This window comes from Caproicibacter fermentans, assembly GCF_009746625.1.
Classification (GTDB): domain Bacteria; phylum Bacillota; class Clostridia; order Oscillospirales; family Acutalibacteraceae; genus Caproicibacter; species Caproicibacter fermentans.
Window position 1 is genome coordinate 57672 of the sequence record NZ_VWXL01000058.1, and the last position, 57113, is coordinate 114784.

Genomic DNA, 57113 nt, shown 5'->3' on the forward strand with positions numbered 1-57113 from the left:
ATTGTATCGGCTCCATTGAGATACCGGATATCTCATCCCTGCCGGAACCGGATGTTCTGATACAGACAAGAAAAGGAGTAGCCGTAAGCTACTCCCAAGCGCAGATGGCAGGATAAGCATATAAAAAACCGAGTGTCCTTACAGCACTTTCAAATACTATAAGAACACTCGGCATGGTGCGAGAGGCGGGACTTGAACCCGCATGAACGTTGAATGGTTCACAAGAACCTGAATCTTGCGCGTCTGCCAATTTCGCCACTCTCGCGACTCAGCTTGTATATCTTATCATACGATTCTGCACTTGTCAACCTTTTTAAATCATTTTTTAGAGCTTTGTAGGGCACTTCCACAGCAGCTCCAATTAAGGCGGCAAATAATCAGCTTTATTAATCTGTAATATCACCTGACTGAAACAGCTTGAATGCCTTTGGAAGAAAATCGACGAACATCCTGATGCTGATTTTTCTCAGAATTCTTAGGTGAATCTGAGAACCCGTTTATAACCGTGATGTCGATGGAAATGCAAAGGAAATGTCTTCAAGCAATTTTTATCTCATGGAGCCTGTTAGCCGTTGACAAAGGCGTTCTACTGTAGTAGCATAATAGCGTATTCATTCTACTATAGTAGAATATCTATAAAAAGAGGCTAGTTAATGCAAAAATTATTTGATTCAGAACTGAAAATAATGGATGTTCTTTGGAAAAATGGAGATACCACCGCAAAACGGATGGCTGAAATCCTGAAAGAGCAAGTCGGATGGAGCAAGACCACAACCTATACCCTCATCAGTAGATGTATCCATAAGGGGACCGTTGAGCGTATGGAACCAAATTTCTTATGCCATCCCCTTGTGAGCATCGGACAGGCGCGAGAGCTTGAAACAACGGAACTAATTAACAAAATGTATGATGGCGCCGCCGATCAGTTAGTGGCTTCCATTTTAGGGCGCAAAAACCTGTCCCCGGAAGAAATTGAAAAGCTGAAGCAGCTTGTCAACAGCCTGGAATCAGGGGGCCGTTTATGAACCTGTTGGAAATGAGCCTTTCAGCTTCCATTCTTATTCTGGTTATTGTGGTCATTCGTGCGCTGCTGCTGCACAGTCTGCCGAAAAAGACCTTCCTTGCGCTGTGGGGAATGGCCCTGTGCCGCCTGTTAATCCCATTTTCCCTTCCGCCAAGGTTCAGCGTTTTTACCGTTGCAGACATGCTAAGAATCGACTCTTTTGAGAAAGGGGTCCACTGACCGGGATAACTGTTATCGCCAATCATGCGGTCTTCACAGGAAATACTTCCGCATTGCCGGAAACGGTGTATAAGAATATATCCCCCATATTGGTAATCTGGCTGATCGGCCTGATTGTCTGCGCCTTGTTTTTTCTTATAACACATCTTCGCTGCAGGAAAGAATATCAGACCGCGCTTCCGGTTGATAATGCGTTCGTGAAGTGTTGGAAGCGGGATCACCCAACGAGAAGAAACGTTCAAATCCGGCAGTCAGACAAGATTGTGTCTCCATTGACCTATGGAATATTTCGCCCGGTTATACTCTTCCCAAAGCGAACCGATTGGACAGATGAAGCCCCGCTGCGCTATATCCTTATGCATGAGTTTGTTCATATCCGGTGCTTGGATATATTGATAAAACTCCTATTTGCAATCTCGTTATGCATTCATTGGTTCAACCCCTTTGTGTGGTTGATGTATGTACTGGCAAATCGGGATATTGAGCTTTCTTGTGACGAAACAGTTGTGCGGACATTTGGAGAAACAACAAAATCTGCTTATGCACTAACATTAATTGGGTTAGAAGAAAAGAAAAGCCATCTTACCCCTCTAGTAAACAATTTTGGTAAAAATGCAATTGAAGAAAGGATTGTGTCAATTATGAAATTTAAAAGAACTTCATCTTTTTGTATAGTTGGTGCTATTTGTTTAGTGATTGGGGTAACAACAGTTTTTGCAGCTTCTTTTCAAAATAATAACCACAATATGAATTTACCGGAAAAATTTAATAGCCAATATATTATCGAATTATCCCAAGGGCATCATACAGGAGATTTGGATCCACAAAATGTATTTTTGACCTATCTTTCTGAGAAAAAATATAAATTAGAGGATTTTAAATTACAACAGGATGAAGATATGAAGAGGACATACGTGTATCCGGCTGGAAACGTTGAAATTCAATTGACCGCTTACGATGTAAAAACTTCAAATGGGGATATCGTTAGAGTCTGGGACGCGCGGCAATTTTCGTATCATGAATTTTAGCATTTATCTTTAACTAAATCGCTTGTTCATTGATTTCTTTTGACCTTCCGCAAAGAGGATACGGCCAGAGAAGCTGAACCTGTAAAAATATTATCTCCCGTTTGACTTGCCTTATCTGAGCTTTTTTCTATAAGGGTCAAACGGGATTCCAATACACATGATTACTCCGAATATCATTAAATAGTAAACGACCGACACTCCATGTGCGATACATGCCGCGATCATCATGAACACGCAGCCCAAAATAGCAAACGTCGGCATGACAAACCGATTAAATACATTCAGCTCTTTTCCTTTCATGAGAAGAAGCAGAAAAATGGGGATATAGCCGGCATACAGAGTGATGATTGGTAGTTCCGAGGTATCAAAGCAGAATGGCCCGAACCAAGGCCTTGTCTGAAGAACGGCACCAAAGAAATAAAGCAGCCAGACACCGCACAGCAAAAGACCCAAGACCGAGGAGTTGCCGGGCATGTTAGTCACAGGATCCACTTGACTGAATACTTTCGGCATGGGACCGGAACCGCGGACCGCCAGAGAATACATGCCTCTGGTGCATCCGAGCATCAGGCCGTTCAGGGTTCCGAGACAGGATATGATGACAAAAACAAAAATCAGGGATCCGCCGACCGGCCCGAAGATTTTCCGGAAAGCAAGTTCTGCTCCGGCCTGACCGTTTTTCATCAATATTTCCGTCGGTACAACTCCCGCGAGGCCGATGTAATAAAAAACATAGACGGCGACGACAATCAGCGAACCCCAGATCAGAGCTCTCGGCAGATTTTTTTTGGAATCTTTCAGTTCCGAGTTAATCGATGTCGCAATAATCCAGCCTTCATATGCGAATGCAACCGCAACAACGGATGCGAACAAGCCCCCGCCGGTGCTGGAGCCGCTTTCCGCAGCCTGTGTGAAATTCCGCACCGTCATGCCGTTAGAAAGACCGATCAAAGTGCCGGCAACCGACATTAAGAGCAGCGGAATGAGCTTGATGACCGTGGTTGTAACCTGAAATTTACCTGCGAGAACAGGGGACAGTGCGTTCAGGGCATAACTGCCGACCAGATAGAAGCAGGTGATCGTCATGCAGGGTCCCCCTGTAATATCCCAGCCCAGCAATACGCAGGTAAACCGGGCGGAAACCCATGCCAGCACGGAAGTCAGGGTCGGATTATAAATCACAGCCATGAACCATCCGACGTAATAGCCGTATCTTCTTCCGACCGTCATTTCCGCGTAGTCGACAATGCCGTTTACCTTTTCGTACTTTGTGGCCATGGTTGCAAATGTATAGGAGCAGACGATCATAATGAAACCCACAATCAGCCATGCGGCGATTCCCATCGGCATATTGCCTCCCGTTGCCTTCAGAACCGCCTCCGCTTTAAAAAATACACCGCTTCCAATCACAATTCCAACGACCATTGCAATGGCTGTCAACAAGCCGTACTTTTTTTTTAAAGTACTTTCCATAAACCGTTTCCTCCCTAAGAACCCGTTTGTTCCCTGCAAAAGTAAAATTATCGACGGGTTTAAACTTTTTTAAGTATATCAATTTAAATCGCTAAAAACAATTGAAATATTTCATTTTATCCGTTTAATTTAACTCTGAATATTAATATGGAAAGAAGTCCGCTCTTTTTATTTGGCGGAGTTGTTGCCGTTCGACGCGATCTTTTTGTGGAAATGCTTTTTTTTCGAAGCTGTTACTTTAAAATTGATCTTGCCAAAGATTGGGACCGAAGGTATGATAAATAAGTATGCGTAAATCTGAAACATAAAGAGAGGATTCCATGAGAAGAATGAAACAGCGACCATTCTGGCCTTTAATGATTTTGATTATCCTTGCTGTTGCGGCGGTAGTTTCCATGCAGCCGCAGAAGCGTGGGACGGCTAGCCTTACTCCGTCAAACTCGCCGGAACGGCGTAACCAGCTGACGGTGTACTACCTTGACGTCGGGCAGGGGGATTCCGAATTCATTGAGTTGCCGGACGGGCGCAGTATGCTCATTGATGCCGGTAACCCGGAAAACGGAGGCCAGATTGCCCGCTTTTTAGACACGCAGTCGATTAAAAAAATCGATTATCTGGTGGCGACGCATCCTCACGCGGATCATATCGGCGGAATGCCGCAGGTGGTTCAGTCCATTGATATTGGTTCCGTTTATATGCCAAAGGTGTCAGCGACAAGCAGAACTTTTGAGAATTTGCTGTCTTCCATTCAAAAGAAGGGGCTGCAAATCCAGACTGCCCGGGCCGGTGTTACCCTGTTGGACCGCGGAGATCTGAAAGCCGTACTCGTCGCGCCGGTCGGAAGCGGGTACAACGATCTGAATCAGTATTCCGCCGTGATTAAGCTGTCTTATGATAACACGTCTTTCCTTTTTATGGGCGACGCCGGCGCGCAGTCGGAAAAGGAGATAACGGCCGATGTCCATGCGGACGTGCTGAAGGTAGGGCACCATGGCAGCGATACGGCTTCAACAGAGGCCTTTTTAAAACGGGTCTCACCGCGATATGCGGTGATCGAGGTCGGAAAAGATAATTCATATGGTCATCCGGCGGAATCGACACTGAAAAAGCTACGGCGAATCGGCGCTGAAATTTACCGTACCGACGAGGACGGAACCATAAAAATTCAGTCCGACGGGAACAATATAACGGTTGAGGAGCATGTGCCCGGCATGGAAGAAGCGGATGCGTCCATGCGGCCCGCAGCTTGAGAAAGGGGAGCAAGATGGAAGCGGTGATTGAACGGTTTGAAAAAGATCAGTGCATCCTTGAATTTGAGGACGGACGGCTGATTTCATTTCCCAAAAATCTTCTGCCCGAGGAGGCGCAGGAGGGGGATGTGCTGGATCTGGGGGTTAAAATCAATCGTGAACGAACCGTCGCAAGACGTGAGAAGATTCAAAAGATGATGGATGAAATTTGGCTGGACTGAATGACGGAGCTTCTTCCGTGCTTTTCACAAGAAATTGAAAAGATCTGGAAAACATTGATTGGGATTACCAGAAAAGCGGATGTTTGCCAAAAATTTTTCTTGCATTCAGGAAGAAAAATTACTATAATTCTCCAAAATAATTAAATTTAAGCAATATTCCTTTCTGCTATTTCCTGCCTCTTTTTGGCTTATAAAATAGTAGCACTGACCTGAATTCCCAAAAATCGGGTCCGAACTTAACAGCAGAAAGGGAATGAAAATTGAAAAAGCAGTATCGTATTCTAAGCATGGTTTTGGCTCTGACGCTGATTTTTTCCGTATTTACAGGAAATTTGGCGTTTGCGGAAGAAACCGCGTCATCGGTTATTTCACTCAATGGTTTTGATTCGGTGACAACAGTCGAAAAATACAGCAGAACTTCTTATGAAATTGAAATTGACCAGCCGGAAGTTCAACTGGAGGCTGCGTCCAGCGACGAATCCGTTTTGAAGGCCTCTCTGCAAGCAGAATCGGGAAACTCCGGCTACTACACGCTGGTTCTGGAAGGATGGGAAGAGGGGGAAGCGACCGTGACCCTGACCGCTTCCGACGGAACGACGGTTGCCAAAACCATTACGGTTGAGGACACCGGTTATGAATGGAATTACACTGCCGAAGCGGACCAGACAGAAGATTTTACTCTTCCCTCCGGAAACAGCCGCTACATAAAGATTCATTATGAAAATCTGGATGCGGATACCTTTACTTATCCGACCCTTGTGACCGATCAGCCGGATGACTTTAATGTTACGCTGGAAGGCTCCGACGGCGACGACTTTTTCTATCGGGTCGACGCAACGGGAAACGACGGAGCGACGGGTACGCTTTCCCTTGGCAGTTCCGATTATGTTATTCCTAAAAAGCTGTGCGATGTTACGATTGCGGAAAACAGCAACCTCAGTATGGATACGAAATCCACTTATGTCTGCAGCCTTTTTGACACCTATCATTTTGTCGTCCGCACAACCTCCGCTGCCGCTCCGGAAGTGACGGCAGGCAACGACAACGTGTCGATTACCCCGGTGGGCAAGGTGGAAGGCGGATATGAATATGTCATGGATGCCGATCATGAAGGCACTTCTTTAATACAGGCGACTCTGAACGGAGAAACCGCCGGCTTTGCGGTTACCGTGAATTACGACAGTAAGCCCTCCGTTTCTTTTGATGCGCCGAAGGAAATTTCCGTTGAGCGCGGAAAAACATACACCTATAAATTTTCCATCATGGGCGGCGGGACGCCGTCGTTTGCGCCGGATCAGGACGGGGCGATTTCCGTGCAGTCCGTGCGCAAGGACGGTATCGACTATTATTGTACGGTCGCCGCGACCGGCGCTGTCGGCGCAAGTGCGAATTTTCTGGTTTCTTTTCCGGATACCGGAGAGGATGGCGATACCGTTAACGCGGGCAAAGTCACAGTGACGGAACCGGTCGGCATCGTTTTGAAATCCGATACCAACAATGATTTCTCTCTTGCGAAAGGTTCCAGCTATGTATTCTGCATTACCGGGGCGACCGGATTTTATGCCGCTTCTTCCGGCGTGTTCTCTGTGTCAAAACTCAGCACCTCCGGCAACGAAACGCTATATAAAATTACCGCGACCGGCGACGCCGGGCAGGGCGCCGGATTTTACATGTCTGCTCCGGGCCGCGTGCCGCTGAAAGTCTGTGCCGTTACGGTCGCTCCCGTGAAGATTACCTCAGACACAAACGATGATTTCGAGCTTGCGGCGGGAGCCGGCTACCAGTTTAAAATCACCGCGCCCGGCGTTAAGTCCATTCAGTTTAACGCGGGGTCTTCCAAGGTGGTTGCGCCTGTTTTTGTAAGGCGTGTCGGCAATGATTTTTATTACAAAATTACCGCAGTCGGAAAACCGGGTGAGCAGACCGGCATTTACGCTTCTGTAAAGGGACAGGATGCGAAAAAAATCTGCGTTGTGACGGTTGGCCGGATTCAACTGAAATCAGACACCAACAATGATTTCAGCCTTGCCGCGGGGGCCGGATATCAGTTTAAGATTACGGCGCCGGGAGCGTCGTCCGTCAATTTTGGGTCCGGCTCGTCCGGGGTCATTCAGACATATTTTGTGAAACGCGTTGGAAACGACTTTTTCTTTAAGGTTGTCGGGACCGGGGCTTCCGGTCAGCAAACCGGTATCTACGCCTCGGCTCTCAATCAGGATGCGAAGAAAATATGTGTCATCACCATTAAATAAGACAGCCCGGTAGAGAAGCCGCGTGCCTGCAGTTTGCAGGCGTGCGGTTTTTCTATCGGTTATTTTGGTTAAATGCCCGGAATGTGATTGCTTTTTCCGGAAAAATCCTGTAGGATAAAAGAATCTTTGAATCTAAAAATCGGTCGAAAATTTGCCGCTTAGGGAAAACGCGGTAACGACCCGGAATCTGATTTGCAGGAGGAAGTTAAATGGGATATCATATTCATATGCTTTATTTCAGCGCAACTGGGACAACGGAGAAAATCGTTCACAGGGTTGCCGAAAAACTGAACGGAGAAATCGGGGATTCCACAGTAAACCGTGTGGATTTCACGCTTCCGCCGGAAAGGGAAAAAAGCTGTTCTTTTGGGGAAAACGACCTGGTGATCGCGGGCGTTCCGGTCTATGCGGGAAGGGTTCCGAACGTACTGCTCAAATACATAAAATCAATCCGCGGAAACGGCGCGCTGGCCGCGGCGATCGTGCTGTACGGGAACAGGGACTATGAGGACGCGCTGATTGAACTGCGCGACCTGTTGTCGGAGGACGGCTTTCACGTGATCGCGGGCGGGGCATTCATCGGTGAGCACTCCTTTTCCCGCGTCCTGGCAAAGGGCCGGCCGGATGAAAAGGATTTGGCGCTGGCGGACAAATTCGCGGATCTGATTTCTCAAAAAATAGAATTCGGCATGACGGCTTCGGTTGAGGTGAAAGGGAACACACCGTATCGCAGCTATTACAAGCCGAAAGATGAGCAGAAGAATCCGGTGGATATTCGGAAGGTGAAACCAAAAACAAAAGAAAACTGTACGCACTGCATGACCTGCGTGAACGTGTGCCCAATGGGTTCCATCAGCGCGGACGATCCGTCCGTCCTGACGGGAATCTGCATTAAATGCGGCGCGTGTATTAAAAAATGCCCGGTTGGTGCAAAATATTTCGACGACCCCGATTTTCTGAGACATAAAACAGAAATGGAAGTCGGCCTGACGGCTAGGAAAGAGCCTGAATTGTTCTAGCTCGTTGGAAATACAACGGACTTGACTCTGAGAATCCGGTATAATGGGGCTATCAAATCAAATGATACCGGAGGATAGGACCATGATTCGGAAAATAATTAAAATTAAGGAAGAACTGTGCAACGGCTGCGGGCTTTGCGCCCAGGCCTGCCAGGAGGGAGCCATCGCCATGGTTGGCGGCAAAGCACGGCTAGTCAGGGAAGATTACTGCGACGGTCTGGGCAACTGCCTTCCGGCCTGCCCGGCAGGTGCAATTACGTTTGAAGAGCGGGAAGCGCCCTCGTTTAACGAAGCCGCGGTGATAGAGGCAAAATCGGGTTTGCCCGCGGCTATCGGCGGCTGTCCGGGCAGTATGGCCAGAACTCTTCGCCGGCCTGCCGTACAGGAAAATCCGCAGTCTTCACAGGCGGGTCCTTTGGACCCGGTGGAAAGCGAGCTGACCCAGTGGCCCGTGCAGATTAAGCTGGTACCGACCCGCGCTCCCTGGCTGGATAACGCAAATCTTTTAATCGCGGCCGACTGCACCGCTTATGCTTATGGCGATTTTCACCGCCGCTTTTTGAAAGATCATATCGTGATGATCGGCTGCCCCAAGCTGGATGAAGGCGATTACGCGGAAAAGCTGACTGAGATTCTAAAAAGCAACAAAATCCGCAAGATTCACGTTCTCCGCATGCAGGTACCGTGTTGCGGAGGAATAGAAAATGCCGTGAAACGGGCTTTGCGGGACTGCGGGAAGATGATTCCCTGGCAGGTGACGGTTCTTTCGCCGGACGGCAGAATTGTGGAAGATTAAAAGGTTGAACGGAAAAAGCGAAGTGAAAGATGAATCTTGACTATGATGCTTTCAAAAAGATTCCTTTGTTTGAGGGAATTCAACCGGAAGAGCTCAGGCAGATGCTTTCCTGCCTGCACGCGAAGCGCAAATCGTATGCAAAACAGGAAATGATTCTGCTGGAGGGGCAGCCCGCTTCTTTTGTGGGAATCGTTCTGTCCGGAAGCGTATTGATTCTAAAAGAGGATTACCGCGGAAACCGGATGATCATTGCGGAAGCGACCGCGGGGCAGCTGTTTGCGGAAGCTTTTTCCTGCGCGGAGATTGACCGCCTTCCGGTTACGGTGGTCAGCGCGGAGGACAGCACGGTCCTGTGGATCGATTACCGCCGCGCGGTTTCCGTCTGCTCTTCCGCCTGCCGCTTTCATTCCAGACTGATTCAGAATATGCTCCGGATCCTCGCCTTTAAAAATATTTTGCTGAGCCGTAAGATCGAGTACCTGTCCAAACGGACGACCCGGGAAAAACTGCTGGCTTTTCTGGCAGATCAGGCAGGGGGAGCCCGCGGAGAAGAGTTTTCGATTCCATTCAGCCGTCAGGAGCTTGCCGATTATCTTTGTGTTGACCGCAGCGCGCTTTCCGCCGAGCTTGGCAAGCTTCAGCGGGAAGGCGTCTTGAAGTTTCACAGGAACCGGTTCCTGATTTGCAGGACCGAAATTCAGGATAACAACTGAATATGCGCGGAGAGCGGCCGGACTGTTCTGTTAAGAGACAGTTTGGCCGCTGTTTTGCGCAAATTTATATGGTGGAAAGTTCCAATCCGGTGTATAATAAATCATTATCTATTAAGGCCTCGGGCGGAAGGGAAACAGCCGAATGCGCTTTGCTTTGATCAGAAAGGGGATTTTTTCTCCCTATGCGAATCTTTCGCGTGAGATTTACATCTTGTTCGCGGCGAGGATCGTCACTTGTCTGGGGGGATTTATCCAACCCCTGCTCACGCTGATTCTGACGCAAAAACTGGGCTTTTCGGCTGCCGAAACGGGCAGCTTTTCCGCTTTGCTGATTTTAACGCAGGCTCCCGCCGTGATTCTGGGAGGAAAGCTCACGGATCGGGTCGGACGAAAAACAATTCTGGTATCCTGCCAGATTGCGGGGTCGTTTTTCTATCTCGTCTGCGCCTTGTTCCCTTACAAATTTCTAATCGTTCCATGCATTATGCTGGCGGCGGATCTGTATACGGCGGCGGCGCCTGCCTATGAAGCGATGACGGCCGATCTTTCTACCCCGGAAAACCGGCAGGCGTCTTATTCGCTGATCTATCTTGGCATTAATATCGGCTTGGCGGTCAGCCCGCTGTTCGCGGGGCTGCTTTTTCAAAACTATTTGCGTTTGATGTTTTTTCTAGACGGAGCGACCACGCTTGTTTCAACGCTGATTATCATTTTCGCGATTCGGGAACCCGACTGGAAAGAACGCTCCAAAAGTTCCGGACAGGAACAGCGCCGGGGGAATATTTCTGCTTTTCAACTTCTGCGGCTGTTTCCGGGACTGCTTTTTGTCATACTTCTCACTTTTGCCTATACGTTTACCTATTCCCAGTGGAGCTTTCTTCTGCCGCTGCAGTTCGGCGACTTTTACGGGAAGAATGGGGCGGTCAATTACAGCATGATGACGGCGCTCAATTCCCTCACGGTCGTATTATTTACGTCCGTTTTGACCGGATTGACAAAGCGTCGCCGCCCGCTTCGTGTGATTGCGCTCAGCGGTGTGGTTTTCAGCGTGTCCTTTCTCATGTTTGCGCTGGTGCGTTCCATGCCGCTCTTTCTGGTGGCCGGAGCAATTTTTACGTTTGGAGAAATTTTGGAAAGCATCCATCTAAGGCCGTACCTGGCGAATCATACTCCGCCACAGTATCTCGGAAGAATCAATTCGTTTGCGATGTTCGTTCAGGGGACCGGAAATGCGATGGGGCCGCTGCTGGCGGGGTGCATCCTGGCGCCGGCGGGCTATCGCTTTACCTGGATGTTTCAGGCGGCATTTGTCTTTTTGGGCGCGGCAGGTATGTTTGCATTGGACAGAAAGGAGAAGCGAACCGAAGAATGTCCGCCGTCGAAAATTCCGCCGCAGAACGGATCCGCTGATCCGATGAATCACGTTGAAACGCTTTCCTGACGGACGAAAAACACCGTTTGTTTTTGTCGGTTTGCATCATGAAAGGAAATACGGCTTGACAAATCAATCCAGCTGTGATATAAAGTTAGATAAACAAACTAATTAGATTGAGGGGAGAACGTTTATGCTGGATTCGTTTGAAAGAGAACTCAACGAACTTCTGGTGGATACGTTCCGTTCCATCCTCAAAGTTGAGGAAGACACGCTCAAAAGCACACGGATTGATCTGTCCATCAGCGAACTGCATCTTTTGGAAGCTGCCGGGAAAAATCCGGATCAGGGAAGAACCATCAGCGAGCTTGCGCAGGAGCTTGACATCACGCTGCCGTCCGTTACCATCGCGATCAATAAACTTTTAAAAAAGGGATATGTGAAAAAGGTAAAAAGCGGGGACGACGCCAGAATGGTTTTTGTTGTTCTGACAAAACCGGGACGGAAAGTCGACAACGCACACCGCTATTTTCACAGGCAGATGGTTCGAAAGGTCAGTTCGGAATTTTCTGAAGAAGAAAAACAGATCCTTGCGCGTGGGATTGCCAAGCTCGATAAATTCTTTAAAATGAAAAGCGCGGAAATGGAGAAATGAATGAGTTTTACAATCACAGGAACCGGAAGCTGCCTTCCAGTTTTGTCCGTTCATAACAACGACTTCGTCGGCATTGTGGAAACGAGCGATGAATGGATATCTACCCGAACGGGAATCAGAAGGCGCCGTTTTTTAAAAGAAGAGAGTCTTCGCCAAATTGCTGCGGGGGCGGCGCGCAGGGCTTTGGAAGATTCGGGCACGGATGCCGCCAAGCTCGACCTGATTCTCTGCGCCACGGTTCAGGGAGAGGACGTATCGCCGTCCCTTGCCTGCTTGCTTCAGGAGGATCTTGGGGCCGAATGTCCGGCGTTTGACATGAATGCGGGCTGCACGGGGTTCCTTTATGCTCTGGATACCGCCGCGGCTTATTTTCGGGCCGGGATGGCGGAGCACATTCTGATTGTCTGCGCGGAACAGCTCTCCCGTTTTCTGGACTGGAAAGACAGAAGCACATGCGTTCTGTTCGGCGACGGGGCCGGGGCGGTGGTCCTTTCAAAAGGCGATTCGCTTCTGGCGGTTCAGACCGGAGCCCGGGGGCAGCGGGAAAATCTGAATATTTCGGGCGTGTGTGCCTCGGGGCCGTTCTGGGATGAAGCGGACGCCAGGGGGAGTTTTATCCATATGAACGGGCGTGAAATATTTAAATTTGCCGTTACAACCGTTCAGAATGAAATTGAAACGGTTGCCCGGAAGGCTGGAATCGCTGTGGACGATGTGGACTATTTCCTGCTGCACCAGGCGAACGGCCGGATTATTGAGTCCGCGAGGACACGGCTGCATCAGCCGGAGGAGAAATTTCCGGTTAATTACGCGGAATGTGGGAACACCTCCTCGGCAAGTATCCCTGTTTTACTGGACGAACTGAACCGAAACCGGCGCCTCAAAAGGGGAGACACTCTGCTTTTTTGTGCGTTCGGAGCCGGACTGACCTGGGGCTCCTGCGTCATCCGCTGGAACAAAGACTGACCGTAAATTGATTGGAGGAAATTTATCATGGTATTTGAGAAAGTTGCAAAGATTCTGGCCGAACACAAGGAAATCGAGGTTTCGGAAATTCATCCGGAAAGCACGCTGGAAGAACTTGGGCTCGACTCGCTGGATACGGTCGATCTGATTATGCAGTTTGAGGACGAGTTTAATGTCTCTCTTGAAATGGACGAAAAGATCAAAACAGTCGGCGATATTGTGAAATTGATTGAAGACAATATGGAGTAACGCCATGATACACACACCGCTTTGCGACCTTTTAGGAATCCGATATCCCATTCTTCAGGGAGGCATGGCGTGGATTGCCGACGCATCACTGGCTTCGGCGGTTTCGAATGCCGGCGGGCTTGGAATCATTTCCGCCATGAACGCGGATGATGAATGGTTAAGAACAGAAATCCGAAAAGCAAGGGGAATGACAGACCGTCCGTTCGGGGTCAACATTATGCTGAGAAGCCCGTTTGTGGAAAAAGTCGCCCGTGTTGTGGCGGAAGAGCGAATTCCCGTTGTGACAACGGGCGCGGGGGACCCGACCCGTTATATGGAGCAGTGGGGAAAAGCCGGGATCCGCGTTTTGCCGGTTGTCGCCTCCGTTGCTGTCGCGCGGCATGTGGAACGTGCCGGAGCCGCGGCGGTTATCGCGGAAGGCGGAGAGTCCGGGGGACACGTCGGGGACCTGACCACGATGGTTCTGGTGCCTCAAATTTGCGATTCGGTCGGGATCCCGGTGATTGCCGCGGGCGGAATCGCCGACGGCCGGGGAATCGCGGCTTCGTTTATGCTCGGCGCGGTCGGTGTGCAGGTTGGAACCCGTTTCCTGACCGCCCGTGAATGCACCGTTCATCAAAATTATAAAAACAGAATTCTGAAAGCAAAGGATATCAGCACCGTTACCACCGGAAAACGGCTCGGCCATCCGGTCCGGTGTTTGAAAAACGCATTTTCCCGCGATTTTCTCGCGAAGGAATACGATCCGTCGGTTGACAACGAAGAACTGGAAGCGTTGGGTGTCGGCGCTTTGCGTCTTGCCGCCCGCGAGGGGGACGAGAAAAAGGGCTGCTTTATGGCGGGTCAGGTCGCGGCTCTGGTGACAAAGGAACAGCCGTCGGATGAGATCATTACGGAAATGTTTACTCAGGCGGAGCAAATCCTGAGCGGAGGGACAAAATGGGTTGGATAGCAGTTGTCTTTGCCGGTCAGGGAGCACAGCACACCGGAATGGGAAAAGAGCTTTACGATGCTTCTCCGGCGGCCAGGTCGGTGTTTAAAATGGCGGAGCGCATTCGGCCCGGTACCCTGCGCCAGTGTTTTGACGGCACCAAGAGGGAACTTTCCGAAACCGTAAACACACAGCCATGCGTTTTTGCAGTTGACCTTGCCTGTGCCGCTGCTCTGCGCGAAGCCGGTGTTAAAGCAAACGGAGCGGCAGGCTTCTCTTTGGGAGAAATTGCCGGCCTTGCCTTTACCGGCATTCTGTCCGAAGAGGACGCGTTCCGCCTCGTCTGCCGAAGGGCGGAGCTTATGGAGCAATGCTCCCGGAACAGGCCCGGTTCCATGGCTGCTGTTTTGGGGTTGGAAAATGAGAAGGCGGAAGATGTCTGCAAGAAAGCCGGCGTCTGGCCGGTGAACTACAACTGTCCCGGCCAGTTGGTAGCCGCAGGGGGAACGGATGCAATTTCGGTACTTCCGGGATTTTCTGCCGAAGCGGGCGGCAAGGCGGTTCGCCTTGCCGTTTCGGGGGCGTTCCATTCCCCGCTGATGTCCGATGCGTCGGAAGGGCTTGCAAAGGAGCTCGCACAATATACTCTGCGAACATCCGAGATACCGCTCTATTCCAATGTTACGGCGCGGCCTTACGGAACCGGTGAGGCGGAATTGATTGCCCGACAGGCAAAAAGTCCGGTGCTTTGGCAGAAGACCATAGAAAACATGATCTCAGACGGGTTTGATCTTTTTATTGAGGCCGGACCGGGCACCACGCTTTGCGGGCTGATTCACAGAATTTCGACGAAGGTTGCTGCGTTCGGCGTGGAAAATCCTGATAGCCTTGAAGAGGCGGTGCGGATGATATCGGAGGGGAAACATGCTTAAGGACAAAACGGCGGTGATTACCGGTGCTTCCCGTGGAATCGGGAAAGAAATCGCTCTGAAATTCGCGGGCGAGGGCGCGGACATTGCCGCGATCTATTCCGGAAACCGTAACGCCGCGGAAGAGCTCTGCGCACAGATTCGGGCGCTTGGCAGAAAAGCGTCTTCCTATCGCTGTGACGTTTCCAATTCCGAAGATGTGAAAGAGACGGTCAAGCAGATCAAAACTGATTTTAACGGATTTGACATTCTGGTCAATAACGCCGGAATCACGATCGACCGGCTGCTTCCTCAAATGAAGGAAGAAGAATTTGAACGGGTGCTGAATGTGAATTTAAAAGGCGCTTTTCACATGATTCGGCAGACGTATATGATTTTCGCCAGAAAGCGCGGAGGGAAAATCATCAATATCGCGTCGGTTTCCGGATTAACCGGAGCCGTGGGACAGGCAAATTACTCCTCCGCCAAGGCCGGCCTGATCGGTCTGACCAAATCGGTCGCAAGAGAACTTGCGGGGCGGAACGTGACCTGCAACGCAATAGCGCCCGGCCTGATTGATACCGCGATGACGCGGGAGATGAATCAGGAGGCAAGAGAGAAGATTCTGGAATCCATCCCGATGAAACGAATGGGTCAGGCGGGAGATGTTGCCAATCTTGCGCTTTTTCTTGCTTCCGACCTTTCCGGTTATATTACCGGTGAAGTGATTCGGGTGGACGGCGGCCTTTGTATGTAAGGCAGGCCGGGAAAGGAGCATTCATGGCGAAATGGACGGGAGCCGACTTTCATATCGGTGAACTGAAAATACAAGCGCCTGTGGTCCAGGGCGGCATGGGGATCGGAATTTCCATGAATGGACTCGCTTCCGCGGTTGCGAACGAGGGCGGCATCGGAGTGCTTTCGGCGGCCGGTGTCGGTGTTCTGGGCGGAGGCAGCGGGAAACTCTGCGAGGACCGAGCGGGGCTCCGGGCGGAAATTGCGAAGGCGCGTTCCCTGACAAAGGGCGTTCTGGGCGTCAATATCATGGTTGCGCTGACCAATTTCGAAGAGATGGCGCGCACGGCAATGGAAGAAAAAATCGATGTGATTTTTGCAGGGGCCGGCTTGCCTTTGCGCCTTCCGGCTTTTCGCCCGGAGGGATGCAAAACCAAGCTGGTGCCGATCGTTTCTTCCGCCCGGGCGGCGGACCAGATTGCCAGATGGTGGCTAAAACGCTATCGGTATATTCCGGACGCTTTTGTGGTGGAAGGCCCGAAAGCGGGCGGTCATTTAGGCTTTCATCCGGAGCAGATCGATGATCCGGACTATCGCCTGGAAAAGATCATTCCCAAGGTTGTCGCGGCCGTGCGGCCTTATGAACAGACCGCGGGCCGAAACATTCCGGTCATTGCCGCCGGCGGGATTTTTACCGGCGAGGATATTTACCGCTTTCTGCAGCTTGGCGCGTCCGCGGTGCAGATGGCGACCAGGTTTGTCGTGACCGAGGAATGCGACGCGGACATCCGTTTCAAGCAGGCTTTTGTCGATTGCCGGGACGAGGACATTGAAATTATTAAAAGTCCGGTTGGAATGCCCGGAAGGGCAATTCGCAATGACTTTTTGAAAAGTGCCGCGGAAGGCGGAAAAAAACCGAAAAACTGTCCTTACCACTGCATTACCTCCTGCCGTCAGGAAAAGGGGGCTTATTGCATTACCGCCGCTTTGGTCAACGCGTGCAGGGGAAACCTTGAAAACGGATTTGTGTTTATCGGGGCAAATGGGGGCAGAGTCCGCGAAATTACAACGGTGCACAAGCTGATGGAAGAGCTGGCCTGTCAATACCGGGAAACGGTTGTTCACAATCAGGTCACCTGAATCGAGAAAAATACACTGTTTGCCGAAAAAAGGAGTCTGAAGATGAGAAGAGTAGCCGTAACGGGACTCGGCGTGGTTTCCCCGGTCGGAAACCGTGTGGAGGATTTCTGGAACAGCCTGACGGCCGGAACTTGCGGCGTCGGGTTTATCACGAAATTTGACGCGTCCGATTATAAAGTGAAAATTGCCGCGGAGGTAAAGAACTTTGACCCCCTGTGCTGTATGGAAAAAAGCGATATCCGAAAGACGGACCTGTTTTCGCAGTTTGCTCTTTCCGCGGCGGATCAGGCTATGCAAGACAGCGGTTTGACCGGGGTTGATCCTCGCCGCCTCGGCGTTTATGTAGGCTCCGGAATCGGCGGCATCCACACGATTGTGGAAGAGACGGAAAAGCTTTTAAACAGGGGGCCTTCACGCATTTCCCCGTATTTCATTCCAAAGATGATCGGCAATATGGCGGCGGGAAATATTGCCATCCGCTATAACGCGCAGGGACCGTGCCTCCCTGTTGTTACGGCGTGCGCGACTTCATCCCATACGGTTGGAGAGGCTTTCCGTGCGATTCAATACGGTTACGCGGATGCGATTCTCGCCGGCGGAGCCGAAGCTTCGGTCGTCCCGCTTGCGGTTGCCGGATTCATCAACTGCATGGCCCTTTCCACGAAAAATGATCCGCTCAACAGCTCTATCCCATTCGACAAAAGAAGGGACGGTTTTGTCATCGGCGAAGGGGCGGGAATCCTGGTTCTGGAAGAGTATGAACACGCGGTGTCGCGCGGTGCGAAAATATATGCGGAAATTACCGGCTATGGCAACACCTGCGACGCATACCATCCGACCGCGCCGCATCCGGAGGCGCGGGGCGGCACGGAAGCGATCCGCCTTGCCGCGGAAGAATCCGGGATCGGTGAAAAAGATGTTCTCTATATTAACGCACACGGAACCGGGACGCCCCTCAATGACAAGATCGAAACGCTTGCCATTAAAAAGGCGCTTCCGGAGCTTGCGGAAAAGGCTTATGTCAGTTCCACAAAATCGATGACAGGACATATGCTGGGAGCGGCCGGTGCGGTCGAGGCTGTAGCGTCCGTACTGGCCCTTTCCACCGGAACGATTCCGCCGACCATTGGGTATCGTGAGCCCGACCCGGACTGCGATTTGAACTGCGTGCCCAATCAGGCGGTAAAGGCGCGGCCGACTTCCGCACTTTCCGTGTCTCTTGGATTCGGCGGTCATAACGCCTGCCTTGCATTTCGAAAAGGAATGGAGTTGAATCCGTCATGATGGATTTGGAACAGGTTCGCGCACTGGCTCAGATACTGCGAGAAAATGATCTGAGCGTTCTGGAGCTCAGCTGCGGAGAGGACAAAGTCAAATTGGAACGGCAGTCCGCCGTGCCCGCAATTCCTGCCGCGCCAGCAAACTCCGCGGCACAGATTCCGCCCGCGGCGGAATCGGCGGCGACCGGCGCGGCGCAGAATTACCGCGAAATCAAGTCGCCGATGGTCGGCGTGTTTTACGCCGCGCCGTCTCCGGACTCTGAACCCTTTGTAAAAGCGGGCAGCCGTGTAAAAAAAGGCGATGTTCTTTGTGTGATCGAAGCAATGAAGCTGATGAACGAGGTCAACGCCGAGCAGGAAGGAACAATTCAGGAAGTCTGCGTGGAAAACGGTCAGGTCGTCGAGTATGGGCAGACTCTTTTTAAAATCGTGTAAACCGGCGGAAACAGATCGTTCCCGCTGATAAAATAGAGCCGCAAAGGCGGAACGGAGGAGCCTATGAATCGTGAAGAGCTGATGAAAATAATGCCCCACAGGCCGCCGATGCTTCTGATTGACGAAGCGAAAAAGGGTGCGGATGGAAAAGCGCACGGAGTTTATACGGTGCGGGGCGACGAGTGGTTTTTGCGGGGACATTTTCCGGGGATGCCGATCGTCCCCGGAGTGATTCAATGCGAAATGCTGGCGCAGACCTGCTGTGTTTTGATAGGTGACGGGCAAAAGGGCAAAACTCCGATGTTTGTGGGAATTGATAAGGTTCGTTTCCGTGGGAATATTCTTCCCGGCGACCGAATTGAAATTGTTTGTGAAATATTGAAAACCAAAGGCCCGTTCTATTTTGCAAAGGGGTCCGGAACTGTGAACGGAAAGCTCTGTGTCAGCGGAGAATTTTCGTTTGCTCTGGTTCAGACGGGGGGCGAATAGGCTTGTTTTCAAAAATATTAATTGCCAACCGCGGGGAAATTGCCGTACGGGTGATACGAGCCTGCCGGGAAATGGGAATCTCGACGGTTGCGGTTTATTCGGAGGCGGACCGGGACGCTTTGCACGTCAGTCTGGCGGATGAATGCTACTGCATCGGTCCGGCAAGAGCGAAGGACAGCTATCTGAACATGAGTGCCGTCTTGTCGGCCGCGGCCGCAAGCGGCGCCCAGGCCATCCATCCCGGGTACGGGCTCTTGTCGGAAAATGCGGAATTTGCCCGTCTTTGCGAACAATGCGGGATTACATTTATCGGCCCTTCCCCCGAAGTCCTATTCAGAATGGGGGATAAGGACGAAGCAAAACGAACGATGAAAGCCGCGTCCGTTCCTGTGATTCCGGGTTCCGGTCTTGTGGAAAATCCGGAAGAGGCGAAACGGACCGCGGCTGAAATCGGGTACCCTCTGCTGATAAAAGCCCGCGCCGGCGGCGGAGGGCGCGGCATCAGACTGATTCAAAAGGAAGAAGAGTTTGACCGCGCGTTTTCCCAAGCGTCCGAGGAAGCCGCGAGCGCATTCGGCGACGGGGGAATGTACCTGGAAAAATACATGACCGGAGTCAAACATGTTGAAATGCAGGTGCTGTGCGATACATTCGGGAATATAATCTGCCTGGGCGAGCGGGACTGCTCCATGCAGAGGAAAAACCAGAAAATACTGGAGGAAAGTCCTTCGCCGGCCGTCTCAGGAAGCCAGAGGGAAAAGCTTTCTCAGCTGTGCGAGCGGGCAATGCGCGCGGTCGGCTACACCGGTGCGGGAACGGTTGAGTTCCTGATGGACCGGGACGGCCGTTTTTATTTTATGGAAATGAACACGCGCCTTCAGGTGGAGCATCCTGTGACAGAGATGGTAACCGGAATTGATCTGGTCAAATGGCAGATCCGCGTTGCCGCCGGCTTGCCTCTGGATTTTACCGCCGAAGAGGCTTCTTTGCGGGGGCATGCGATCGAATGCAGAATCAACGCGGAAAATCCAAAAGAAAATTTCCGGCCGGGCTGCGGCAAAGTTACGCTGCTGCATATTCCGGGAGGACCTTCGGTTCGGTTTGACACGGCTTTGTATCCTGATTACTCCGTACCTCCTTTTTATGATTCTATGATCGGGAAACTGATTGTTCACGCAAAAACACGGGAAGAGGCCATTCGCAAAATGCAGGCAGCCCTTTGCGAATTGGTCATAGAAGGCGTTGACCATAACGGAGAATTCCTGCTGGAACTGCTGCAGGAAGATGCTTTCCAGTCCGGCCGCTACACCACTTCCTATCTTGCCGAGCGGGGGAGCCTATGATACGCAGAGGAATTTTCAAACATCCGAAGAATGATCTGGAGGGAGAAATCAGAAGGGACCGGACTCCGGGCCCTTCTGTTCCGGAAGAGCTTTGTGTGACTTGCCCGACCTGCCGCAAAATGCTGTTTCGAGACGCGCTTGCAGAGAGCAGCTATGTTTGCCCGCACTGCGGCTGGCATTTTCGGATCAGCGCCAGGCGCAGGATTGAAATAACGGCGGATGAAGGTACGTTCCGGGAATTGAACACGAAAATCGTATCACGGAATATTCTGAGCTTTCCTGGATACGACGAAAAGCTGGAACAGGCAAGACGTTCGGAGTCCGGAAAGGATGAAGTGGTTTGCGGAACCTGCCGGATCGGCGGATTTACCAGCTGCGTTTTTGCAATGGAGCCTTCTTTCATGATGGGAAGCATGGGAACCGCGGTCGGGGAGAAAATCACCCGGCTGTTCGAATATGCCGCGGAACATCGTTTGCCCGTTGTTGGCTTTACGGTCTCAGGAGGCGCGCGTATGCAGGAAGGTATCCTTTCTTTAATGCAGATGGCAAAAACAAGCGGCGCGGTTCGGCGGCACAGTGAAGCCGGGCTTCTTTATGTTGCGGTTCTGACCAACCCCACCACGGGCGGCGTGACCGCCAGCTTTGCGATGGAGGCGGATATTATTTTGGCAGAGCCCGGCGCGCTGATCGGCTTTGCGGGACCGCGGGTCATCGAACAGACGATCCGCCAGAAATTGCCGCCGGGCTTTCAGCGGGCGGAGTTTTTGCTGGAAAAGGGTTTTGTAGACCAGATTTCCAACAGAAAAACGCAAAAAAGATTGCTCACAAGACTTCTGGAGTTTCACGCGGGAGGTGCGGACGAATGAACGCCTATGAAAAATTGCTGGCCGCCCGTGCCGACGGCCGCCCGACCGCAAAGAATTATATCGAAAGACTGTTTCAGAATTTCATCGAGCTTCACGGCGATCGCAGATATGGGGACGACAGCGCCGTAATTACGGGGATCGGGACCCTCGGCAGAATTCCGGTCACTGTAATCGGGATTGAAAAAGGACATGGCACCAAGGAAAAGGTCGCGCGGAATTTTGGCTCCGCTCATCCGGAGGGATACCGTAAGGCGCTGCGCCAAATGAAGCTTGCGGAGAAATTCAGACGCCCCGTCATCTGTCTGGTGGATACGTCCGGCGCGTATTGCGGCATTGGAGCGGAAGAGCGCGGGCAGGGTCAGGCGATTGCCGAAAATCTGATGGAGCTCATGGGGCTGAGAGTGCCCGTTGTTTCCATTCTGATCGGGGAAGGCGGCAGCGGGGGAGCGCTGGCGCTGGCGGTTGCCGACGAAGTCTGGATGCTGGAAAACGCCGTTTATTCCGTGATTTCACCGGAGGGCTGCGCCAGCATTCTGTGGAAGAATCCCAAAAGAGTTGGCGATGCGGCGGAATACCTGAAAATTACGGCACAGGACCTTTTGTCCATGAATGTCATCGACAGGATCATTCCGGAAGGAATCGGGTTTACCAAGACCTGCGCCTTTTTAAAGATACAGCTGATCCGAACGCTGAAGCGGAGCCGTGCTCTTACGGAAGAAGAGCTTGTAAGTCAAAGGTATGAAAAATTCCGGAGAATCGGCAGTGACTTTCAATAAAACGGCGGGCCCTCTGCAAGGGGGGGACTCGCCGCTTTAACCTGATCTGCCTTAGAAAAATATGCCGGTTCGGTGTTAATGCAGCCTGCTTACTTTATGGCCGTGAAAAAATCTCCCCAAAAGGCAAACGCCTTTTGGGGAGATTTCAGTTCAGTACCAAAAGTTAGAGCTAAATCAGCTTACTGTTGCATAAGTGAAAAGTTTATCGCCAAGAGAAGTTGTTACAATACCGGAAATATTTGTGTTTTGCAGGTACACATCGGTGTAGAAGTAGATCGGCGCAACCGCTGAATCCTGCATCAAAAGCTTTTCAGCGTCGTGCATCGCCTGCATACGGACCGTTTGGTCTCCGGTGGACTTTGCCTTTGCAATCAAAGCATCATAGTCCTTGTTTGACCAGTGGGGGTCATTATTGCCGGAACCGCTGATGAACGTATCCAGATACGAAATCGGGTCGATATAGTCGGCCAGCCAGCCGTCACGCGCGATGTCGTAGTTGCCTTTTTGGCGGCTGTCGATAAATACGGCCCATTCCTGCGCCGCAAGGGTGCAGTTGATGCCGAGTTCTTCCTTCCACATGTTCTGAAGAGCTTCGGCGACTGCCTTATGGGTGGAGTTAGTGTTGAAGGAGTATTCAAAGGACGGGAAACCCTTGCCGTCCGGATACCCGGCTTCGGAGAGGAGCTGCTTTGCCTTGGCTACGTTTGAATCGTAGTCGTCGTCCTTGACGGAGTAGAACCCGCCGCCGACTGTGCGGAAGTCTTTGGAGGTGTCGGCGTCGCCGATTCCAAGGGAGACAAACGCGTCGGCAGGAGTCTGGCCCTGCTTCGTGATGGTGTTGATAATATAATTACGGTCAATTGCGAGCGACAGCGCTTCGCGGACTTTCTGATTGTTAAACGGTGCTTTCTGGCAGTTAAACGCTACATAGTAAGTGCCAAGCTGGGCCATTGCGTGGTAATCCTTGGTCTGAGCCCATTTGGTCTGCTCGGAAACCGGATACGTGTCGGCAAACTGCAGCGCGCCGCTCTGGTAAGCCGCCTGAATCGCGGAGTCGTCGTCCATCAGCATGAACTTGATATTGTCGATTGTGACGGCGTCCTTATTGTAATAGGTGTCGCTTTTTTCGTCGACAATGCTTTCCTTGTGGTTCCAGGCCGTCATCTTATAGGCACCGTTGCCGATATAAGTTTTCGGGTCCTGAGTCCACTTGTCGTTGCCGTCCACGATGTCTTTGCGCAAAGGGTAGAACATCGGGCGGGAGAGGAGCTGCTCGAAATAAGCGCAGGGTGCGTTCAGTGTGATGACCAGATGAGTGTCGTCAGTCGCCTTGATTCCAAGACTGGTTACGTCCTTGTTCTTGCCGGTGTAAATATCCGTTCCGTTCTTTACCGGGTCAAACATGTAGCTGTACTCGGAAGCGGTTTTCGGGTCGACGCAGCGCTGCCATGCATAGACAAAGTCCTGCGCGGTGACGGTTTTGCCGTCCTGCCATTTAATGTCGTCGCGCAGCGTGACGTTATAGGTCAGTCCGTCGTCGCTCACCTTGATATCCTTCGCCTGTCCGTTGACGATCTTGCCGTCTTTATCCAGCTTGGTCAGACCTTCAAAGCAGTGCTGGATGTAAATGCCGCCATCGACCGCGGTATTCAGATCCGGGTCGATGGAATCCGGTTCCGTACCTACGTGCACCGTCAATGATTTGGATTTTGATGTGGAAGTGGACGCCGTGCCGGACGCCGTCTGCGAGGCCGCACCGGACGAAGCCGACGCACCGCCGCCGCATCCGGTGAAAGCCGTCGCAATCATCGCCGCGGCAAGCACCGAACACAATAACTTTCTTGTCATAAACTTTCCCTCCGTTTTACAATTTGAAATACGCATTTATGCCAAGTCCTGTTGTGAGAAAACAGTCCGCCCTAAGAATAAAACAGTATCATGCCGAAAGGCAAAGTAAGAGAAAATTAAAAAAGAGAAAATTGCTTTTGGCACTGCGGAATCAATCCTTTGCCCATGGCGGATTGTCTGATCGTCTCAAACAAGACTGAATGCCCAATTAAATCTCCTGAATTCTATGGCACGCGGCAAAGTGGCCGGGTTCATACTCCTTCATTTCGGGAACCGCTTCGGCACATTCCGGAACCGCATAGGGGCAACGGGTGCGGAAACGGCAGCCGGTCGGCGGATGAAGCGGACTTGGAATGTCGCCTTCCAGCACAATCCTCTGTTTTTCGCGGCTCGATTTCGGATCCGGAACCGGAATTGCCGAAAGAAGACTTTTTGTATACGGGTGAAGCGGGTTTGAATAGAGAGTCTTACTGTCTGTCAGCTCCACCAATTTGCCCAGGTACATCACGCCGATGCGGTTGCTGATGTGTTTGACAACGGCAAGATCATGCGCGATGAAAAGGTAAGTCAGACCCAACTCTTGCTGAAGATCTTCAAACATATTAATCACCTGCGCCTGAATCGAAACATCCAACGCGGAGATCGGCTCATCGCAGACGATAAATTCAGGGTTCACCGCAAGCGCTCGCGCAATGCCGATCCTCTGGCGCTGACCGCCGGAAAATTCATGAGGATAGCGGTTTGCGTGCTCGCTGTTCAGCCCGACTCGGTTGAGCAGAGCCAGAATTTTTTCCTTGCGCTCCGCTTTTGAAGAAGCAAGATTGTGAATGTCGATTGCCTCGCCGACAATATCGCCGACCGTCATGCGGGCATCCAGAGAAGCATAGGGATCCTGAAACACAATCTGCATCTTTCTGCGGTACGGCTTGAAATCAACGTGCGTTACATCGACACCGTCGTAAATGATTTTTCCGTCGGTAGGCTCATAAAGCCTTAAAATCGTACGTCCTGTCGTTGTTTTGCCGCATCCGCTTTCACCAACCAGGCCTAATGTTTCGCCGCGGTTGATAAAAAAGCTGACGTCGTCGACCGCCTGTACATAGCCTTTGCTGAAAGTGCCTGTTTTAACAGGAAAGTATTGTTTCAAATTTTGGATTTCCAGCAATTTATCACTCATCGCCGTTTGCTCCTTCCTGTTTTTCCAGCAGCGCTTTCTGATTCAGCCAGCAGGCGCTTTTATGGGTTTCAGAATGCTGTATGAATTCCGGCATTTGTCTGAGACAGATCTTCATGCAGGATTCGCAGCGTGGGGCGAACGGACATCCCGCTGGAGGATTGAGCAAATCAACCGGCGTTCCCTCGATGGGAATCAACCGTTCGTGAGTCGTCTCGTTAATCTTTGGAATAGAGCGGAGCAGGCCGTTGGTATAGCAGTGCTTCGGCTCATAAAAAATTTCGTCTGTGGTTCCAATTTCTACGATTTTCCCGGCGTACATGACCGCAATTCGGTCGCATACATCGGAAACGACGCCGAGGTCGTGCGTAATCAGCATAACGGACATTCCGATTTTCTTTTTCAGGTCGACCATCAATTCCATAATCTGAGCCTGAATGGTTACGTCCAACGCTGTGGTTGGTTCATCGGCGATCAGCAGCTTTGGCTCGCAGGCCAGCGCCATGGCAATCATGACGCGCTGACGCATGCCGCCGGAAAATTCATGAGGATATTGCTTCAGCCGTTTTTCAGGCTCGTTGACGCCGACCAGATTCAGCAGTTCAATCGCCCGTTGGCGGCGTTGCGCCCGGTTTTTACTGGTGTGCAGCCGAAGCATTTCTTCCAGCTGATTCCCGATGGTAAAAACGGGATTCAGAGAAGTCATCGGGTCCTGAAAGATCAGGCTGACTTCTTTTCCGCGGATTTTGCGAAATTCCTTTTCGGGGAGCTTTTCAATCTGATGACCGTTAAAGTTTACGCTGCCGCCGACAATTCTGCCCGGGCGGTCGACCAGACCCGTCAGAGTGTAGGCGGAAACGCTTTTACCGCTTCCGGATTCACCGACAATGCCCAAAACCTCGCCGTAATCCATCGTATAGGTTACCCCGTTTACCGCTTTGACTTCACCGGCAGGGGTGAAAAAAGATACTTTTAGATCATTAATATCAAGCAAATGTTCTTGTTTCATCATTTATTCTCCTTCAGTTTTGGATCAAACGCATCCCGCAGGCCGTCGCCGAACAGATTGAAGGAGAGGATAACCAAACTGATGGCAACCGCCGGCGCCACAAGCAGGTACGTGTACGATTCCATGCCGCCGATGGCATCGGAAGCGAGGGAACCAAGGCTTGCCATGGGGTTCATAACGCCGAGTCCAAGGAAGCTTAGGAATGCCTCCGTAAAAATCGCCCTTGGAATTTCCAGTGTCGCGGTAACAATCAGAACGCTGATACAGTTTGGAATCAAATGCTTAATAATGATTCGGCTGTTAGAGGCGCCAAGCGCGTGAGCGGCTGTTACGAACTCCTGCTCTTTCAGAGCCATGATTTGCCCGCGGATGATTCTTGCCATGTTGGTCCAGTACAACAGACTGAATGTCAAAAAGATACTGACCATCGGCACACCCATTGCCTGAAGCCAGCCAAGCGACGGATGAGCGTCGAACAAATTGGTCAGCGGTGCTTTCAGCGTAACCTGAAGAAGGATAATCGTCAGCATATCCGGAATCGAATAGATCACGTCGACGATTCTCATCATCACCAGATCGACCACGCCGCCGAAAAAGCCGGAAATTGCGCCATAGACAGTCCCGATCAGTAAAACCAGCATGCTGGCGATGATTCCGACCAGCAGCGAAATCTTAGTGCCCATCATCAGCCGGATCACCATATCGCGGCCGTGCATATCCGTACCCAGAAAATGCGGGAAAACGCTTTGCCCCGCCGAAATGGCTTTCAGCTCTTTCGCGGAATACTGCATGGGGTGCAAAAATTCACTTCCGCGAATTTGCTGGTCGTAAGCGTAAGGATAAAACGAGGGAGCGACAAAAGCGAAAAGAATCGCGATAATAATCACAACGAAAGCAGCCATTGCCACCTTATTATGTGTCAGCCTGCGCCAAGCATCCTTCCAAAATGTCGTGCTCTCTCTCATAATAATCAGTTGCTGTTTTTCCTCATCCGCCGCAGGAAGAAAATCCTCCGCGTTCAAATGAAGGGAAAACGGGTTTTTAAAAGCTTCCATTTCCATGTCCTCCCTTTACTGAAGTGTAATGCGCGGATCAATCAGCTTGTAACTAAGATCGACCACTAAGTTCATCAGGACAATGAGGACGGCAAGGAAAATGGTCGTGCTCATTACCAACGGATAATCGCGGGCAGTGATGCACTGAATAAATTCACGCCCAAGTCCGGGAATATTAAATACGGTTTCCACGACGAAACTGCCTGTTACTGTATAAGCGATCATTGGGCCGAGGTAGGTAATAACCGGAAGCACTGCGTTGCGCAGGGCATGCTTGAACAGCAGAAGGGACTTTCCGACGCCCTTTGATTTTGCCGTACGGATATAGTCCTGATCCAGAGCGTCCAGCATGCCGGAACGCATCAGCCTTGTAATATATGACATCGGATAAAACGCAAGGGTGGCACACGGCATGATAAAGGCCGTGACAGAATGCAGGCCCATGGTCGGCAGCCAGCGAAGCTTTACCCCGAAAACCAGCATTAGAAAAGCAGCCATGACAAAACTTGGAACCGCGATTCCAAGCGTTGAGACTACCATAAGCAGCCGATCCCAGAACCTGCCTCTGTTAAGCGCCGAAACAGAGCCCATAAAGACCCCCAAGATGACCGCGACCAAAATGGAAATGCCGCCGAGCTTGGCGGAAATTGGAAAAGCTGTAAAGATAATATCATCTGCGGAACGGCCCTTTTGTTTTAACGAGTCGCCTAAATCGCCCGTAATCAGTTTTCCCATGTAATTCAGATACTGCTGGGGAAGAGGCTTGTCAAGTCCGTATTTTACATTCAGCGCCTTTACGGTTTCCGGCGGAATGTTCTTTTCACTCAGAAATGGCCCGCCAGGTATCAAATTCATTAAAGTAAATGTGATAATAGATATGAAAAAAATTGTCAGTAAGGCATAACCGATTCGTTTAATGGCATATGCTCCCAAAATATATCCCCCTTTTTTCCTTTTATTTATTAGAAACGGCAGGTACATTCTTCGCTGAATGTGCCCGCCGCTTTAATAAATCTTCATGGCTAGAATATTACGGTAATTAATAAATATTCATTGCTAGAATTTTTATAAAAACGCACCGAAAATGCCCAATGCGTGAATTTTCCGAGCATTTCGAATGCATGATGTGCATTATGTAACGGCAAACCGTTCCAAATGTATGAGAACTGGCCTATCGAGTCGCAATAGGCAAGGCATCAAATTTTAACTTCAATACTTAATGTATGGAATTGCTTGGCTGCTGAAAACCCATACTGTTGTCCTCTTTTTTGAGAGGGTATCCTTCTCCCGGTCTCTTGACCACTCCCCATGTTTCATTAAGTAATTTGTTTCTTTGAAGCTTACCGGATTTGCATCATGAAAGATTAAAAATGCCTAATGCTAAAAGTATTTATGAATTTAAATAAAAGTATAGTTTAACATCCTTTGATTGTCAAGGACGAATTTAAGCCAAAAACCGTCTTCATTTTGTCCCATTCTGAATAATTCCAGCAAGAATGAAATAATATTCACTAACCGATGGAAGATTTAAACAGTTATTTTTGAAACCGCTAAAATTCTTTTTTTCTGTAAATAGTAAAGGCTGTGCCTTTGCAAATAAATGGACGCTTATTTGCGCTTAACTTCAGAAAAAGCTGCATATGACAAAATATGCCAAAAAATCTGAATATAACAATAAGTATTTATTGAATTTGCAATGCATAAACTTTAATAAAAATTAAATTGACAGAAAACTTGGAAAAAGATATAATAAATTGAAAACGGGGGGAACTCACTCTGAGTTGAGAAGGTAAAACCTGACCCTTTGAACCTGTCGGTTAACACCGGAGTAGGGAACGTGAAATTGTTTGATCGGCGTTCGCCTCTTTTGGCGGGCGCCTTTTTAATTGAATATCGCGGGGGGACTCATATAGAGTTGAGAAGGTAAAACCTGACCCTTTGAACCTGTCAGTTAACGCTGTTGTAGGGAGCAAAGAGAAAATAACCCGCCGGTTTCGGTGGGCTATTTTTGTTTGACGGAAACCCGTTTTTGAATCCAAAACCCCAAATTTAAGATACGATTAAGAAAAGGAGGAAACCAAATGAAAAATCTTCTGACGATAGCGGGCTCCGATTGCAGCGGCGGAGCCGGAATTCAGGCGGATCTGAAAACCTTTGCCGCGCACGGCACGTTTGGCATGAGCGTGATTGTGTCCGTCGTCGCGGAAAATACGGAGCGTGTGATTTCGATCTGCGACATGGCACCGTCCACGGTTGCAGACCAGATTGACGCAGTATTTGAGGATATTGCGGTTGACGGCGTAAAAATCGGGATGCTTTCCGGCACGGAGCAGATGCGTATTGTAGCGCGGAAGCTGAAGCAATACCGGCCTCGCGGGGTGGTCGTCGACCCCGTGATGCTGGCAAAAGGAGGCTGTGCCCTGATGCAGCCGGAGGCGCTCCGGACCCTGAAAGAGGAGATCCTTCCTCTGGCCTGCGTTTTGACGCCGAACATACCGGAAGCGGAGGCCATTACCGGAAGGAATATCATTACGCCGGAGGATCGCCGTGCTGCCGCAAAGCTGATGTTCCAAATGGGCGCGGAAAATATCCTGCTGAAGGGGGGGCATCTTTCCGGTGAAGCGGAGGACCTGCTGTTTGACGGCGGCCGGTTTTACACCTTTACACACAAAAGGATCGAAACAAAAAACACGCACGGCACGGGATGCACGCTGTCCTCCGCCATTGCGGCTAATCTGGCGCTGGGCCTAAGCGTACCGGAAGCGGTCCGCGAGGCGAAGGAATATGTGACCGGGGCGATCGAGCATGCGCTGCCGATCGGAAAAGGCCACGGACCGACCAATCATTTTTACTTCATGAAAGGGATCAGAGGATGAAAAATTACAAAACACAGATGGAAGCAGCTAAAAAAGGAATTATAACGGAAGAATTAAAAAGGGTCGCCGAAAAAGAGAGGATGGAACCGGAAAAGCTTCTGACAAAGGTCGCTTCGGGACGCGTCGTGATTCCGGCGAATATCGGCCATATGGCGCTTTCCCCGGAAGGAGTCGGGGAGGGGCTTTCCACAAAAATCAACGTGAACCTCGGGGTATCGGGCGATTGCAAAAATTACGCGGTTGAATTGCAAAAAGCGGAGCTTGCGGCCCGGTTCGGCGCTCAGGCGATCATGGACTTGAGCAATTACGGAAAGACCCGGGAATTCCGCCGGAAGCTGATTGCAGAGTCCCCGGCGATGATCGGCACGGTTCCCGTTTACGACGCGGTCGGATATCTTGAAAAGGACCTGCTGGAAATCACCGCTCAGGATTTTTTGAAAGTGGTTGAGGCTCACGCAAAGGAGGGTGTGGATTTCATGACGATCCATGCCGGCATCAACAGGCGGGCGGTTGAATCGTTCCGCAGGCAGGGGCGAAAAATGAATATTGTTTCCCGGGGCGGTTCGCTGCTTTTCGCGTGGATGGAAATGACGGGAAATGAAAATCCGTTTTTTGAATATTACGACGAGGTCCTTGACATCCTGCGCGAATACGATGTGACGATCTCACTCGGCGACGCGTTAAGGCCGGGCTGCCTGGATGACAGCACCGACGCCGGGCAGATCGCCGAGCTGATTGAAATCGGCCATTTGACCGAGCGCGCCTGGAAAAAGGACGTGCAGGTGTTGGTGGAAGGTCCGGGCCACATGGCAATGAACGAGATCGCCGCCAACATGGCGCTGGAAAAACGCCTGTGCCACGGTGCGCCGTTTTATGTCCTGGGGCCGTTGGTAACGGATATCGCGCCCGGCTACGACCACATTACGGCGGCGATCGGGGGGGCGATCGCCGCCTGCGCGGGTGCTGATTTTCTCTGTTATGTAACTCCGGCGGAACACCTGCGCCTGCCGGATCTGGACGATGTGAAAGAGGGAATCGTCGCAAGCCTGATCGCGGCGCACGCCGCGGACGTTGCAAAGGGAATCCCCAACGCGCGGGAGCGCGACAGTCAAATGGCGATGGCGCGTAAGAATATGGACTGGGATGAGATTTTCCGTATTGCAATCGACGGCGAGAAAGCGAAGCGGTATTTTGAAAGCACACCGCCCGCTGATCGTCATACCTGCTCCATGTGCGGAAAAATGTGCGCCGTACGGACCACTAATCTGATTCTTGATGGGCAGAAAGTGGAATTTTGTTCCGAAAAATAAAATAGAGGAAGGTCTATGGAAACGCTCGCGGAAATCCGGCGCGCCGTGATCATTCCGATCGTGGCAATCGGGGGAATCGGCCCTCAGAACGCCGCGCGGTTTTGCGGCACGGGAGTCGACGGCCTCGCGGTGGTTTCGGCTATTCTTGCTGAGCCGGATATCACCTCGGCTGCTCGGGAACTTCGCACGATTTTTCGTCGCGTATAATCCTTACTCTGAAAAAGTGGAGCCGTCCGAAAATGAATGCCCCGGTTTCTTGAGGGCGATTCGTTACGGGCGGCTCTGTTCGTTATGCTTTTTCAGGTGCTCAGATAGATTGTTACCGCGTCCTTCAGAAATTTTGCAAGACCCGGCTGCAGCCGATCATAATATGCGGTGAACCGCGGGTCCTCCACATACATTTGAACCAGGCCCGCGTGGGCTTCCGGGGTATAATGATTCCAGGTGTAGGAAAGCCACCTCCGATGCAGGTCGGCCGCATGCTGCGCGGTTTCTCCCGCCGGGTCGCCGGACTGAAAGGCTTTCAGCAAAGCACGGTTCAGCTCCTGCTCCAACGCCTGAAACCGATCGTATTGTTCCTGCGTCATACCCAGCATTTTTTGGTTGCTTTGGTCAAAGGCCTCGTCTCCGTATTTTTCCCGGATCTCCTTGCCGTAACGCTGTTCGTTTTGCTCGACCAGCTCCTTTTTAAAGCCTTCAAATTTCTCTTTGTCTGCCATGAATATGTCTCCTTTCTCAAAAGCAAGCGTTTTTTCGACGTTGTGAATTAAAAGATTCAGACGGGCCCGCTGTTGAAGGAGAAGCTCGTGGTGCCGGCGAAGCGCCTCGGCGGCGTTGAATCCGGGCGAATCGAGGATCCTTCCGATTTCGTCAAGACTGACGCCGAGTTCTCGGTAAAACAGAATCTGCTGCAGGCGCCTTACCTGTGAATCACCGTAGATTCGGTAACCGGAAGAGCTCAGTCTTTCCGGTTTCAACAGGCCGATTTCATCGTAATATCTTAAAGTGCGTGTGCTGATGCCGGATAGGCCTGCAAATTTTTGTATGCTGTATTCCATTCAGCTCTTCTCCTTTCAAAGAAATCTTACAGCTTTACGCGGCGGTAATGTCAATACCTTATTCAAAAAAAATTTTTAAGATAATTTTCCAGTATGAGCATTGCCGGTATTGTCAAATGGGACAGATTCTAGTATAGTATGAGCAGCCGGATTTTTCCGGCGCTTTTTAGTCCATTTTTACCGCGCGGGCAGAAGTGCCGGCGCGTATTTTAAATTAAGAAGACTGTTTGGAAAGGGACAAAAATGAAAGTGTTGGTGCTCACCTCCCAAAAGCGGATTGAAAAATACACGGATTTTTCAAAAATTCCAAACAACTGGGAGCTGCTATATCTTGACAGCGTCTATCGGGAGGAAGAGGCTCTTCGGATTGGAAAGACCGCGGATTTTATCATCGTTGATGCCGTCAGCCCCGTTTCCCGCAATCTGATTGAGAATATGCCGAATCTGCGGGTGATTCACTCGGAGGGAGTCGGCTTTAACGGGATCGACACGCAGGCTGCAAGGAAAGCCGGTGTTTACGTCTGCAATAATGCTTCTCTGAACAGCGGAGCGGTAGCGGAACAGGCCATTTTACTGATGCTTGCTCTTCTTCGCCGGCTTCGGGAGGGGGACAGCCTGGTAAGGCAGGGTAAACAGGGGCAGGCGAAAATTCCCTTTATTCTTAACGGAATACCGGAACTCGCATCCTGCCATGTTGGAATTGTCGGTTTTGGCAGTATCGGCAGAGCGACCGCCAAACGTCTTGCGGCTTTTGGTTCGAAAGTAAGCTATTTCAGCAGGCGCCGTCTGAGCGAGCAAGAGGAAAATGATTTTGGCGCTGAGTATCTTCCGCTGGACGAGCTGGCAGCTTCCTGCGACATTATCAGCCTCCATTTGCCGGTAACGCCGGATACGATTGGATTTGTAGACGGCGATTTTTTGAAGAAGATGAAGCCCTCCGCGTTTCTGATTAACACGGCCAGAGGAGAAATTGTTGATCAGAACGCATTGGCGCAGGCGTTGGAAGACGGAAGTATTGCCGGAGCCGGACTCGACACGCTTGATCCGGAACCCGCAACTCTCGAAAATCCGCTGCTGAATCTGAGCGACAGCTGTCGGTACCGGGTTTTGTTTTCCCCGCATATCGGCGGCACGACGGACGATGTTTTCTACAGGCTGCACCGGAATATCTGGAATAATCTGTTTCTGGCGGCACAGGGAAAAAGACCGAATAATATTGTTAACGGAATATAACGTTTAAATTATTATACATAAATTTACTCTCTCCCGTAAAACCCTTTTCTGAAATGTCAAATCGGATCATAGAATAAAGCGGGAGGGATCAACATGAATTTACCCAACAGCAGCGCCGAGGTAACCTTTCAGGAAAACAATCGGGAGTTTTCTTACCGCGGTACCGTAGTTCTTACTCTGGCTGCCCAGTATCCGGAAATTCGACTCAGGGAAAATCCAAACGCCCAGGCCAGAATCAATTCCCGGTTCCGGCAGCAGGGGGCGGAGTTTTCCCGGTATGCGGCGGCGACCCTGTACCGGCAGGCAGTCAGGGACTATCACAGTGCGCAGGAGCATGATTATCCGTTCAGAACATACGACGCGGTGATGAAATATGAAATAACGCTGAACCAGGACTGTTATCTCAGCTCATACCGAGACCGGTATGAGTTTACGGGCGGTGCTCATGGCAATACAATCAGGGCTTCCGATACCTTCAGCCTGAAAAGCGGAAGAAGATTTTCGCTGTCCCATTTTTTCGCACCGGGTCAAAATTACCGCCGTGTAGTTGCCTCCAAAATACTCAGGCAGGCGGAAGAAAACATGCGGCAAAACCCCGGCATTTATTTTGATGATTACAAACATCTGATCCTGAAATATTTTAATCCTGAAAATTACTATCTGACTCCCGACGGGGTGACAATCTATTACCAGCAGTATGAAATTGCCCCTTATGCATCCGGAATTGTAACCTTTATGATTCCGTATGATTCCCTTGGTATTGTGCTGTCCTGTTTGGGAAGAGTACCTCAGTTTTAAAAAACGGACCGGGCGGCTTGCGGGCCGCCCGGTTGATTGATCAAGCATCGGATCTGCTAAAATTTTAATATAGAAATAGAAAGAGGAAAATTTTGAATCTCGATTTTTTACATCAGGGTACCGAGCAGCGAAGGGAACGAATTCTTCACGGAAACATTTTACAAACCCTCTTGATGCTGTCTATGCCCACGCTGATGATGAGCGTCATTCAGGCGATGCTTCCTTTGTCGGACGGACTTTTTATCAATAACGCGGCGGGTACGCTGGTGGCAAGCGCCGTTACATACAGCGAGCCGGTCATCAATATGATGGTGGCGCTGGCGCAGGGGATCAGCGTGGCGGCAATGGCGGTGATCGGCCAGGCAAACGGCCAGGGTGACTTTAGCAAGGTCCGGCATATCTCCGTGCAGGTGGTAGCATTTGCTTCCATTATAGGAATCTGCGCCGCGCCGTTATCGGCCTTGGCGGCATTTCCGGTCTCCGCGAACGTCGACCCGGAAATTTCGCATAATGTATTTCTTTACATCAGTCTTTATGCGTTTGTTTTGCCGTTTTCTTTTCTGGAGAGTATTTACAACGCGATTAAAAACGCGACGGGTAAGCCGGAAGCCACGTTTATCCGTATGGTGCTTTTACTGGTCCTGAAAATTCTATTTAACATTGTCTTTATCGTAATGCTTCGTCTGGGAATTGTGGGCTGTATTCTTTCTTCGCTTTTTTCCAACATCCTGATTTGCGTCTGGATGTTTTATGAGCTGTTTATCAAGAACGGAGAGGACAAGCTGTCGCTTCGCGGGTTCCGTTTCGACCGGGATTTGATCATCCAGCTCGTCAGAATCGGGATTCCGGCCATGCTCGCAAGCCTGATGATGAATCTGGGATTTTTCCTGATTAACAACGAAACGCAGAAATACGGCGCCGTTGTTTTGAATGGCCAGGGCATTGCCAACAATATAACGGCGGTTTGTTTTAACCTTCCGGCGGCATTCGGTTCCGCCGTGACGACGATGGTCAGCATCAATATCGGGGCGGCGCAGCCCGAGAATGCGAAACGCTCCTGCCGGGTGGGGTGTGTGGCAAGCGCCATGACCGCCCTTGCGATTATCGCGGTGATCGTACCGCTTTCATCCCATCTTACCATCCTGTTTACCCAAAGGGCCGATGTCCTTGACATTGCGAACCGGGCTCTGCACATCTACACGTACTCCGTCGTCGGGTTCGGTGTCTGCATGGCGGTTCAGGGGGCGTTCATTGGTCTTGGCAAAACAACGGTTCCGCTCTTTCTCGGCATTCTTCGCATCTGGCTTTTAAGATATTTGTTTATTCTGGCTACGGAACAGTCGCTGCAGTATTATTCGGTTTTTTGGGGAAATCTTTTTTCCAATTACATGGCCGCGGTGATTTCGGTGGTTTTAATTCTTCGGGTAAAATGGGTATCAACCTTGACTTAAGAAGAATAATGTTTTTCTAGAACAGACGGCAAACTTAAAAAAGGGGCTGCTGCAAAATAGCCTCGTCGTAAAAAATGCACAGAAAATGCGCTTTGACTAGGCTTCTAAAGCCGTCTCAAGGCGCATTTTCTTGCTTTCAGGGCTGTTTATTTGTACAGTTAGCTATGCAAATCCATTTTGCAACAGCCCCATTGATATGCTCTGAATATTAAATCACCTGGGAAATGACGATGTTTGCCTGCGGCGTGACGGCTCCGTAGAGAACAGCCGCCCCCGTCGTGTTTACCAGTGCCAAAGTAGACGGCGTCGTTCCGATTGTGACAAGTGCGCTTCCGGAAATCTGTCCGGTGGTGGCAGGCATGGTGCTCGGGATATCGGTCAATCCGTTTAGTCTCAACGCAAAGGCAACGGACGCCGGACCAGCGGTTCCGTCGACGGAGACCCACCAGTTGACCAGAAAAGTGCCCGGAGCCGAAACGGTGAAAATACCTGTTGCGGCCGCATAGGTGATGGATGGGCTGGACGTGTTGAGAAGAGAATCGAAGAGCACGTTCGCGCCGCTTGCCAAAGTTGCGCCGGAGCTTCCCACCAGCTGTGCCTGAATCCCGGCCAGAACTCCAGCCGGTCCCGTTGGGCCGGTGTCTCCCGTCGGTCCGGTCGGTCCCGTTGGGCCGAGAAGGCCGGTTGGTCCGGTTGCGCCGGTAGGCCCCGTTGGGCCGGTAGGCCCTGTCGGGCCGAGAATGCCTATGATGGAACCGGTTGGGCCTGTCGGCCCCGTCGGTCCAATACAGCAGCAGCATCTGTTGCCTCTGAAGGCTTCCTGATTTGCTCCGGCAAAATTTGGATCCGGGTTAAAACCACAAAAATTTCCTTGACCGTTTAACTGGTTTTGAAAATATGTGTAATATTCATTTGGATTTGTCCCGTTATACATATTACAATCTCCCATCTGTACAGTAATTCGTTTCTATAAATTGTTTAGTACATAATATGAAAGACTTAATATTTGGTTAAGAACGAATCGTGAAAGATAATACCTTTTTCAAAAAAGAACGGGCAAGGCGCCCCCTGGTCTCTGAAAAACCATTAGGGCTGGTTCAGTTGAATATCCGAATAGTCTTTGTGGCTGGAAAACCACTTCTTTGCGTATGAACAGGTTAAGACAGCTTGTTTCCCATCTTTACGAAGCGACTTGGCAACTGCTTCCATTAAGCGGGAAGCGATTCCCTGACCGCATAGGGAATCGTCAACAAAGGTGTGGTTTATGTCTACAACTCCTTTCCGAATCTGAGGAAAGGTTACTTCCGCAACCGTTTTCCCGGCTTGATCCAGAAAAAATATTCGTTCCGGTTCATGTTTTAATACCATCTTGAATCACCTCGATTAAAGTATAGCACGTCCAATTCATTTCATAAAGAACAGTTCCCGGCAAAGCTGCCGGGAACTGCCTGAATATTAAAAGCAGAGAGTTATCTTCTGCAGAAATAGCAGCTAAGGAAGCGGAAAAGTCTGCATAATTCTTGATCGTTCAGCGCGCTCAGGTCGGCATTTGCCAGATTTTTCAGATCGGAAACGGCTTCAGTAAGATTTTCATTGGAAGCAAGGCTTTCAATTGCGTTTTCAAAATTGGAATCGTTGGTGCCATCTTCCCTGAAACGGCGATAGCATGACATGAATTGCACCTCCTTTTCATTGAGCTTTATATACTATGACAAGTAGACTCAGCTTGTCAATATGGCTCACGGGAATAGGCGGAAGCTAAAATAGCAGCCAGAAAGACGGGCTTTTTATAAAAATAAGGAGCGCACCCCATTGTACGCTCCCCGGGAGGGTCCGGAACAACTGCTCCTCACCTCGCACCTTTTAGTATGGCCGTTCTTTCATTGATTTAAACGATGCGGCAGAAAGGGATCAGTGCTTTTTTCCGGATATTTGCTGATTGGGATGTTTCTTTGCATAGGGATTGGCCGTTTGTACGGCTGGTCTTTTAAAAACCGGCGACGGGGCCGCAGAGCGGATCCCTTCCTGCTTATGCGGCAAATTGCGGACTGGAGGACAAGCCCCGTATTTCTGTTTCTGTACCGGTGACTTCGGAGCAGGAGGACGCTGCGGCATCGGTGACTGTGCGGACATCGTCGCAGAAGGCTTCATTTTTTGGCGTGGCTGCCTGTTACAAGGTGTATTCCAAACAAATGGAAAAAATCCCATTGGCATGATCATTCAACTCCTTTTCCATATAATATGCGGAAGAAGCAGTGCTTGAACATAATCCTGAAAAATGGTTATATCCGTGAACTCCCGGGGACAGCTCCGGGAACTTTGCGTTTTGCCGGTTTTCTGCTATACTGTAAACATTCTGATATTCGGAGGAAATTTTGGATGGAACTTGTGAAATCAATTTACCCGGAAAACCCCGCCGGCCGGTACAAGCTGCTGAAACAGCAGATGGAAGTCCTTTTGGATGGGGAAACGGATTGGGTCGCTAATCTTGCGAATGCGGCAGCTTTGCTGAACGGTGCTCTGCCGAACATCAACTGGGTAGGTTTCTATCGGCTTGTGAACGGAGAGCTTCTGCTCGGGCCGTTTCAGGGAAAGACGGCCTGCATCCACATCCCTTTTGGAAAGGGAGTGTGCGGTACGGCAGCCGCGAAGAATAAAACACAGGTGGTTGCGGATGTGCATCGTTTTGAGGGGCACATCGCTTGCGATTCCGATTCGGCGTCCGAACTGGTGATCCCTCTCCGCATCAAGGATGGAGTGGTCGGTGTGCTCGATATTGACAGCCCGGTTTTAAAGCGGTTCAGCGATGAAGACGCGCGTGCGCTGGAAGAAATTGCAGAGATGATTTCCGGCGGATGCGAATGGACGAAATCTTAAAAACCTTCCGGCTGTCTTTTGACGGCCGAAAGGCCTTTTTAATTTTGTAAGCAAATTGTTAGCAACAAGGCTATGTTTTTTTTATTATGCGATATTATTTGACACAGTAATCCTCGTAAGCACGATGCGACTTTAGAACAAAACACATGAAAAAGTCCCGCCAAACCTGAGTTTTTCAGGAGTGGCTGGACTTTTGCTTTGGAGCTGCTAACGCGATTCGAACGCGTGACCTCGTCCTTACCAAGGACGTGCTCTGCCAACTGAGCCATAGCAGCATTGGCGACTCGGATCGGGATCGAACCGACGACCTCTAGCGTGACAGGCTAGCGTTCTAACCAGCTGAACTACCGAGCCATACTGCGTATTTGAGCAACGACAACGTATGTTATTATACTGAAACGTACAAAAATTGTCAACTTCAATTTTTTTAATTAATAAACGCAATATGTAGTATAAAAACAATAAATAATAGATATTATGTAACAATATATTGATGTATATTACAGGAACAGAAATAAAAAATTATTTTATCTTTTTATATGCTCGGAGAGAGATAAAATATGACGGATTGCCTGCAGTGAAACAAGATTTGACAGAAACAGCGGACAGGAGAGTCTATAATTGAGTTTAATCCGACAGGGGGAGAACTTCTTGAAGCAAACCATATACATAGATATTCTGGTCGGTGTGAATTTGTTCATCAATTATCTGCTGTTGCTTTGTGTTTCTAAATTTCTTTCGCTTCCTGCAAAACGGAAACGCCTTATGGCAGCGGCTTTTCTTGGCGCGGCTTATTCCCTGACGATCTTGTTGCCGGAAATCAATCCGGTTTTGTCTCTGCTTTTCAAGCTGATGATGTCCCTGAGCATCGTTGCCGCGGCGTTCGGATTCCGGGGCCTTCGGGAATTGATTCGCCAGACGGTTGCTTTTTATTTAATCAGTTTTGCTTTTGCCGGCTTCATGCTGGTTTTGTGGTATTTTTTTGCTCCTCAGGGCTTGATGATTCGAAATTCAGTCGTTTATTTTAATATTTCGCCGCTTGCGTTAATTGTATTAACTGTTTTATGTTACGGTTTCATTCGCCTGTTTCAGCGCATCACAGGGCGGCAAATGCCGAAAAATCTGAACTGCCGGATTGTAGTTGACTGCGGTGGAAAAACTTGTGACTGCACCGCGCGGGTGGACACGGGAAATTCCTTAAGGGAACCGTTTTCCGGCGATCCGGTGACAGTGATCTACGAACCGGTGGTTGCGGGAATGATACCGCCAAAGGACGGCCTGAATTTCCGGCTGATCCCATTTGACGCGATTTCCGGCGGCGGGCTGCTGGAGTCTTTCCGCCCGGATCGGATGACGATTTGCGTTGGCAGGAAAAAAATTGTGACAAATAACGTCTATATTGCTGTATCAAAAACCAGATTCGGAGAATTCGACGCCCTGCTGAATCCGGATTTACTGCAAAAAACGTCCGACTAAATCTGGCCGTGGGCGGACGCGTTTATAAAGCCGCAGGCGGCAGCGGCAAAAGGGAATGAGTGGAAATGAACATGAATCAGCGAATAAGGGAATGGTACAACAGGTTGCTGCTGCTGTTTCATCGGCTGCGGCTGAACGGGCAGGTTCATTACATCAACGGGCCGGAAACGCTTCCTCCGCCGCTTACCAAGCCGGAGGAAGAGAAAGTCATGAACAATATCATGAACCATGTTCCCAATGCCCGCGAGCCGCTGATTACGCACAATCTTCGGCTGGTCGTCTACATCGCGAAGAAATTTGAATCTTCCAGCGCGAGCGTGGAGGATCTGATTTCCATCGGAACCATCGGACTGATCAAGGCGGTGAACACATTCTGCCCCGAACGGAATATCAAACTGGCCACCTATGCATCGCGCTGCATCGAAAATGAAATACTGATGTATCTGCGCAAAACATCTCAGCTGAAAAACGAGATATCCATAGACGACCCCCTCAATGTTGACTGGGACGGCAACGAACTGCTTCTTTCCGATATCTTGGGCAGCGACCAGAACGCGGTTAACGTAAATATAGAGGAAGAAGTGGAGCGCGATTTGCTGCGCAGCGCGGTTTCCCGGCTGGCTCCGCGCGAAAAGGAAATTATGCAGCTTCGGTTCGGGCTCAACAACAGCAGGGAACATACCCAAAAGGAAGTCGCCGATACGCTCGGTATCTCCCAGTCTTACATATCACGCCTTGAAAAGAGAATCATAGAGCGCCTCAAAAAAGACCTGGAACGGGTCAGCTGAGAGTACGTGATGATTCCGCTGCAGCGCGCAGAATCCGGTAAGCGTCCAGCAGCTTTTCATAACTGTAAAACCGACAGTTGGCGGGGCTTGTGGAGGGCAGCGCCACGGCGGCGATTCCGGTGTCTTTCAGGCAGAGCCTGCGGTAGAGAGCGGCGGCTTTTGATCCGGTCGTGAAGACGGTATGAATCCTGGTACGGGCAAGAAGCGCCGCGATGTCATTCGGTACCGGTTCCCGAATGCTGCCGTCATCTGCGCCTTCAATTACGCAGCTTTTCAGGACATCCCAGAGGGCGATTCTGTGACTGAGCAGAATCGCCCTCTTTTCATCGTTTGTTTTTGGAAGAGACAGTTCGTACAGGTCGGCAAGGATACGCCAGAAGCGGTTCTGGGGATGCGAATAATAAAACCCGTACTCTCTGGATTTGGGAGAGGGCATGGTTCCCAAGACCAAAACACGCGAGTTTTCGTCATAGACCGGTTCCAGCGGATGTACAATGCGCTCCGTCATCCAGTTTCCCTCTTTCCGCTTTTACATAATCCAGCAAAGCTTCCCGCTGATTCGCACATTTGCCTTCGATGACCGCATCGAGCAACAGGGTGAGCAGGCGACCGACCTCAGCGCCCTCCGGAACTCCGGCATCAATCAGGTCGGCGCCGTTCACGGCAAGATTGCGCAGGGAATAGCATTGCTTTTCCCTGATAATGGTTTCAAACATTTCCCGTATATTTTCCAACAGCGGAAGCTTTTCCTGGTCTTTCAAACTTTTTGCCAGCGTATCCGCCCTGCGGACTTCGATCAGCATCCGCAGGTCGTCTTCACCCAGGCGGTTGAGGCGCCGGCGCAGTATTTTTTCACCTCCGGACAGCGACAGGTCGTGCTTCCGAACCAGCAGTGCAACCGTGCCGATCATTTTTCGGCTGTACCTCAGGCGCTTTAAAATAACATCCGCCATTTTACCGCTTATCTCAGGATGACCGTAGAAATGACCGATTCCACTCCGATCCTCCGAGTAGCAGAACGGCTTTCCGAGGTCGTGCAGGAGCATGGTAAGCCGAAGCGTGGGATCGGGAGGCGCGGCGGCAACACTCCTGATGGTGTGTTCCCACACATCGTAAATATGATGCGGATTATTCTGAGGAAAATCAAAGGAGGCCCCGATTTCCGGGATGAATTCTTCAATGACGCTCCGGTATTCCCTTAAAATACGCTCTGCTCCGGGGCCGCATAGGAGCTTTGTGAATTCAGAGCAAATCCGTTCCCGTGCGATTCCATCCAGCATGGTTCGGTTTCGATTCAGGCTTTCGGCTGTTTCAGAGTCGATTGTAAAATCCAGTACGGAGGCAAAACGCAGAGCCCGCAGGATCCTGAGGCCGTCCTCACGGAACCTGATGTCCGGGTTTCCGACGCAGCGAATCGTTTTCTGCTTCAGATCGTCCCGTCCGCCGAATCGGTCCACAAGCCCGCCGGTTCTGCGGTATGCCATGGCATTGACAGTGAAGTCCCTTCGGGACAGATCCTCCGTCAACAGGCCGGTAAACGTAACTTCATCCGGTCTTCTGCCGTCGGAATAGGCCCCGTCAACGCGGTAGGTGGTCACTTCTATCGGCATTCCATCGCTGAGCACCGTGACCGTTCCGTGTTTCAGCCCGGTCTTGATGATTGAAAATCCGTCCAAAACGCGCATTGTTTCCTCCGGCAGAGCGGACGTTGCAACATCCCAGTCCGTCGGTGCTTTGCCAAGCAGGCTGTCACGGACGCACCCTCCGACAACGCAGGCGTCGAACTCGTTGCGGGTCAGAATTTGCAGTACGGAATCGACCTGAGAGGGTATTTTGACAATCATGATGGTTCCTCGCTTTTCAATCAAATTCTGTCGAATCACAAGAAAGATTATTTGTGTTATGCCCTGCATGATCCTGCGCATTCATGGTAATAATGACATTGAAATGCGGCGGATGGGGGCGTGTGTGAAGTGCAATATAATAAAGTGGAAATCTGCGGGGTTAACACTTCGAAACTGAAAGTTCTCACCGAAAAGGAAAAAATGGAGCTTCTTCGCCGCGTAAAGGACGGAGACATGAGGGCTCGGGACGAATTAATCAGCGGAAATCTCCGGCTTGTGCTCAGTGTGATCCAGCGGTTCACCAACCGGGGAGAAAATTTGGACGATCTGTTTCAAGTGGGCTGCATCGGTCTGATCAAGGCAATCGATCACTTCGACATCAATCAGGGCGTTCGTTTTTCCACTTACGGCGTGCCGATGATCATCGGAGAAATCAGGCGGTATCTTCGCGACAACAACAGCATCCGCGTCAGTCGTTCCCTGAGGGACACCGCTTATAAGGCGATGCAGGTTAAAGAAAAAATGATGGCGAAGAACAGCAGGGAGCCGACGGTGGAGGAAATTGCGAAAGAGTTGGATATGCCGCGGGAAGAGGTCGTCGTGGCGCTGGAATCCGTTGTGGAGCCTGTTTCTCTGTATGAACCGGTTTTCTCAGACGGCGGGGATACCATCTATGTGATGGATCAGGTCGGCGACAACAACGACGACAATAACTGGCTTGACGAGATCGCGCTGAAGGAAGCAATCAAAAATTTAAACAACCGGGAAAAGAACATTTTATCCATGCGCTATTTTCAGGGAAAAACCCAGATGGAGGTCGCTTCGGAGATTGGCATCAGTCAGGCCCAAGTTTCGCGCCTGGAAAAAGCCGCGCTTGATAAAATCAAAAAGGATATATAAAATACAGGGAGAAAGGTTCCTTTCTATTCGGGGGCCTTTCTCCTGCTTTCAGTTCATGCAGGAATACCCCGAAACCGAACTAAAAATTTTATCTATTGTAACATTTCTTTTCTTCGCAATCAAATAAATCCCATTCCCGGCATAAAAATGGGGTATGGGGGGTATGGAAAATGACTTGCAGAATGTTTGACATGCGCCGGAAAGAGGTTATCAATATTAAAGATGGAATGCGTCTCGGCAGCGTAAGCGATATAGAATTCGATACGACAAATGCCAGAGTCGTGGCGGTCGTCATTTACGGGCGCCTTCGCCTGTTCGGGCTACTGGGCAGGGAAGACGACATCGTAATTCGCTGGCAGGACATTCAGGTAATCGGTGACGATACGATTCTGGTTTCGTACAACAACTACCTGAAAGCGAAAAATTCCTCGCACAGCCTGGCGAATTTTCTGGGTTTCAAATAACGAGTTAAATGAAAAAGGCTTGTATTTCGTCGCGTCTCATGCTATAATATTCCCGCTAAAACACACGCCGATGCCGGCCCGGGGTGCCCGAAAGGGTGGAGGGTCAAATTTTATGCTCGGCGGAGGAAAAACTAAGGAGGATTTAGCAATGGCAGTAGTATCCATGAAACAGCTTTTGGAAGCAGGCGTCCATTTCGGACACCAGACAAGAAGATGGAACCCGAAAATGGCGGAGTACATCTTCACGGAACGCAACGGTATTTATATTATCGACCTGCAGAAAACCGTTCGCAAACTGGAGGATGCGTATAATTTTGTGCGCGATCTGTCAACGGACGGAAAGTCCGTGCTGTTTGTCGGAACGAAAAAGCAGGCTCAGGAATCCATTAAAAATGAAGCGGAACGTGCGGGCGCTTTCTATGTAAATGCGCGCTGGCTGGGCGGCATGCTCACGAATTTCCGTACAATCCGCCGCAGAATTGACCGTCTGAATCAGCTTAAGACCATGGAAGAGGACGGTACTTTCGAACTGCTTCCCAAGAAAGAAGTCGGCAAACTGAAACTTGAGATCGAGAAACTCGAAAAGTTCCTCGGCGGTATTAAAGATATGAAGAGCCTTCCCGGCGCGTTGTTTATCGTGGACCCGAGGAAGGAAAGAATTGCGGTCGCAGAGGCAAGAAAACTGAACATTCCGATTGTTGCGATTGTTGACACGAACTGCGACCCGGACGAAATTGATTATGTTATTCCGGGCAACGACGACGCAATCCGTGCCGTGAAACTGATTTCTGAGACAATGGCGAACGCAATTATTGAAGGCAGAGAAGGCCGTATGGGCGCAGCTGCCGCAGCGGAAAAGGAAGACGAGTCTGACGGAAGCGTCAAGGAATAATCCTTTTTCAACTGAAAACAAAATGAATGAAGCGGAGGAATATAACATGGCTTTTACAGCTAAAGATGTCGCGGCCCTTCGCGCTAAGACAGGCTGCGGAATGATGGATTGCAAAAAAGCGCTGGACGCTTCCGGCGGGGATATGGACAAGGCGATTGATTTTCTGCGTGAAAAAGGTCTTGCCGCCGCAACGAAAAAAGCGGACCGTATTGCGGCGGAAGGCGTCGCATACGTTGCGCTGAATGACGCCGGCAACATCGGCGTGGTGATTGAAGTGAACGCGGAAACTGACTTTGTGGCAAAGAACGCGGAATTCCAGGAATTTGTCAAGACCTGCGCAAACACCGTGATTGAGCAGAATCCCGCGGATGTGGAAGCTTTGCTTCAGTGCAAGGCTTCCGGTTCCAATGAAACAATCGACGCGATTTTGAAAGAGAAGATTCTTAAGATCGGCGAAAATATAAAAGTGCGCCGTTTCCGTCGGATGGAAGGCGCGCTGGGCGCCTATATCCACGCGGACGGAAAAATCGGTGTCCTTACCAAATTCGACACAACCGCTGAAATCGCCGCAAAACCGGAGTTCCAGGAATACGCGAAGGATGTTTGCATGCAGATTGCCGCGATTGTACCGCAGTTTCTGGATGAGGAAAGCGTTCCGGCAGATGTTGTCGAACATGAGAAGAGCATTCTGAAACAGCAGATTATCGATTCCGGCAAACCTGCCGAAATCGCGGATAAAATTGTGACCGGCAGATTGCAGAAATTCTTTAAGGAAGTTTGCCTTGTCGACCAGCTTTATGTAAAGGATGACAAGCTGACCATTAAGGATTTTACGGACCAGACTGCGAAGAAGCTCGGCGGCACCATCAAAATCGTCGATTTTGCACGTTTTGAAAAGGGCGAAGGCCTTGAGAAACGTCAGGATAATTTTGCGGATGAAGTCGCGGGCATGGTTAAATAATTCATTCAATTCGTTTTTTGGCAGCGCAGATTGCATCTGCGCTGCTTTTTGTTATCATTCAAAAACTCCCGGTTATGACTGGACGCTTAGAAAAGCTCTAGCGGTGAGCTAAAATGCAAGTTGTACCTTGCCTGCAATCCTGCTGATTGCGGAAAACGGAATAGACATTTTATGAAACGCGAAGGGCTTTGGCGGGGAGAGGGCGCAGCCCCTCCCACATCGGTTCTCTTCCGCACAGAATTGCTTTCAATTTTCTGTGCGGAAGGGGGCAGGGGGTGAGCAGCGACGCTGCAAGTGTAAGATACTCCGAGCGCCTTGAGGCGCAGCCGGTAAAACAGGGCTTTGCCCACATAGGAAGAACCCCCGGCTGTGCCGGGGGGTGGCTATTGTTTTGGGGGCAGATCATATGGACCGTACAATAAAAGTTCAAAGATCCAAACGAAAAACGATGTCGCTTTCCGTAAACAGAAACGGCGAGATCATTGTGAAAGCTCCCTTATTTCTGAAAAACGAGATCATAGAGGAGTTTATCGGGAAACATGAAATGTGGTTGACAAAGCAGCTTTATTTTTGGAATGAACGGGCCGCAAGGGAGCGGGCGCTGGCACTGGCGATGACCCCGGAAAAAATAGCGGTGCTGAAGGAACGGGCACGGGCTGTTTTGAGCGAAAGGGTCAATTATTACAGTAAAATCATGGGGGTTCATCCGGTCGGGCTGAAAATCACCTCCGCCAGAACGCGCTGGGGGTCCTGCAGCGCGAAAAATGCTCTTTGCTTTTCTTATCGCCTGATTTTGCTGGAGCCGGATGCCGTAGATTATGTTGTCGTACATGAGCTTGCACACATCCGGGAGAAAAATCATGGCCCCGGATTTTACCGGGAAATAGAAAAATATCTTCCGGATTACCGAAGACGGATTCAACTGCTCAAAGAAAGTCAAAATAAAATCGGTTTATGATGCCGATACAAACGGGCTCCGGCTTGTCCGCCGGAGCCCGTTTCGAATCACTCAGCTGCTTTCACCGGAGTAAAGGAATGTGTTTCCAAAGATGGCTTCGGTTCCGGTACGGCTTCCCATGCCGGTAAATTTGTGCCCGGATTGTTCTTTCCTTCCTGCAGCTTGAATTTTTTTGTGAGCTCGTGGAGCTTTTGGGATTGCAGTGACAGATCATGACTGGCCGCGGCGTTTTCCTCGGAAGCCGCGGAATTTTTTTGCACTACTTCCGCAATTTGAGCGATTCCGGACGTTACTTCGGATACGGCGTTTGCCTCATCGCCGGTGGATTTGGAGATTTCATCGATCAGCCGCGTCGATTCATCCGTGCTTTTCTGAAACTTACGGAAAGCAGTTGCTGTTGAATCAACGGCTTGCATGCCCTTATTCACAAGAGAAATCGAATTTTCAATCAGCAGGGAAGACTGTTTTGCCGCCTGAGAGCTTTTTACAGCGAGATTTCTCACTTCATCCGCTACAACGGCGAAGCCTTTTCCGGCTTCGCCGGCCCTGGCGGATTCCACGGCTGCGTTTAGAGCCAGAATATTTGTCTGGAATGCAATTTCGTCGATGGTTTTAATGATCTTCCTGATTTGTTCGGAGGATCCGTTAATATCGTTCATTGCGGCAAGCAGACCGTTGACGTCCCGGTTGCCCGCTTCCACTTCTTCGAAAGATTTTTTGGAAATGGAACTCGCAAGGGCGGCGTTGTCCGCCGTCTTTTTAATTTGTGTGGAGATTTTTTCGATCGTATCGGACAACAGCTCCGTTGTGCCTGCCTGTTCCGCCGCTCCCTGAGATAGGGAAGAAGCGCTGTCGGCGATCTGTCTGGAACGACTTTCAATGGATTCCGCGGCGGCGTTGATGTCATGGAACACATGGTTCAACGATTGACAAATCGTATTCAAAGCCCGTTTGATTTCGATAAAATCGCCTAAATATTCTTTCTCGGTTCTTACGGTCAGGTCACCGCCGGAAACCGCGCTGAGTATGTCGGAAATTTCACCGATATAAGCCTGCAAACCGGATACGGTGTTTTCCAGTGCCGAAACAACCTGTCCGACCTCATCCCTGGAATGAACGGTAAGAGCAACGACGCTTTGATCAGTTAAGCCAATTTCCCCATGTTCCATATGGTTTGCAAGGGATACGACCTGTTCCAGCGGAGTCTTCACCCTCTTTTTGATGAAGCGTCTTAAAATCAATATTGCGGTCAGCATGAAAGCAACGCCAACAAGAATCGCGAATAAAATCATCGTGTTCTGCGTTTGCTCGATGCCCGAAATGTTTTTGCCTGTGAACAAAGCCCCAACGGCACTTCCGTTATAGCCAATGATCGGCATGTAACCGGAGATATAACTGCATCCTGAGAGATTTTCCTTGGAAAGATAGTTTTGCTTTTGCTGAATCACTTTCTCCTGAACATCTTGCTCCATGATTAAACCGTTTTGCCGAGTTTTATCCTTTGATGCCGTTGTATTAATTTGCTCGTTGCCCAGAAAAACTGAAAATTCACAGCCGGTGGTACTTTTCAGCCGGTCGAGAAAATTTGTCTCCACCGTGGAATCGGATACGCTTTGCAGGGAACACACCGCTGAAACGCATCCAATTACGGTTCCGTTCTCTTCAATCGGGGCGCCGTAGCAAACACACAGCATTTTCCCGGTTAAAACCTCATTGACCAGCGCCTTTTGATTTTTTAATGCCTGCTTGATATGCTGCAGGCCGGAGAGGTCGTTCAGCTCCAGCTCATTGTCTGACGAGGCAATGATTTTACCGTTTTTGTCCGTAAGAAAGGCATAGCTCAGACCATAGGACAGCACATCGCTTTTCAGAGCCGACGCCATTCCGTAATTGTTTTTTTCCTTCACCGCACGGATCAGGTCAGAATTTTCGGAAAGATCATTTCCGGCACTCTGTACGTCGCTGTCGAAATCCTTTATAGTTTCAGACAGCCCGTTCAGCGCAACGGCGCAGTCCTGCCGGTAAGACTTTTCAAACGCGCGGTTTGTAAAGACGGTCATGATGAATATGACAACGGTTAGAATGACTGCCAGAAGCACAGCAACAAAAACGGATAATGCAGAACTCAGATTTTTCCATTTGCTTTTCATACGACTCACTCCTTTTTTTAAATGATCCTTAATTCTCCCTGAATTTACTCGTAATCCTTCAGATTTTGTTTTGTAATCATTTGATAAGGAATGTAGACGTAATGCTGGTTTTTTAGTTCGACTGTTTCGGGAATCTTTTGTCCGCAGGCCAGAGCATAGGATAAATCCATGATGGCGTCCGCCTGCTTTTTTGCATCGTTATACACCGTGCCAAGCATGGAACTGTCTTTCACTGCCTCCAGACCGGGCTGTGTGCCGTCGACTCCGACTACGACCGGTGCTCTTTTCAGGGAACTTCCTTGAATCGCGTCGATGGCGCCGAGCGCCATGTCGTCGTTATTGGAAAACACGACTTCGATTCTATCACCGTACTGTTTGATCCACTGTGTCATTTTAGCGGTAGCCTGTGCGCGCTGCCAGTTTGCCGTGTCGTTCGCAAGTTTTTCAACCTGAATGCCTGATTCAATCAGATATTTAATGGAATATTCCGTACGAAGCAAAGCGTCCTGGTGTCCCTGTTCCCCTTCCAGCATGACATACTGGATTTTTCCGTCTTTGTTTCTGTCAATAAGGTCGGGGTTCTCATGAAAAACGTTATCAATGATCTTGCCCTGTATGGTGCCGGACTGCGCTGCATCCGCTCCAACATAATAAACCTTATTCCACATACGCACGTCCTCTTCCACAGGTTCCCTGTTGAAGAACACAACGGGGATATTGGCTTTTTTTGCTTTATTGATGATCGTGGACGCTACGGTGCGGTCCACCATGTTCACACAGATAACCGAGTAGTTTTTAGAAAGAAAACGGTCCACCTGATCATCCTGAACAGCCTGGCTTGACTGACTGTCGGCAATATTCAAAACAATTTTTTTGCCGCTTTCAGCCTCCTTCTTTTTTACTTCTGATTCCAGGTAGGTATCGACGGACTGTATAAACGTGTCGTCCTTTCGGTAAATGGTGACCCCGATTTTAATGGTCTTGACCGGGACGCTTCCTGATGCACAGGAACCAAGCATTCCGGATAAAACGGTCAAAATGCAAATAACCGCCCGCTTCCAACTCCTCATCTTTTCATCTCCCTGTCAACTTACAAACGGAAACAGCATGTATTCGTTTTCGGGGTGATACATATTTGAACGGTCGGAGACAACGAAATTCACGCTCATATTCTTGCACGATATGTGATTGATGCGGTCAACTGCCATTTTGACACCCAGATACCCGATCCCATATTCATTTTCCACACCGATTGCTTTTATGATACCCTCTTCCAGGAGGGAGACGATCGTGCTGCTTCGACCGACTCCATAGATTTGAGAATTCGTCGCGGCCTTGGATTTCAGAACTTTTTCAGCCTTTCCAAAGAGCTCCAGAGTCGCACTGTCCGCAGCAATGAAAACTTCTCCTTTGTGTTGAAGCAAAATTCTTTCGGCATGGACGGGAGCATCCTGTGAAAGATCTGAAAAATCCAGATAAGAGGGCTTGACGCCTGCGTCTTTCAAAACCTTTTCCACGCCGCCGCAAAGCTCCGGACTGCTTTTGCGATTCAAAATCACAAAACGTTGAGAGGAACTTTCTTTCTGTAAGATTTCTTTCGCCAAATTTTGCCCCAGCTGGTCGTTGTTACAGGAGATGTTAACGAGGCCGGACAAATCCGAGAGAGAGGACTGCAGGACAATCACGGGAACTATTTTGTCCCCATCCTTCATTGGTTTCATCAGGTCGGGGGAATTAACCGGCATGATCAGCACCGCGTTTGCGCCGTTGTTGATTTCCCGTTTTAAAAGCTTAATCTGCTGATTTGCGTCATTGTCGCTGGTCAATGTGTAAAAGCTGATGTCCGCGTTCATCTCATCCGCGGCTTTTTCAATTCCCGACTTCATAACGGACAGATTTTCCGTGCTTTTTCCCGGACAAATGACGGAAATTGCATAGGGCTCGCCGGCGGATTTTGTACTTTTATTATTTAGATAAAGATAATAGCCCGACAGGATCAGCAGCAGGATGAAAAAGATGACGAGTTTGTTTCGTGACATCCGGCTTTCACTCCTTCTCTTCAAATTCTTCCAGACTTTTTTTAGGCAGGTGAATTCTTGCCGTGGTTCCGACATCCGGTTCGCTGAACAGGGAAAGACCGTACTGCATGCCGAAGTAAAGCTGTATTCTTTCATTGATGTTCTTCAGTCCGATGCCGGAGCCGCTTCCCTGAACGGGCGCAGTGTTTTCACTCAGCAGACGATCGGCCTGTTCCTGCGGCATTCCGGGCCCGTTGTCGATGACGTCGATCCATAATTCATGATCTTTGCAATAGGCCTCGATTCTGATTTCTCCGTCATCCATGAATTCCATTCCGTGATAAATGGAATTTTCGACCAGCGGCTGAATGATCAATTTGATCGTTGCGCACTGCAGAATCTGCGGCTCTGCATGAATCGAATATTGAAATTTGTCGGCAAACCTGTGATTCTGAATAATCAGATAATTCTTGACATGCTCCAGCTCATCGGCAACGGAAATCATGTCTTTTCCCTTGCTGATGCTGATACGAAACAGCTTTGCCAGAGAAGTGACCATTGTGTTTGCGTCCTGGTATTTTCCGTTTTCGTTCATCCAGACAATCGAGTCCAGAGTGTTATACAGAAAATGGGGATTGATCTGTGCCTGCAGAGCATCGAGCTCGCTTCGCCGCTTGGCTTTCTGCTCCGATACAATATCGTCCATCAGCTTTCTGGTCTGACGAACCATGGAACGGATCGCTTTTCCGAGGTGTTCGACTTCATAGGAACCGCTGATTGCGATCTTCTGTTCGTCAAGGTCGCCGCTCTCCAGATTTTTTACGGAATTTTCCAGCTTCATGATCGGTTTTGCAATGCGGGAGGATAAAAACATATTGACGATGATGAGCAGATAGGAAATGAACAGGGCAAACAAAAGGGTATAAGACGTAAAGTTGGAGTAATTCGCCGTGATATCCTGAATCGGGTTGACCGCTATAATTTTCCATCCCGTGTATCCGACGGTCTTGACGGTGACCAGACGCTGCCTGCCGTCAAACGTTTCCGAATAGGTACCGTCCTCATGCGTTGCATTCTCCAGGTTGTTTTCATTCGTCAGGTTGGAATAAATCAGCCTTTGCTTGGGGTGATAAATGATTTGACCGTTTTCATCCGTGATGTAAACATAGCCGGACCCGCCCAGATAGTTGTTTTTGCAGACCTGTTCAATTCCGCTGTAATTCATGTCGACCAGCAGGACGCCGTGGAGAATGGAGCCGGCCGAGGTCAGCTCTACCGAACGGCTGAGAGAAATCACCCAATGAGAATTGTCGTCCGGGTCTAAAAAAAGATCTTCCACATGCGGAGTCGAAAAATGAAGATTTTCGATTCTGGCCATCGCGATTTGAAACCAGCTTTGTTTTTTTACGTCGACAGAGGGTTTTAACTGAGAAAGCGGTTCCGACGCTATGATTTTTCCGTCGTCTGAAAAGACGGCGATACTGACAAGCTGGTCTCTGTTTGTTTCATAAAGCAAACTCATCTGATAGTTGATATTGTCATCCTTCAGGTCGGAATTTTTAATGACCCGGTAATACATGGAGTCGGAGATTCTCATCATGCTTCGAAGGTAAGAATCCAAATTCAGGCTGATCTGATCCACAATGCGCTTATTGCTGTTCGAAATGACTTCCATTGTGGAATTTACATATCTTACGGACAGGGAGACGGCGATCAGCGCCATTCCGATTACCATTACGATCGTAAATGAAATGGAAATGGAAAACTGAATGCTCCTTTTATGCAAAGAGTGCCGGATACGATCTTTGAAAACTTTAATCTTGTCCCACATTGTAATCCCTCAGGAATCTCTGTATTTGGATGGAGATACGCCGTATTTTTTCTTAAAGACATAACTGAAATAGTTTGGTTCTGCATAGCCTACTTTCTGGGCGATCACATAAGTTTTATCTTCGGTTGTGTTCAGCAGGTCAACCGCCTGCCGAAGGCGTACTTCTGTCAGGTAGGATACGAAACTTTTTCCGGTTTCCCGTTTGAAAACAGTCGAGAAATAAGTCGGGCTAACATGAAGAAAGGAACACAGGTCTTCGACGGAGATGCTGGTTTTCTGATAATTTTCCTCTATGTACTCAATCGCGTGCTGCGCGAGGATTTTTGTATTGTTGACCCGCTGGCATTTGATCTTTGAACTGATTCTGATGCAAACCTGTGCGCACCACTGTTTGATTTCATCCGGGGTCTGCAATTTGGTAAGAGCGTCCGTGTAGCTGAAATTTTCGTCAAAAATCTCACTGCCGTCCAGGCCGTATGCATGCAGCACCTTCAAAAACGACGTGATGATTTCCAGCAGATAAATCCGATATTGATCAAATGGAAGCAGTGCTGATTTTGGATGGGAGAAAAAGCTGTCGATCTTTTCTTTGATTTTACGCTCATCTCCCATTTTGATCAGATTCGAAATCGCGTCTTCATCTTCCTGAAAAAATTCGATTCTGGCTGTTTCGTCAGGTTCAACGTCGTTGATGTAAATCGCTTTATCTCCGCCCATACCGGCACTGTATTCCAAGGGTGCATTTGCAGCCATATCAGTGCCATAAAACCTTGTGGTATTTTGAAAGGTCTATTGCGACCGCGACCACAATGATAATACCTTTGATGACCTGCTGCCACATGGGGCTGACATTGATAAACTGCAGGCCGTACTGGATGACGGTGAAAATCAGGACGCCGGTTACGATGCCGCTGATTTTGCCGATTCCGCCGGCGAGAGACACGCCGCCGACGCAGCAGGCGGCGATGGCGTCGAGTTCATATCCGTAGCCATATTGGTTGGAGGCTCCTGCTGTTCTGGCAGCTTCCAGAACGCCGCCGAACCCATACAGAACGCCTGCAAGAATAAAGATTCCCATCAGCGTCTTAAAAACATTGACCCCGGAGACGCGCGCGGCTTCCATATTTCCGCCGATCGCATAGATGTTTTTGCCGAAAACAGTTTTATTTAGAATAATCCACATTAAAATTGTGACGGCAATCGCGATGGGTACAAGGATCGATACTTTGTCAAAGAGTTTGGTTTGAGCCAGTCTGGTAAAATCGTCGCGGACACCGCCGATCGGCTGTGAATTGTTTGGCGGCATATCAAAATACAGGGAGCAGATGCCGTAAATGCTGACCGAACTTGCCAATGTTGCAATAAACGGATGCATGTTATATTTTGCCACAAGGAATCCGTTGATTGCTCCGAAGATACCGCACGCAAAAATCGCGAGAAGAATCGGCAGGATAATCGGAACCTGAGGGAGATTCGGGAAAAACCTGTGAGCATAATCGGGGTTCTGCAGCATGGAAGTGGAAATAACAGCGGCCAGTCCGACCATGCGCCCGGCGGAAAGATCGGTGCCTGCAATCAGCAGCGTAATGATGATTCCCAGGGCGATAATTAAACGAATGGAAGACTGCGCGAGAATATCGAACAGCACGTCGAATTTCATGAAACGGGGTTCGATAAAAATGATGACGATAATTAATACAAGCAGCGCGAAAATTAACGCGTAATTCAGAAAAAAGGATTTCGCATTTTTGCGGGAGAACAGAACCTCTTCTCCTTTTCTGCCGGTGCTGATTGTCTGAAGAGCACCGTACCCCAGCAGGCACGCGCCGATGATGACGAGGAACCCGGGCAGGTCGTAAATCTTCTTGATATGAAACAGCAATCCCAGAATGGCGCCGAAAACCGCAAAGCAAATGCCTGCCGCCATAAATACCGCCGCAAATTTCTTGCGGGGCACAGTTTTTCCTTCCTGATCCATATGTACTTTCACTTCCTAATCTAATTTCTGTATTGTGTTGCGAGACGCATGACCGAAACCTGGTCGGCATCCTCACGGTTCAGAATACCCGTGACCCGGCCCTCGCACATTACCATGACTCTGTCCGCCATTCCAAGCAGCTCCGGCATTTCGGAAGAGATCATAATAATTGATTTGCCTGATTTGATCAGATCGAGCATGATGGTATAAATTTCATATTTGGCGCCAACGTCGATTCCGCGGGTGGGTTCATCCAGAATCAGTATGTCCGGATCGGTTAAAAGCCAGCGGGCAATCAGAACCTTTTGTTGATTGCCTCCGGAGAGATTCTCCATTTCCGTATCAAGATTCGGGGTTTTCACATTCAAGGTTTTACTTATTGATTCCGCGGCTTTGTAGCGTTTTGAATCGTTGAGCAGGCCGCTTTTGGCAAACTTTTTCTGGCTCGCGATGACCGTGTTGTCCAAAACGGACAGATGCGCATAGACGCCGGAAGCCCGGCGTTCCTCCGTCAGCAGGGCCAGACCGTTCCTTTTTGCGTCCTGAACCGACTTGATTTCAATTTTGTGACCATTTTTATAGATTTCTCCGGAGGCGATCCCCCGCAGGCCGAATATGGATTCGACCAATTCCGTCCGTTGGGCTCCTACCAGTCCTCCAAGTCCCAGAATTTCTCCCTTATGAAGTTCGAAGCTTACATGCTGGAAAGATCTTGCTTCGGCAGAACACAGATCGTTGACCCGAAAAACAACTTTGTTGCCGGGAACGCTGTTTTTAGGAGGGAATCTGTTGGTCAGTTCACGCCCGACCATCATCTGAATCATCTTGTCTGTGGTCATTTGGGAAGAAGGCCAGGAACCGATGTATTTTCCGTCTCGCATAACAGTGACTTCATCTGAGATTTTCAGGATTTCTTCCATCTTATGGGAGATATAAATGATCGCGCAGCCTTTTTCCTGAAGATGCCGCATAATGCTGAATAAATGCTCGGTTTCATTGTCCGTCAGGGAGGAGGTCGGCTCATCCATGATGATCAGCTTTGAATTGTAACTGACCGCCTTTGCAATTTCAACAAGCTGCAGGTTGGAAGGGGATAACGTAACCGCCAAGGCCTCCGGATTCACATCGAGGTTAATCTCCTGAAACAGCTCTTTTGTTTTGCGGACCATGGCTTTTGTGCTTACAATAGGCCCGCTTTTCGGGAAGCGCCCGAGCCAGATATTCTCCATGACCGGGCGGTAACGAATCGGGTGCTGTTCCTGATGGATCATAGAAATCCCCATGTCAAGCGCCTGCCTGGTGTTGGCAATTTCAACCTTTTGTCCGTTAAAAATCACATCACCCTCATCTTTGATGTAGATACCGAACAGGCATTTCATCAGGGTTGATTTTCCGGCTCCGTTTTCGCCAACCAATGCATGCACACTGCCTGGCCTTACTTTCAGGCTTACGTCTTCCAAGGCTTTTACGCCCGGAAATGATTTTGATATGTGATTCATTTCCAGGATGTATTCACTCAACTGTCAGCCCTCCTTTTTCGTAGAGGTGATCAGCGATGGGGAACGAAAAGAACCGTCTTCACGTTCCCCACATGCTGTCAGTATCTTATTTGGTCATGTAATCTGTATAATTATCCTGTGTCACCTGAACATAAGGGATCCACACATACTTTTCGTCGGTTAATTCGTAACCAATATTGTCTTTGGTAATGTCTTTGCCTTCCGCGGTGGCGACAGCAATATTCACGGAAGCGTTTCCCTGGTTGACGGCGTCATTCAGAACCGTGCCGTACATGGAACCCTCTTTCATGGCTTCCAGAGCCGGAGCAGTCGCATCCACGCCGACCACAGGAATGTACTTGGACTTGTCGCCCTTGTTGTAGCCGTGAGCCTTAAGCGCCTCAATGGCGCCGAGAGCCATGTCGTCATTGTTGCACAGAACGGCCTCGATCTTGTCGATTCCCTGGGAAGTGATGAAAGTGTTCATCAGGTCGGTTGCTTTTGCCTTATCCCAGTAAGCGGTAT

58 protein-coding genes, 3 tRNA genes and 1 riboswitch (2 of these 62 cut by a window edge) are annotated in these 57113 nt (G+C 49.9%); of the genes, 38 read left to right on the forward strand and 23 right to left on the reverse strand.

Going from position 1 to position 57113, the window contains the following annotated elements:
- Positions 1 to 116 carry the 3' portion of a recombinase family protein gene (locus CAFE_RS10925; protein WP_156990674.1) on the forward strand. It extends 1594 nt beyond the left edge of the window, so 116 of the gene's 1710 nt are visible here — the last part of the coding sequence; its start codon lies off the left edge, out of view; it ends in the stop codon at positions 114 to 116.
- Between the two features lie 58 nt (positions 117 to 174).
- Here the strand turns inward: CAFE_RS10925 and CAFE_RS10930 are convergent.
- Positions 175 to 265: transfer RNA gene (locus CAFE_RS10930), tRNA-Leu, on the reverse strand.
- Positions 266 to 653: 388 nt separating this feature from the next.
- Here CAFE_RS10930 and CAFE_RS10935 point away from each other — a divergent pair.
- From CAFE_RS10935 to CAFE_RS10945, 3 genes are read left to right on the forward strand one after another with little or no spacing between them, the layout of a single operon-like run.
- Positions 654 to 1025, forward strand: a complete 372-nt coding sequence (locus CAFE_RS10935; protein WP_066644354.1) for a BlaI/MecI/CopY family transcriptional regulator — start codon at positions 654 to 656, stop codon at positions 1023 to 1025.
- Positions 1022 to 1243: a hypothetical protein gene (locus tag CAFE_RS10940; RefSeq protein ID WP_156990675.1), complete on the forward strand. Its 222-nt coding sequence runs from the start codon at positions 1022 to 1024 to the stop codon at positions 1241 to 1243. The genes CAFE_RS10935 and CAFE_RS10940 overlap by 4 nt, the downstream gene beginning before the upstream one ends.
- Before the next feature lie 14 nt (positions 1244 to 1257).
- Entirely contained in the window at positions 1258 to 2271 is a 1014-nt protein-coding gene (locus tag CAFE_RS10945) for a M56 family metallopeptidase (RefSeq protein WP_330593956.1), read from the forward strand.
- Between the two features lie 111 nt (positions 2272 to 2382).
- Here CAFE_RS10945 and CAFE_RS10950 read toward each other — a convergent pair whose 3' ends face one another.
- Entirely contained in the window at positions 2383 to 3744 is a 1362-nt protein-coding gene (locus CAFE_RS10950) for an APC family permease (RefSeq protein ID WP_156990677.1), read from the reverse strand.
- Between the two features lie 329 nt (positions 3745 to 4073).
- On the opposite strand from CAFE_RS10950, the gene CAFE_RS10955 reads away from it, so the two are divergent.
- The 20 genes from CAFE_RS10955 to CAFE_RS11050 all read left to right on the forward strand — a co-directional run bounded on the left by CAFE_RS10955 (position 4074) and on the right by CAFE_RS11050 (position 22140).
- A complete protein-coding gene (locus tag CAFE_RS10955; RefSeq protein ID WP_066644443.1) occupies positions 4074 to 4994 on the forward strand; it encodes a ComEC/Rec2 family competence protein in 921 nt (306 codons plus the stop codon).
- A 14-nt stretch (positions 4995 to 5008) separates the two neighbouring features.
- On the forward strand, positions 5009 to 5215 hold the full coding sequence (locus CAFE_RS10960) for a DUF3006 domain-containing protein (RefSeq protein ID WP_066644363.1): 207 nt from the start codon (positions 5009 to 5011) through the stop codon (positions 5213 to 5215).
- Between the two features lie 260 nt (positions 5216 to 5475).
- Entirely contained in the window at positions 5476 to 7467 is a 1992-nt protein-coding gene (locus CAFE_RS10965; protein WP_156990679.1) for a hypothetical protein, read from the forward strand.
- Positions 7468 to 7676: 209 nt separating this feature from the next.
- Complete coding sequence (locus CAFE_RS10970; protein ID WP_066644367.1) at positions 7677 to 8486, forward strand: EFR1 family ferrodoxin; 810 nt, start codon at positions 7677 to 7679, stop codon at positions 8484 to 8486.
- 82 nt (positions 8487 to 8568) lie between these two features.
- Positions 8569 to 9282 carry an ATP-binding protein gene (locus CAFE_RS10975; protein WP_066644369.1) on the forward strand — a complete coding sequence of 238 codons (714 nt, stop codon included), beginning with the start codon at positions 8569 to 8571 and terminating at the stop codon, positions 9280 to 9282.
- A gap of 29 nt (positions 9283 to 9311) precedes the next feature.
- Positions 9312 to 9995: a Crp/Fnr family transcriptional regulator gene (locus CAFE_RS10980; RefSeq protein ID WP_066644371.1), complete on the forward strand. Its 684-nt coding sequence runs from the start codon at positions 9312 to 9314 to the stop codon at positions 9993 to 9995.
- Between the two features lie 142 nt (positions 9996 to 10137).
- Entirely contained in the window at positions 10138 to 11436 is a 1299-nt protein-coding gene (locus CAFE_RS10985; RefSeq protein WP_156990680.1) for an MFS transporter, read from the forward strand.
- A 124-nt stretch (positions 11437 to 11560) separates the two neighbouring features.
- Positions 11561 to 12022 (forward strand): MarR family winged helix-turn-helix transcriptional regulator, encoded by a 462-nt coding sequence (locus CAFE_RS10990; protein ID WP_066644375.1) that lies wholly within the window; start codon positions 11561 to 11563, stop codon positions 12020 to 12022.
- Positions 12023 to 12988: a beta-ketoacyl-ACP synthase III gene (locus CAFE_RS10995; RefSeq protein WP_156990681.1), complete on the forward strand. Its 966-nt coding sequence runs from the start codon at positions 12023 to 12025 to the stop codon at positions 12986 to 12988.
- Between the two features lie 27 nt (positions 12989 to 13015).
- Positions 13016 to 13237 carry an acyl carrier protein gene (locus CAFE_RS11000; RefSeq protein ID WP_066644379.1) on the forward strand — a complete coding sequence of 74 codons (222 nt, stop codon included), beginning with the start codon at positions 13016 to 13018 and terminating at the stop codon, positions 13235 to 13237.
- Between the two features lie 4 nt (positions 13238 to 13241).
- Positions 13242 to 14189, forward strand: coding sequence for an enoyl-[acyl-carrier-protein] reductase FabK (fabK, locus tag CAFE_RS11005; protein ID WP_066644382.1), 948 nt, complete (start codon positions 13242 to 13244; stop codon positions 14187 to 14189).
- Complete coding sequence (locus CAFE_RS11010; protein ID WP_156990682.1) at positions 14177 to 15100, forward strand: ACP S-malonyltransferase; 924 nt, start codon at positions 14177 to 14179, stop codon at positions 15098 to 15100. The genes fabK and CAFE_RS11010 overlap by 13 nt, the downstream gene beginning before the upstream one ends.
- The gene (gene fabG / locus CAFE_RS11015; RefSeq protein ID WP_066644387.1) at positions 15093 to 15833 is read left to right on the forward strand and encodes a 3-oxoacyl-[acyl-carrier-protein] reductase; all 741 of its coding nucleotides are present in this window, start codon (positions 15093 to 15095) and stop codon (positions 15831 to 15833) included. Before CAFE_RS11010 ends, fabG begins: the two co-directional genes overlap by 8 nt.
- Positions 15834 to 15856: 23 nt before the next feature.
- Entirely contained in the window at positions 15857 to 16951 is a 1095-nt protein-coding gene (locus CAFE_RS11020; protein ID WP_156990683.1) for an NAD(P)H-dependent flavin oxidoreductase, read from the forward strand.
- A 42-nt stretch (positions 16952 to 16993) separates the two neighbouring features.
- Complete coding sequence (fabF, locus tag CAFE_RS11025) at positions 16994 to 18235, forward strand: beta-ketoacyl-ACP synthase II (RefSeq protein WP_066644391.1); 1242 nt, start codon at positions 16994 to 16996, stop codon at positions 18233 to 18235.
- Positions 18232 to 18666, forward strand: a complete 435-nt coding sequence (gene accB / locus CAFE_RS11030) for an acetyl-CoA carboxylase biotin carboxyl carrier protein (protein WP_207645026.1) — start codon at positions 18232 to 18234, stop codon at positions 18664 to 18666. The genes fabF and accB overlap by 4 nt, the downstream gene beginning before the upstream one ends.
- A gap of 63 nt (positions 18667 to 18729) precedes the next feature.
- Positions 18730 to 19155 (forward strand): 3-hydroxyacyl-ACP dehydratase FabZ family protein, encoded by a 426-nt coding sequence (locus CAFE_RS11035; RefSeq protein WP_066644394.1) that lies wholly within the window; start codon positions 18730 to 18732, stop codon positions 19153 to 19155.
- Between the two features lie 2 nt (positions 19156 to 19157).
- The gene (gene accC / locus CAFE_RS11040; RefSeq protein WP_066644397.1) at positions 19158 to 20498 is read left to right on the forward strand and encodes an acetyl-CoA carboxylase biotin carboxylase subunit; all 1341 of its coding nucleotides are present in this window, start codon (positions 19158 to 19160) and stop codon (positions 20496 to 20498) included.
- Positions 20495 to 21364: an acetyl-CoA carboxylase, carboxyltransferase subunit beta gene (gene accD / locus CAFE_RS11045; protein WP_066644399.1), complete on the forward strand. Its 870-nt coding sequence runs from the start codon at positions 20495 to 20497 to the stop codon at positions 21362 to 21364. The genes accC and accD overlap by 4 nt, the downstream gene beginning before the upstream one ends.
- Positions 21316 to 22140: an acetyl-CoA carboxylase carboxyltransferase subunit alpha gene (locus tag CAFE_RS11050; protein ID WP_139104041.1), complete on the forward strand. Its 825-nt coding sequence runs from the start codon at positions 21316 to 21318 to the stop codon at positions 22138 to 22140. The genes accD and CAFE_RS11050 overlap by 49 nt, the downstream gene beginning before the upstream one ends.
- A gap of 174 nt (positions 22141 to 22314) precedes the next feature.
- Here the strand turns inward: CAFE_RS11050 and CAFE_RS11055 are convergent, their stop codons facing one another.
- The 5 genes from CAFE_RS11055 to CAFE_RS11075 form a co-directional block, all read right to left on the reverse strand.
- A complete protein-coding gene (locus tag CAFE_RS11055) occupies positions 22315 to 23988 on the reverse strand; it encodes a peptide ABC transporter substrate-binding protein (RefSeq protein WP_066644405.1) in 1674 nt (557 codons plus the stop codon).
- Between the two features lie 208 nt (positions 23989 to 24196).
- A complete protein-coding gene (locus CAFE_RS11060; RefSeq protein WP_156990684.1) occupies positions 24197 to 25165 on the reverse strand; it encodes an ABC transporter ATP-binding protein in 969 nt (322 codons plus the stop codon).
- Positions 25158 to 26174 carry an ABC transporter ATP-binding protein gene (locus tag CAFE_RS11065; RefSeq protein ID WP_156990685.1) on the reverse strand — a complete coding sequence of 339 codons (1017 nt, stop codon included), beginning with the start codon at positions 26172 to 26174 and terminating at the stop codon, positions 25158 to 25160. The genes CAFE_RS11060 and CAFE_RS11065 overlap by 8 nt, the downstream gene beginning before the upstream one ends.
- Positions 26171 to 27226 carry an ABC transporter permease gene (locus tag CAFE_RS11070; RefSeq protein ID WP_066644411.1) on the reverse strand — a complete coding sequence of 352 codons (1056 nt, stop codon included), beginning with the start codon at positions 27224 to 27226 and terminating at the stop codon, positions 26171 to 26173. Before CAFE_RS11070 ends, CAFE_RS11065 begins: the two co-directional genes overlap by 4 nt.
- Before the next feature lie 15 nt (positions 27227 to 27241).
- Positions 27242 to 28159, reverse strand: coding sequence for an ABC transporter permease (locus CAFE_RS11075; RefSeq protein WP_166525116.1), 918 nt, complete (start codon positions 28157 to 28159; stop codon positions 27242 to 27244).
- Between the two features lie 820 nt (positions 28160 to 28979).
- Positions 28980 to 29079: riboswitch (TPP riboswitch) on the forward strand.
- Positions 29080 to 29307: 228 nt separating this feature from the next.
- Between CAFE_RS11075 and thiD the strand changes: the two genes are divergently transcribed.
- The 3 genes from thiD to CAFE_RS11090 are packed head-to-tail and all read left to right on the forward strand — an operon-like array spanning position 29308 to position 31619.
- Positions 29308 to 30102 carry a bifunctional hydroxymethylpyrimidine kinase/phosphomethylpyrimidine kinase gene (gene thiD / locus CAFE_RS11080; RefSeq protein ID WP_066644415.1) on the forward strand — a complete coding sequence of 265 codons (795 nt, stop codon included), beginning with the start codon at positions 29308 to 29310 and terminating at the stop codon, positions 30100 to 30102.
- The gene (gene thiC / locus CAFE_RS11085) at positions 30099 to 31412 is read left to right on the forward strand and encodes a phosphomethylpyrimidine synthase ThiC (protein ID WP_066644417.1); all 1314 of its coding nucleotides are present in this window, start codon (positions 30099 to 30101) and stop codon (positions 31410 to 31412) included. The genes thiD and thiC overlap by 4 nt, the downstream gene beginning before the upstream one ends.
- A gap of 15 nt (positions 31413 to 31427) precedes the next feature.
- Positions 31428 to 31619: a thiamine phosphate synthase gene (locus tag CAFE_RS11090; protein ID WP_066644420.1), complete on the forward strand. Its 192-nt coding sequence runs from the start codon at positions 31428 to 31430 to the stop codon at positions 31617 to 31619.
- A gap of 92 nt (positions 31620 to 31711) precedes the next feature.
- On the opposite strand, the gene CAFE_RS11095 is transcribed toward CAFE_RS11090, so the two are convergent.
- On the reverse strand, positions 31712 to 32470 hold the full coding sequence (locus CAFE_RS11095) for a MerR family transcriptional regulator (protein WP_066644423.1): 759 nt from the start codon (positions 32468 to 32470) through the stop codon (positions 31712 to 31714).
- A gap of 243 nt (positions 32471 to 32713) precedes the next feature.
- Here CAFE_RS11095 and CAFE_RS11100 point away from each other — a divergent pair, with 243 nt between their 5' ends.
- The 3 genes from CAFE_RS11100 (at position 32714) to CAFE_RS11110 (ending at position 35952) form a co-directional block, all read left to right on the forward strand.
- A complete protein-coding gene (locus CAFE_RS11100; protein WP_156990686.1) occupies positions 32714 to 33703 on the forward strand; it encodes a 2-hydroxyacid dehydrogenase in 990 nt (329 codons plus the stop codon).
- A 93-nt stretch (positions 33704 to 33796) separates the two neighbouring features.
- Positions 33797 to 34501 carry a DUF3298 and DUF4163 domain-containing protein gene (locus tag CAFE_RS11105; RefSeq protein ID WP_066644432.1) on the forward strand — a complete coding sequence of 235 codons (705 nt, stop codon included), beginning with the start codon at positions 33797 to 33799 and terminating at the stop codon, positions 34499 to 34501.
- Between the two features lie 92 nt (positions 34502 to 34593).
- Positions 34594 to 35952 (forward strand): MATE family efflux transporter, encoded by a 1359-nt coding sequence (locus CAFE_RS11110; protein ID WP_066644437.1) that lies wholly within the window; start codon positions 34594 to 34596, stop codon positions 35950 to 35952.
- 208 nt (positions 35953 to 36160) lie between these two features.
- On the opposite strand, the gene CAFE_RS11115 is transcribed toward CAFE_RS11110, so the two are convergent.
- The 3 genes from CAFE_RS11115 to CAFE_RS11125 form a co-directional block, all read right to left on the reverse strand.
- The gene (locus CAFE_RS11115) at positions 36161 to 36886 is read right to left on the reverse strand and encodes a hypothetical protein (protein ID WP_139104015.1); all 726 of its coding nucleotides are present in this window, start codon (positions 36884 to 36886) and stop codon (positions 36161 to 36163) included.
- Positions 36887 to 37038: 152 nt separating this feature from the next.
- Positions 37039 to 37320, reverse strand: a complete 282-nt coding sequence (locus CAFE_RS11120) for a GNAT family N-acetyltransferase (RefSeq protein WP_156990687.1) — start codon at positions 37318 to 37320, stop codon at positions 37039 to 37041.
- 101 nt (positions 37321 to 37421) lie between these two features.
- Positions 37422 to 37625: a hypothetical protein gene (locus CAFE_RS11125; protein ID WP_066643815.1), complete on the reverse strand. Its 204-nt coding sequence runs from the start codon at positions 37623 to 37625 to the stop codon at positions 37422 to 37424.
- Positions 37626 to 38331: 706 nt separating this feature from the next.
- Here CAFE_RS11125 and CAFE_RS11130 point away from each other — a divergent pair.
- Positions 38332 to 38829 (forward strand): GAF domain-containing protein, encoded by a 498-nt coding sequence (locus CAFE_RS11130; RefSeq protein ID WP_156990688.1) that lies wholly within the window; start codon positions 38332 to 38334, stop codon positions 38827 to 38829.
- 199 nt (positions 38830 to 39028) lie between these two features.
- Here the strand turns inward: CAFE_RS11130 and CAFE_RS11135 are convergent.
- Together CAFE_RS11135 and CAFE_RS11140 are read right to left on the reverse strand one after the other, a co-directional pair.
- Positions 39029 to 39104: transfer RNA gene (locus CAFE_RS11135), tRNA-Thr, on the reverse strand.
- Between the two features lie 2 nt (positions 39105 to 39106).
- Positions 39107 to 39183: transfer RNA gene (locus CAFE_RS11140), tRNA-Asp, on the reverse strand.
- Between the two features lie 297 nt (positions 39184 to 39480).
- On the opposite strand from CAFE_RS11140, the gene CAFE_RS11145 reads away from it, so the two are divergent.
- Positions 39481 to 40305, forward strand: coding sequence for a sigma-E processing peptidase SpoIIGA (locus CAFE_RS11145; RefSeq protein WP_166525117.1), 825 nt, complete (start codon positions 39481 to 39483; stop codon positions 40303 to 40305).
- A gap of 65 nt (positions 40306 to 40370) precedes the next feature.
- Entirely contained in the window at positions 40371 to 41093 is a 723-nt protein-coding gene (gene sigE, locus CAFE_RS11150; protein WP_413814429.1) for an RNA polymerase sporulation sigma factor SigE, read from the forward strand.
- Here sigE and CAFE_RS11155 read toward each other — a convergent pair.
- Positions 41086 to 41601, reverse strand: coding sequence for a DNA-deoxyinosine glycosylase (locus CAFE_RS11155; protein ID WP_156990691.1), 516 nt, complete (start codon positions 41599 to 41601; stop codon positions 41086 to 41088). The genes sigE and CAFE_RS11155 overlap by 8 nt on opposite strands.
- The gene (locus CAFE_RS11160; protein ID WP_156990692.1) at positions 41561 to 42937 is read right to left on the reverse strand and encodes a CCA tRNA nucleotidyltransferase; all 1377 of its coding nucleotides are present in this window, start codon (positions 42935 to 42937) and stop codon (positions 41561 to 41563) included. Before CAFE_RS11160 ends, CAFE_RS11155 begins: the two co-directional genes overlap by 41 nt.
- Before the next feature lie 129 nt (positions 42938 to 43066).
- Here CAFE_RS11160 and sigG point away from each other — a divergent pair, with 129 nt between their 5' ends.
- From sigG to CAFE_RS11185, 5 genes are all read left to right on the forward strand, one after another.
- Entirely contained in the window at positions 43067 to 43837 is a 771-nt protein-coding gene (sigG, locus tag CAFE_RS11165) for an RNA polymerase sporulation sigma factor SigG (protein ID WP_066643820.1), read from the forward strand.
- Between the two features lie 170 nt (positions 43838 to 44007).
- Positions 44008 to 44301, forward strand: a complete 294-nt coding sequence (locus tag CAFE_RS11170; RefSeq protein ID WP_066643821.1) for a YlmC/YmxH family sporulation protein — start codon at positions 44008 to 44010, stop codon at positions 44299 to 44301.
- A 148-nt stretch (positions 44302 to 44449) separates the two neighbouring features.
- Complete coding sequence (rpsB, locus tag CAFE_RS11175) at positions 44450 to 45193, forward strand: 30S ribosomal protein S2 (protein WP_156990693.1); 744 nt, start codon at positions 44450 to 44452, stop codon at positions 45191 to 45193.
- Between the two features lie 46 nt (positions 45194 to 45239).
- Positions 45240 to 46154, forward strand: coding sequence for a translation elongation factor Ts (gene tsf, locus CAFE_RS11180; RefSeq protein WP_156990694.1), 915 nt, complete (start codon positions 45240 to 45242; stop codon positions 46152 to 46154).
- Between the two features lie 406 nt (positions 46155 to 46560).
- Positions 46561 to 47112: a M48 family metallopeptidase gene (locus tag CAFE_RS11185; protein WP_156990695.1), complete on the forward strand. Its 552-nt coding sequence runs from the start codon at positions 46561 to 46563 to the stop codon at positions 47110 to 47112.
- Positions 47113 to 47159: 47 nt separating this feature from the next.
- Here CAFE_RS11185 and CAFE_RS11190 read toward each other — a convergent pair whose 3' ends face one another.
- The 8 genes from CAFE_RS11190 to CAFE_RS11225 all read right to left on the reverse strand — a co-directional run.
- The gene (locus CAFE_RS11190) at positions 47160 to 49262 is read right to left on the reverse strand and encodes a methyl-accepting chemotaxis protein (RefSeq protein WP_156990696.1); all 2103 of its coding nucleotides are present in this window, start codon (positions 49260 to 49262) and stop codon (positions 47160 to 47162) included.
- 44 nt (positions 49263 to 49306) lie between these two features.
- Complete coding sequence (locus CAFE_RS11195) at positions 49307 to 50332, reverse strand: galactose ABC transporter substrate-binding protein (RefSeq protein ID WP_156990697.1); 1026 nt, start codon at positions 50330 to 50332, stop codon at positions 49307 to 49309.
- 15 nt (positions 50333 to 50347) lie between these two features.
- Entirely contained in the window at positions 50348 to 51301 is a 954-nt protein-coding gene (locus CAFE_RS11200) for a substrate-binding domain-containing protein (RefSeq protein ID WP_066643826.1), read from the reverse strand.
- 7 nt (positions 51302 to 51308) lie between these two features.
- Positions 51309 to 53111: a histidine kinase gene (locus CAFE_RS11205; RefSeq protein WP_156990698.1), complete on the reverse strand. Its 1803-nt coding sequence runs from the start codon at positions 53109 to 53111 to the stop codon at positions 51309 to 51311.
- A gap of 9 nt (positions 53112 to 53120) precedes the next feature.
- The gene (locus CAFE_RS11210; RefSeq protein WP_166525118.1) at positions 53121 to 53828 is read right to left on the reverse strand and encodes a helix-turn-helix transcriptional regulator; all 708 of its coding nucleotides are present in this window, start codon (positions 53826 to 53828) and stop codon (positions 53121 to 53123) included.
- A 37-nt stretch (positions 53829 to 53865) separates the two neighbouring features.
- Entirely contained in the window at positions 53866 to 55089 is a 1224-nt protein-coding gene (gene mglC, locus CAFE_RS11215; RefSeq protein WP_156990700.1) for a galactose/methyl galactoside ABC transporter permease MglC, read from the reverse strand.
- A 20-nt stretch (positions 55090 to 55109) separates the two neighbouring features.
- A complete protein-coding gene (locus CAFE_RS11220) occupies positions 55110 to 56609 on the reverse strand; it encodes a sugar ABC transporter ATP-binding protein (RefSeq protein WP_156990701.1) in 1500 nt (499 codons plus the stop codon).
- A gap of 85 nt (positions 56610 to 56694) precedes the next feature.
- Positions 56695 to 57113, reverse strand: partial view of a galactose ABC transporter substrate-binding protein gene (locus CAFE_RS11225; protein WP_156990702.1) — the end only. Its footprint extends 685 nt past the window's final position; 419 of the gene's 1104 nt are visible here — the last part of the coding sequence; its start codon lies off the right edge, out of view; it ends in the stop codon at positions 56695 to 56697.

Bases quoted from the DNA above. Each gene is read 5' to 3' on its own strand.
- CAFE_RS10935 (WP_066644354.1), top strand. From the start codon at position 654: ATGCAAAAATTATTTGATTCAGAACTGAAAATAATGGATGTTCTTTGG.
- CAFE_RS10940 (WP_156990675.1), top strand. From the start codon at position 1,022: ATGAACCTGTTGGAAATGAGCCTTTCAGCTTCCATTCTTATTCTGGTT.
- CAFE_RS10950 (WP_156990677.1), bottom strand. From the start codon at position 3,744: ATGGAAAGTACTTTAAAAAAAAAGTACGGCTTGTTGACAGCCATTGCA.
- CAFE_RS10955 (WP_066644443.1), top strand. From the start codon at position 4,074: ATGAAACAGCGACCATTCTGGCCTTTAATGATTTTGATTATCCTTGCT.
- CAFE_RS10960 (WP_066644363.1), top strand. From the start codon at position 5,009: ATGGAAGCGGTGATTGAACGGTTTGAAAAAGATCAGTGCATCCTTGAA.
- CAFE_RS10970 (WP_066644367.1), top strand. From the start codon at position 7,677: ATGGGATATCATATTCATATGCTTTATTTCAGCGCAACTGGGACAACG.
- CAFE_RS10975 (WP_066644369.1), top strand. From the start codon at position 8,569: ATGATTCGGAAAATAATTAAAATTAAGGAAGAACTGTGCAACGGCTGC.
- CAFE_RS10980 (WP_066644371.1), top strand. From the start codon at position 9,312: ATGAATCTTGACTATGATGCTTTCAAAAAGATTCCTTTGTTTGAGGGA.
- CAFE_RS10985 (WP_156990680.1), top strand. From the start codon at position 10,138: ATGCGCTTTGCTTTGATCAGAAAGGGGATTTTTTCTCCCTATGCGAAT.
- CAFE_RS10990 (WP_066644375.1), top strand. From the start codon at position 11,561: ATGCTGGATTCGTTTGAAAGAGAACTCAACGAACTTCTGGTGGATACG.
- CAFE_RS10995 (WP_156990681.1), top strand. From the start codon at position 12,023: ATGAGTTTTACAATCACAGGAACCGGAAGCTGCCTTCCAGTTTTGTCC.
- CAFE_RS11000 (WP_066644379.1), top strand. From the start codon at position 13,016: ATGGTATTTGAGAAAGTTGCAAAGATTCTGGCCGAACACAAGGAAATC.
- fabK (WP_066644382.1), top strand. From the start codon at position 13,242: ATGATACACACACCGCTTTGCGACCTTTTAGGAATCCGATATCCCATT.
- CAFE_RS11010 (WP_156990682.1), top strand. From the start codon at position 14,177: ATGGGTTGGATAGCAGTTGTCTTTGCCGGTCAGGGAGCACAGCACACC.
- fabG (WP_066644387.1), top strand. From the start codon at position 15,093: ATGCTTAAGGACAAAACGGCGGTGATTACCGGTGCTTCCCGTGGAATC.
- CAFE_RS11020 (WP_156990683.1), top strand. From the start codon at position 15,857: ATGGCGAAATGGACGGGAGCCGACTTTCATATCGGTGAACTGAAAATA.
- fabF (WP_066644391.1), top strand. From the start codon at position 16,994: ATGAGAAGAGTAGCCGTAACGGGACTCGGCGTGGTTTCCCCGGTCGGA.
- accB (WP_207645026.1), top strand. From the start codon at position 18,232: ATGATGGATTTGGAACAGGTTCGCGCACTGGCTCAGATACTGCGAGAA.
- CAFE_RS11035 (WP_066644394.1), top strand. From the start codon at position 18,730: ATGAATCGTGAAGAGCTGATGAAAATAATGCCCCACAGGCCGCCGATG.
- accD (WP_066644399.1), top strand. From the start codon at position 20,495: ATGATACGCAGAGGAATTTTCAAACATCCGAAGAATGATCTGGAGGGA.
- CAFE_RS11055 (WP_066644405.1), bottom strand. From the start codon at position 23,988: ATGACAAGAAAGTTATTGTGTTCGGTGCTTGCCGCGGCGATGATTGCG.
- CAFE_RS11060 (WP_156990684.1), bottom strand. From the start codon at position 25,165: ATGAGTGATAAATTGCTGGAAATCCAAAATTTGAAACAATACTTTCCT.
- CAFE_RS11065 (WP_156990685.1), bottom strand. From the start codon at position 26,174: ATGATGAAACAAGAACATTTGCTTGATATTAATGATCTAAAAGTATCT.
- CAFE_RS11070 (WP_066644411.1), bottom strand. From the start codon at position 27,226: ATGGAAGCTTTTAAAAACCCGTTTTCCCTTCATTTGAACGCGGAGGAT.
- thiD (WP_066644415.1), top strand. From the start codon at position 29,308: ATGAAAAATCTTCTGACGATAGCGGGCTCCGATTGCAGCGGCGGAGCC.
- thiC (WP_066644417.1), top strand. From the start codon at position 30,099: ATGAAAAATTACAAAACACAGATGGAAGCAGCTAAAAAAGGAATTATA.
- CAFE_RS11090 (WP_066644420.1), top strand. From the start codon at position 31,428: ATGGAAACGCTCGCGGAAATCCGGCGCGCCGTGATCATTCCGATCGTG.
- CAFE_RS11095 (WP_066644423.1), bottom strand. From the start codon at position 32,470: ATGGAATACAGCATACAAAAATTTGCAGGCCTATCCGGCATCAGCACA.
- CAFE_RS11100 (WP_156990686.1), top strand. From the start codon at position 32,714: ATGAAAGTGTTGGTGCTCACCTCCCAAAAGCGGATTGAAAAATACACG.
- CAFE_RS11105 (WP_066644432.1), top strand. From the start codon at position 33,797: ATGAATTTACCCAACAGCAGCGCCGAGGTAACCTTTCAGGAAAACAAT.
- CAFE_RS11115 (WP_139104015.1), bottom strand. From the start codon at position 36,886: ATGTATAACGGGACAAATCCAAATGAATATTACACATATTTTCAAAAC.
- CAFE_RS11120 (WP_156990687.1), bottom strand. From the start codon at position 37,320: ATGGTATTAAAACATGAACCGGAACGAATATTTTTTCTGGATCAAGCC.
- CAFE_RS11125 (WP_066643815.1), bottom strand. From the start codon at position 37,625: ATGTCATGCTATCGCCGTTTCAGGGAAGATGGCACCAACGATTCCAAT.
- CAFE_RS11130 (WP_156990688.1), top strand. From the start codon at position 38,332: ATGGAACTTGTGAAATCAATTTACCCGGAAAACCCCGCCGGCCGGTAC.
- sigE (WP_413814429.1), top strand. From the start codon at position 40,371: ATGAACATGAATCAGCGAATAAGGGAATGGTACAACAGGTTGCTGCTG.
- CAFE_RS11155 (WP_156990691.1), bottom strand. From the start codon at position 41,601: ATGACGGAGCGCATTGTACATCCGCTGGAACCGGTCTATGACGAAAAC.
- CAFE_RS11160 (WP_156990692.1), bottom strand. From the start codon at position 42,937: ATGATTGTCAAAATACCCTCTCAGGTCGATTCCGTACTGCAAATTCTG.
- CAFE_RS11170 (WP_066643821.1), top strand. From the start codon at position 44,008: ATGACTTGCAGAATGTTTGACATGCGCCGGAAAGAGGTTATCAATATT.
- rpsB (WP_156990693.1), top strand. From the start codon at position 44,450: ATGGCAGTAGTATCCATGAAACAGCTTTTGGAAGCAGGCGTCCATTTC.
- tsf (WP_156990694.1), top strand. From the start codon at position 45,240: ATGGCTTTTACAGCTAAAGATGTCGCGGCCCTTCGCGCTAAGACAGGC.
- CAFE_RS11185 (WP_156990695.1), top strand. From the start codon at position 46,561: ATGGACCGTACAATAAAAGTTCAAAGATCCAAACGAAAAACGATGTCG.
- CAFE_RS11190 (WP_156990696.1), bottom strand. From the start codon at position 49,262: ATGAAAAGCAAATGGAAAAATCTGAGTTCTGCATTATCCGTTTTTGTT.
- CAFE_RS11195 (WP_156990697.1), bottom strand. From the start codon at position 50,332: ATGAGGAGTTGGAAGCGGGCGGTTATTTGCATTTTGACCGTTTTATCC.
- CAFE_RS11200 (WP_066643826.1), bottom strand. From the start codon at position 51,301: ATGTCACGAAACAAACTCGTCATCTTTTTCATCCTGCTGCTGATCCTG.
- CAFE_RS11205 (WP_156990698.1), bottom strand. From the start codon at position 53,111: ATGTGGGACAAGATTAAAGTTTTCAAAGATCGTATCCGGCACTCTTTG.
- CAFE_RS11210 (WP_166525118.1), bottom strand. From the start codon at position 53,828: ATGGGCGGAGATAAAGCGATTTACATCAACGACGTTGAACCTGACGAA.
- mglC (WP_156990700.1), bottom strand. From the start codon at position 55,089: ATGGATCAGGAAGGAAAAACTGTGCCCCGCAAGAAATTTGCGGCGGTA.